The following is a 48546-nucleotide window of genomic DNA, read 5'->3' on the forward strand; positions in this document are numbered from 1 at the left end:
GCAACCTGTATAATTCCTGACGATAAATTTAACATAGCTAAAATCAGACGAGCATACGTACTCAGCGTAATAGAATGCCAGAACACAGAATCTGAAATGACGCCAATTATAAAGAGCACATGGGACCGTTTAAAAGAGCCCCAAAAACCTCCTCACTGGACAACAGTTTTCAGGTGGAAAAAAAACTACCTAGAAGCTGGTAAAGATATTACCGCCTTAACTGGCGAGGAATACAACAAAGGGAACAGGAAACCTCGCTATCCCGACGAGGTGATTAATATTGTAGAGCAGTCCATTGAAACAATCTATCTCACGCGCGAACGCAAAACTATTCAGGACACTCTAGACAATGCTAAAGCAGCGGTGATAAAGGAAAATCACCTTCGACCTTCGTCCATATACCTTCCTTTTCCGACACGCACATTGGTAAAGGGTATGATATCACAATTACCGGCCTTTGATAAATATGCTGCTCGACACGGCCGCACGGCAGCAATAAAAAAATTTCGGTCTGTACAATCCCATCGCACCACAAATGCTCCCTTGGAACGTGCAGAGATTGACCACACCATCTTAGATCTATTCGTTATTGATGATAGAAACGGATTACCACTTGGCAGACCATATGTCACTGCATGTATTGATGACTATACTCGTTGTCTTCTTGGAATCAATATTGGCTTTGAACCACCGAGTCATCTTAGCGTATCTCGCTGCTTAAAGCATGCATTTCTGCCCAAAATTGAACTTAATCAAGTATATCCATCAATTAATAAAAAATGGAATGCACATGGAGTTATGAGAGAACTTGTTGTTGACAATGGCCTTGAATTCCATAGCCAAAGCCTAGAAAAAGCATGCTTTATGCTGGGTATTGAAATTCACTACGCCCCCCGCAAGGTCCCATGGTTTAAAGGCAAAATCGAAAGATTTTTCAACACCTTTAACAAAGGAATTGCCCATGGAAATCCCGGGACAACTTTTCGAAATATTTTTGAAAAAGATGACTATAACCCAGAAAAGCATGCTGTTGTCAGACTAAGTATACTCCGGGAAATAATCTACATATGGGTTGTCGATTACTATCATCAAAAAAATCATCGTGCTCTAGGATTGTCTCCAGCATCTATGTGGGACTCAAGCATTCATTCGGAAGACATCCCGCTACCAGATAATCCTGCAATCATCGATGCCATCATGGGACGTAAAGAACTCAGAAAACTGACCCACAAGGGAATAGAATTGTCCGGCCTACTATACAACTCCCCGGAACTAACTGAGTTACGTAGAAAACACGGTGACAGTATTGATGTTGAGATTAGCGTTGATGATGGAGACATTGGTTCAATATATGTTTTCGCACCAGACAAACAGACTACATACATGGTTCGGGCTATATCTTGGGATTACGCAGAGGGACTAACCAATTGGCAACACCGTGTTTTCAAAAACTACTCAAAAAAGAATATGGAAAAACAAGATATAAATTCCTGGATTATGGCCAAAGATACCATATTTAATATAATCAGAAATGAGTCATTACTGAAAAAAAATAAATCGAACAAAAAAGTTGCTAGATTCACAGATACTGAAAGACTAATCGATCGACCACTCACCAAAAGTAAAGAAATTAATTCTGATATAATATCATCACCAGCTCCTGAGTTTACAACTTACACATTGGATCAATTAAGCGGAAAATTTAAAACTTTTACCCCAATCCAAAGACAACGTATTTCCTCCTATATACAGGAGGACTCGGATGATTAATATAGAATCTCAAATCTCTACAAAATATCTTATTGAAACAACGATAGTTCCCCATACCGCTTTTGATAATGCTACTCAAAGAATAGCACAATGCCTAAATTACAGCGATGAAGCATCAGAACCGATAGGCATCGCATTAATTGGAGAATCAAGAACAGGCAAAAGTCGCTTATTGGAAGATTTCGAGTGCCAACACAACCCAACACGGGATGAAAATGGTATTAATAAAAAAATTATCAGAGTAAAAACTCCATCAAAGCCTACTGTTAAAAGTTTAGTAGAATTAATGCTTCGCGAGATTAAAGATCCAATATTTACAAATGGTACAGAAAATTCTAAAACAATTCGACTAAAATGCTTAATGAATAAAACTGGAATAAAAATGGTTATGATTGATGAGTTTCAGCACTTTTATGACAAAGGATCTCATAAAGTCATGCATCATGTTGCTGACTGGCTTAAAATACTGGTAGATGACAGCAAAGTATCCCTTGTTGTTGCTGGACTACCAACATGCAAAACAGTAATTGACCAGAATGAACAATTAGCAGGTCGTTTTATGGCACCAATAATATTGCCACGATTTGACTGGTCAAAAGATACCCAACGGGAAGAATTTATTGGAATATTGGACGCATTTCAACAAATAATGGAAAAATATTTTAATACCCCTAAATTTTCCAATCAAGAAATGTCTTTTAGGTTTTATTGTGCCACAGGTGGCCTAATTGGATATCTGACAAAATTACTTAGACAAACAGTTTGGGACGCGCTTGATTCTGGCGACAATATCATCAAATTGAAAAATCTTAGTCAAGCTTATGCCAAATCCATTTGGACTCATGAGCATCCCAATCCATTCGACGATGCATTTTCAGACCAACCAACCGAATTCATACTTTCACAAATACAGAAAATTGGAGCACATGAGCCCGAGGAACCAGGATCAGAATCTGCCACAATAAAATCGGGAAGGAAAAGAAGAAATAAAATGACTCCATCACAGATTCTTTCAGCTCAGTAACAGCGCCATGGACCTTACATTACTAGTTAGAACCCCTTCACCGTTTGCCACTGAAAGCCTTTGGGGATTTGCCTTACGCGTTTCTGAAGAAAACGGATACGACAATCCACGACATATTTTAAAGTTAGCTGGATTCAATCAATACGAAAGGAAAACAGCAAGTTTTCCCTTTAACAAACTTGCAACTATTCTCGGGAAAGATCAATCAGATCTAGAACCGATTGCGTACTCGAAAAACTCAGGAAACAATTCACGAGAATTTTTTATTTTAGGTAAGTCGCTGGGAAATTCGCTTAAACACTATCCTTTGCGATTAACAAAACCATCGTTTTGCCCCCATTGTGTTGCCGAAACAGGACATCTCGACGCATGTTGGGATATCAATCTATCTGTTGCCTGCCCTAAACATAAATGTCAAGTGATCAACAAATGTCATATCTGCGGCAAAGATCTTCGGTGGTTTCGACCCGGTCTCTTGAGATGTAATTGTGGCGCCTTGCTATCAGATTCGCCAAGGATAGAAGTCAATAGCCCCGTCACCGAATTAATGGCAATATTATTCGCGAAAATCCATGGCAAGTCAGTCAGTAACATCAACAATCCGAACAATTTTCCTATTAGAGAGATGGAAGAAATTTCATTACGATCTTTCCTTCTGGTGATACCAGCTCTAGGACGATTTAATCTTGTTGGCCATTTATCAACAGCAGAAATCACTCCAATCAATCTCGTGGCCAGCGCAGCTGAAGTCTTTACGAATTGGCCATTTGGCTATCACGATTTTCTAAGAAAACTTGGAGCACATGCAAATTATGACAAACATCCAACTATCGGATTAAGAAAATATTTTGAGAATTATTACTCATCAATGTTTAAACAACGAACTAGCCATAAATACATCGAATTTCTTCGCGATGAATTTGTGAATTTTGGGCTAAATGAATGGGGGGAGAGCGTCGTGGACAAGAAAATGATGCGTGGAATGCCAATCTCCAAAGAACGCTTCGTTTCCTCAGCTGAATTGTCCCGACAATTGGGTGTTAGCATAAGAACCGTTAAAAAATGGGCTCAAAAAGGTAAAATTGAAATCAAGGAGGTCATGGCTAACACCCAAAAGCGCTATCTTGTCGACTTAGAGAATCTATTCATACCTCCTAAGGTCAAAGGAAGGGTGATTAGGATGCGTGAAGCAGCAGCCTTTATTGGTATCCCTGTTAGCGTTCTTAAAGGGTTAAGAGAGTCAGGCCATTACGATATCCAACACATGCCGAGACAAAAACCAGGCTTTCACGAGGCTGACTTAAATGTCTTCCGGTTCAATTTACTTAACCTCAGCCCTCTTATACGTGAATCCATAACCGGAAATAATGATTTTATTACTTTTGCTCATATTATGGAGCAACTTCAATTCTGGTCAAAATCAGGAAAAGCCGATTTCGTTCGTGACTATCTCATTGGGGAAATACATTCGGCAGGCAGGATTGGAGACTCTGTGGAACAAATCATTTTTAAAAAAAATGATGTTCTCAAATACATTCAATCATGTAGAGTTGCATATTCGGCTTGTACCATTTCGCGCAAAAACGCAGCCGATCGTATAAAATGTGACATCCAGGCTATTCCTGGATTAATCGAAAAGGGCTATCTATTTGGACAACAGCAGAAACCATCTAGGCTGAGGGTTGACGGGAAATCTGTAGATCATTTTTCGAAGAATTATATTTCCTTAGGACACCTAGCAACTCAAGTCAATTCCACCTCATCCAAATTGTTACAAATCTGCACGCAGTTAAACGTCACCGTAGTCCCAATACCGCGAAGCTATAAAGGGGGAACTGCGGCATTTATTAAACGCAGTGACCTAACAACGCTCACAACACAAATTAAAGTCACAAATCGACGCTCATCTCGATAAGCCCACCGATGGCAGGTAGAGACACAGAAACAATAAAATTTCTTAAATCCTCGGCAAATCGCCTTGGGCCGCTCAGATATCAAGCTAAAACACTTCGACCTGCCTCATAATCCGTAGCAGACCATCACTACACCACAAACCAAGTCACAAAGAACTGCTGAGCCGTGATACTTATTGTCATAGGGACAATGTCAGACACGGCAACGACGAAGTCTGACTCGTCATCCCTCCACAAATGAATCCTTCATCCAACCACTTCTTCACTCCCAGATGTGTTAACGCAAAACGGGGGGTGAAGAAAATCTCTTCATCCCCCGTTTTGGTGTAACGCCAAACAATCAGTGATCGCAATCATTTAGTGAAAATCAATCCCTAGCTTCATCCAATACAAAGTAATTAGAATCATAACTGGACTTCAAATCTGCCAATTCAGGTTCACTCCTGAACCAATCTGCTTGCAGGTTATGCTCTACCAAATTGCAGCTTATGCCCTCCAATTTGCACCTTATGGCCTCCCGCACACTCCTGGGTTTCAAATCCTGGCCCTTTGGATTAAGCACACTCGGAGTACCCGCAGGAGTGGCAGACACAGCAGCCGCTCTCGTGCTCCACCGCCCCTCCACATTCCGGGCAGGCGCCAAAGCTCATGGCATTCTCGGACATGCCATTGTCCGGTTTGCCACTGACACCCTCGATATGCTGACGAACGGCTTGAGCAATGGCGTCGGCACAGGAGAGGACTTTTTGCGCCCCGAACCCTGCGGGTTTATGGCAACTGATGCCAATCAACTGTTTGACGATCGGATCTGCGGACATGCCGCTTCGCCAAGCGAGAGAAACCAACCGACCAATGGCCTCACACTGACTGGCGGCGCAACCACCGGCCTTGCCGACGAAGTTAAACAACTCGAACTGACGATTCTGCTCATCCTCGTTTATTGTCACATACATCTGGCCGCAACCGGTGGCCATCTGATAGGTCCGGCCCACCAAGCTGCGCGGGCGATCGCGCTTCACCGGCGCCGACGACTCGGCTGAGTCCTGTTTCTTGTCAGTCTTAGTCGTACTCAACACCTGGTTGGCGCGACAACCGTCACGGTAGATGGTAATCCCCTTGCACCCCAGTTCAAAGGCCAGGAGATAGGCCTCCTTGACATCATCAACCGTGGCGCCATGACCAAAATTGATTGTCTTGCTGACCGCATTGTTGGTGTGCTTCTGGAAGGCTGCCTGAATATCAATATGGTTGCGCGGCGTGATATCATGAGCAGTCTCAAACACCTGGCGGAATTTGGTGGGAATTTCCTCAAAGCCCTGAATCGTTCCGGCTTTGGAAATCTTGCGCAGCAGATCTTCGGAATAAAAGCCATTCTCCTTGGCAACCCGCTCAAACACTGGGTTGACTTCAATCATCTCGGTGTTGTCCATCACCCGACGGATAAAGGAGATGGCAAAAATCGGCTCGACACCGCTGGAGCACCCGGCCAGGATGCTGAGAGTACCCGTAGGGGCAATGGTGGTCCGAGTCGCGTTACGGACCGGAGCCGAGGGGTTCTGGCGACCGTAGATGCTCTCCGGAAAATTAGGGAAGGCACCCCGCTGCTCACCCAAGGCGATGGAACAATCATGGGCCTTGGTATCGATAAAGTGCATCACCTCTTCGGCAAGCTCCGTGGCCTTCGCTGAAGAATAAGGAACATTAAGCATCGCCAGCATGTCGGCAAAACCCATCACACCAAGACCGATCTTACGATTGCGCTTGGTGACCCGATCGATCTCCGGCAAGGGATAGCGATTGATGTCGATAACGTTATCGAGGAAATGAACCGCCTTCTCCACGGTCCGGCCCAGCTTCTGATAATTCACCTTGTCGCCGACCACCATATTGGCCAGATTGATGGAACCCAGGTTACAGGACTCATACGGCAGCAGCGGCTGCTCGCCGCAGGGGTTGGTGCTCTCGATCATCCCCGCCTGAGGTGTCGGATTTTTGGCATTGATCCGGTCGATAAAAACAATACCCGGTTCGCCGGTCAACCAGGCCTGTTTGACTATCTGGCGAAAGATCTTGTTCGCGCTCTGCTTCTTGACGATCTCCCCGTCACGAGGATTGACCAGGGCGTACTCACCGTCAACCTTGACCGCCTCCATGAACTCATCAGTAATAGCCACCGAGAGATTAAAGTTGTTGAGCTTGGTCAGATCGGCCTTGGCCTTGATAAAGTCCATGATATCTGGATGATCAACACGCATAATGGCCATATTAGCCCCGCGACGGGTGCCACCCTGCTTAATGGTCTCAGTAGCGCAGTCAAAAACCGACATAAAGGACAAGGGTCCACTGGAAACGCCCTTGGTCGAATGAACGACATCGTTATGGGGCCTGATCCGGGAAAAGGAGAATCCGGTGCCGCCGCCGCTCTTGTGGATCAAGGCTGTCTGCTTGACCGCCTCAAAGATGCTCTCCATGGAATCTTCCACCGGCAGCACAAAACAGGCGGACAGCTGACCCAACTCACGACCGGCATTCATCAGGGTCGGCGAGTTAGGAAGGAAGTCAAAAGAGGCCATCATCTCATAGAAATCTACTGCCAATTGAGCGATGGGGGCATTGGTATTAAAGACCAGGTCTCCGGCGGCGATGGTTTTCGCCACCCGCCAGAGCATGTCTTGCGGGTCTTCAGTGACGTTGCCCTGCTGGTCCCGGATAAGGTAACGTTTCTTGAGAACGGTCAAGGCATTGTCTTTGAATTGCGGCTTGATGGCGTCAGGGGGCAAGGTGATATTTGTGGTGCTGATTCGTTTGGTCATGGCATTTACCGTCGGCATAAGATTTTTCTGTTAATCAGTTAAGAGATTGCTTTCTGTGGTGAGCAAGAGATTACTGCTGCGACGTGGTACCGATCCGTCGGCGGAGTGAGCAAAAGCGAGGGGAAAAGAGACCCCTCATCACCCTGCTCACCAAGCCAACTGGGGACCTTCCCCGCTAAAAACAAGGCAGAACTCCGGAATCCACCGGCGCACACAGCATACGCTATATTGTGTACTGGCGAGCACAATCGCACAACATAATGTATTTGTAAACAGAAAAATCGGTTGGCTCATAAAAAAAATTATCAACAAAAAAAATCATCCCCGACTCAAAAAAATTATTGTCGGGAGGTTTTTGTTTTTTCTTGCAAAATACCTTCTATCGTATTTCTCTATCCTTTAGATTGAGGGATAATAACTCAATTCCGGTCAATAAATTGCATAGCCCACAGGAGTCATCATGGATTTTCATCAGCCCAAGGTATTCGCCTCAGTATTCCGGCACAAAAGTTTCACCAAGGCCTCGGATGAGATGTGCGTCAGCCAGCCCACCATCAGTGAACACATCAAAAATCTTGAACACGAATTCTCCTGCAAGCTGTTTGACCGGCTTGGGCGCACAATCGCCCCAACCCAACGGGCAGAGAGGCTCTACCCCAAGGTGCTGCGTCTCCTGGACAACGCGATTCGCCTCCAAGAGGAATTCAAGGCCGAAGAGGGTCAGGTGCAGGGCGAACTGATCATTGGGGCCAGCACAATCCCTGGAACCTATATCCTGCCGCGTCAAGCCTGTTTGTTCCGCCAGCAGTATCCCGACACCTCCTTCGAGATCTCAATCCATGACAGCCGCGAGATCATCGATATGGTCCTTAATCACTCCTTGCTCTGCGGGGTGGTTGGTGCAAAAATGGAGAACCAGCTCCACTATGTGCCACTCACAGAAGACGAACTCGTCCTGGTCGCTGCTCAGGGGCTGATCACTACTCCCCTTCTTACCGCCGCCGACCTCGCACAGATCCCGCTACTGATGCGGGAGGAAGGGTCAGGGACCAGAGACAGCATGATCCATCTACTGGAAGAGGCTGGCATCTCTCTAGATACCATGACTGTGGTAGCGACATTGGGATCGTCAGCCGCAGTAAAAGAAGCTGTAAAAGAAGGGCTGGGGGCTGCCTGGATCTCCCGGATTGCGGTCCAGGATTCTCTAAGCCTTGGTGAACTGGTCGAAATACCGTACCCAGGTCTTTTCCAAAGTCGGCGTTTTTATCTCGTTACCCACAAGAAGCGGACGCTGCCCCACCATTATCAGGTGTTTTACGAGTACCTGCGGGCTTCGCAGCGATGACAAAAAGGGATAGCCAAAGAACGCGCCTCTGAACAAGGCGCGCTGCTACCAGGAGTAGCGGGCAAAAAAGGTCTTATCGGATAAATAATCGTGAATGTCTTGGCCTTGAAGGCTATAGGACTGAGAGATAATCGCGTTCATCTCTCGCCTAATGACAGAGAGAGGTGGCAATGGGGAAAGAACCGGCAGAATGTGATCAATGGGCACAGGTGGGCTGATGCGCAGCTTGCGATCAAGATCCATGGCCAGATCCTGCTCCAAGCCACCCTTCATTACGCTACTGGACGCCGGGTCACCAAGCCCGCGCAAAAACCCGAGAATTGAACCAAGATCATTTTTCCGGTAAAAAAGATCAATCTCATCACTGATCATCTGCTGACTCGCTACCAGTTCCGCAAATTGCTCCCGATACCGCTCCACATGATCAATGAGACGCTCATAACAATCAATGATTGCATTGCTGAAGCAACCCTTCTTAGTCAGGCCACGAAAGCGCACCCCCTCGAACACCCTTTTCCTGATCGTCTGCGACTGGATAAGGTAGGGATCATAAAAACTCTCCTCCGGAATATCGGCAAGGGCCATAAACTTCTCAATCAAGGTCTCATCCTTGATCAGGATAAAAACGCGGATCAAGTCAAAAACAATCCTCTTCTCAAGGATAACGGCATAGTGGCGGATTTTATCTGCCAGGGCCATCGTGTCTTCCTCAATCAGCTTGCGGAAGCCGAAATAGCGGTTGGCGATCTCCTGCTTCACTTCGTAGGTGAGGACATCATTAACGCTTGAGTGCATAACAGATAAGCCCCCGTGCAGTTGTGGTGTAAACGTTCACCGGGCACCCCATCTGCTTTGTTAGCGGCCTGCTCATGTGCAACTAGCACACTTCGCAGACCGCTTTCGTGCATCTGGGGCACCCGGTAAACGTTTACAGTCCGGTGAAATCAGCACGTTCAACGCTTCTGGTGAACGATTACGTTGTGGTAAAAAAAATCAAGAACTCAAAGGAGGACACCACCATGCCCCGCCTCTTTGTCGCCATCGACCTGCCGGAATCACTCAAAACCACCCTGACAGGTATCTGTCACGGCATCCCCGGCACCCACTGGCTTCCACCAAATCAGTTGCACCTGACCCTCCGCTTTATCGGCGACGTCGACAACGGCCTGTTCCGCGCGATCATGGATGGCCTCAGTGGCAACGATCTGCCCCCGGCCAAATGCCACCTGCGGAGCATAGGTTGTTTTCCTGCCAAAGGGCGTCCTCGGGTGATCTGGGCAGGGGTAAGCGAGGAGGCAACCGGTCTCTTCACCCTCCAGCGGCACCTCGAGAAAGAGATCAGAAGATTTGGCATCACTCCCGAAGAACGACCATTCACTCCCCACATCACCTTAGCCCGCCTCAAAGATCCCCCGAAAGAGGCAGTCTTCGCGTTCTTATCAAAAAATGCAGAGTTTCAAGGCGGCGCATTTACCGTGACCGCGTTCCATCTTTACTCTAGCTCCCTGACCCCAAAAGGCGCTATCCACACCCTGGAGCGATCATATCAACTGCATCAGGCGAGAGAATGAGGGAGTTTACGCTGATGCCCTGAGTGGAGCGGAAAGGCCTCCGCCCCTACACCTAGCCAAGAAATCACACAACAACCGTCCGCCGGATGGTATTCACCACCTCATCCGGATCGTCGATGACATTAAAAAACAGCATATCTTCTGAATTGATATGGCCGGATTCGAGCATCCTCTCCTTAATCCAATCAACCATGCCGGACCAATAATCCTTGCCGACCAAGATAATCGGAAAACTTTTAATCCTGCGGGTCTGGATCAGAGTCACGGCCTCAAACAGCTCGTCCAGGGTCCCGAAACCGCCAGGCATCCCCACAAACGCCATGGCGTATTTGATAAACATAACCTTACGGATAAAGAAATACTTGAAGCTGAGCGGCATATTGGAGAAGGGGTTGGGCTCCTGCTCAAAAGGCAAGTTAATATTGAGGCCAACTGAGATGCCGCCAGCCTCCGAAGCTCCTTTATTGGCGGCCTCCATAATCCCCGGTCCGCCACCGGTAATCACCGCGTAACCGGCCCGAGCCAGCCCACCGGCAATGGCTTCGGCCAATTGATACGATTTCTCGTCAGGCTTGACCCGGGCCGAACCAAAAATAGAAACCGCAGGCCGCTTAATCTCCGACAAGGTATCAAAACCATCCACAAACTCCGACATGATCTTAAACAAACGCCACGAATCACCGACATTAAAGTTATCAAGCGAGTATTGCTGTTTGTCGGTGGAATTCAAATTATGACTTAGGTGCGCCTTCACACTTTTCTCCTGGTCTGATTAATCTTCTTAAGCGCTTTAACGGCACGGGAGTGAGTTCCGTCAAGCCGCAGCACCTTCTCATACGCGCCCCTGGCAAGTTGGGGCTGATGTAATTTTTCATAAAGAGAGGCTTTCAACATCAAGGCATCGACATATCCCGGGTCCAGGGACAAGCAGCGCAGCACAGCCTCCAGCGCCTCATTCCACTCTTCGCGGCAATCCAGAACAACCGCCATTCGGTGCCAGTACGATGCTCTGCTCCCCTCAATCTCCACCGCCTGTCGGCAAAAAGCAAGGGCAATGTCAAGGCCCTGCTTTTCGGCGGCATAGAGTTCCCCCAACTGACTCAACGACTCGCTGTCCCTGCTATTATAGCGGGCAGCCCGCTGGAGATAGGTCATGGCCTCCCGATTGTGTCCGATCCCCTTATACGCCTCACCAAGATAACGATAGACCAAACCATGACCCAAGAGGCCCTGCCTCTCTTCGCTCCCGGAATCACCACGATCCAAAGACACTCTTTTCCCTGTTCGACCTTGACTACTGACAACCTTTTCAGCCTTGGTCAACACCCGGACAGCCACCTTATACTTACCACGCTGACAGTACAGTTGTCCCAGTTGCAGCAGGAGATCAAAGTGGGTATCATCAATCTTCTCGGCTCGTTCAAAAGATTCAAGAGCCTTATCCTGGTCGCCATGACAAAGGTGGGCAAAGCCAAGATTAAACAAGGCCATAAAATCGTTTACATTCAGCGCTATCGCCCGCTCAAACAGCGGAATGGCCTTGGCGTAATCATCAAGCTGGGCGTAAATAACTCCTAAGCTATTCAAAAGATTGACGTTATCAGGAGTAAGGTTCAACCCCAGCCGATACTCGCGGATAGCGCTGACCAGATCGCCCTCATTATAATAGATATCGCCACTGATATTTAAGCTCACCCCACTGAAGGAAGTAATGGTCCCGGCCCCAAAGAATTGGGTATGAACCAAGGCCTTCTTGGCATTAGCCGGCATATCGAGCTTATGAAATCCGGGGCACGGGTAACTGGCAACCCCCATGGAAAAGGTGCCAATACCCAACAAATTGATTCTATTGACAAAACCACACGCCCATTCAGCGGCAGGCTCTTCCTCCGCACCGGGCAGATAGATGATAGCCCGACTACTATCGAGCACGACCACTTTCACCTCTTCCCCAGCCAAGACGATTACCCGGCTGGGGAATTCGTCTTGATCGGCGATATCTTTTTGGATGGCGACTAAGGAAAACTCGTTTTCTCCCTTCCACACCCGTTTCAATCGCGCCATCACCTCAGGGGCAAGCGGGGCAAGCAGATGTTGCTGAACCATCGTTTCATCCGCAGCAACCGAGGTAGAGAAACTCCCTCGCTTTCTGGCCGTCTCCAAAGTCTGCCACGCCAGGTCAAGGAGATGATCGACTGCCGACTCATCATCTGAACTCTCGAAATGCCCATGGGTTACAGCGCTCAACGGCGTAATGGCGACATGAACCTTCCTCAGCCTGACGGGATCGCCCTCCTGAGTCCCCTGACGCTTCATTTTACGCAACAACACCGAACCGAACCGCTGGGCTTCATCCATGTTCGAGCCGTTCCGGATCAAGGCGAAGACCCCGGCGCCCACATGGTGCAGCGACGCCTGAATGCCGATCAAAGAGTCGAGATACGCAGCAATCAGACTGATATTCTGCAATAACTGACCAGCGCCCTGAGCCCGCATCGCCACCTCGATCAGGATAAGCTGGCCATCCGGAGGGGCAGAATGAGTCTCGGCAAGAGCCAGCAGAATCTGCAACTCCTCTCGCAGATGAATGGCGTTCAAAACTCCGGATACCGGGTCCATTGCCCAGCGCTTAATCAACGAGAACTCCCTGACGACCAGCTTCCCCCTTTCAAGAAGCCAATCCTCTGAATACCGGCGATACTGGTTCTCTCCCTCCCCGGTCAAAACCGCGACAGCCACCAGCTCTCCGTTTTGCCGGATCGGCAGAAAGAGGGTCTGACCTTCAGGACCGACAACCGGCTTGTTCCCTTGCCGCACCAGGGTCACCCCTGCCCGAACCGCCTCTGACAGCTCGGCTGAGTGACCGTAACTCTCGACCCACTCATCTCCCTCGCCAATAATGAAGCGAACCGATTGGCAAGAGAAAAATTCAAGCAACGATTTAACAAATTGCAGCTCAAAGCGGATAAAGTCGTGCCGAGACAAAGTCGCGACAGGGGCAACATATGGAAAACCCATAAAAATCCTCAAAGTGGAGGGTGTGCAGCTCGTGCGCCACAGCACCCGCTGATGATCTCTACCTGATAACTATCCAGCAACACCACATCTGCTTGAGCTGGATAGTTACGCTACCAGCGCCGAAAAAATCCCAGCACAGCCTGGGCCAATGGTTTCACTTGCTGATCGGATACCGTGCGCAGGTCAAGAAGCAAGGCATCACGTTCAATCCTGCCAATAATCGGCAGATCAAGCTGCCGGAATTCCTGCTCCAAGGCGTTGACCGACATGGCAAGAGGCCTGAGCGCCAAGGCCTTGGAGGGCAATCCCTGTTCAGGCATCGCTCCGCCGCCGACCCGTGATTCGGTATTCACAAGCTCAACCTGGCACACCTGGTCAAGACCGCTTCCAAGCAGACGCTTAAGACGCACTGCCCTTTTGGTAATATCTTGACGGGTGGCGGACAGCATCACAAGCGTCGGGATAGTGCGCATGGCCGCACGCTCGTCGCGATACAGCCTCAGAACCCCTTCTAGTCCAGCCAGGGTAAACTTATCGATCCGCAAGGCCCGATTCAAGGGATTTCTCTTGACCCTGTCAATGATCGCCTTGCGGCCGACAATCAACCCAGCTTGCGGCCCGCCCAAAAGCTTGTCGCCGCTGAAGGTGACCACATCGACTCCGCTCATCACCACTTCGCCCACGGTCGGTTCCTTGACCAAACCGCAACGGGTCAAATCAACCAGCGATCCGCTGCCCAGGTCCTCCATCACCGGGATACCGTGCCGAGCGCCCAATGAGACCATCTCACCAAGCGGCACTTCCGAAGTAAAACCGATCATTCGATAGTTGCTGGTATGCACCTTGAGCAGCAGCGCCGTTTCTGAGGAGATCGCCTGCTCGTAATCCCGAAGGTGAGTACGATTGGTGGCGCCAACCTCAACCAGCCGGGCGCCGCTTCGCTCCATCACCTCAGGGATACGGAACGAACCGCCAATCTCCACCAGCTGTCCCCGAGAGACCACGACCTCACGGCCTGCGGCCAGAGTGCCAAGGACCAGCAAGACGGCCGCGGCATTGTTGTTGACCACCAAAGCGGCCTCAGCCCCGGTCAGTTCGCAAAGGAGATCCTCTACCAGAGCATACCGACTGCCCCGCTTGCCGGTCGCTAAATCAAATTCCAGATTGGAATAATGACGCCCCACCCGCATGATCGAGTCCATGGCGCAATCTGGCAGGAGGGAACGGCCCAAGTTGGTGTGAATCACCACCCCGGTGGCGTTGATCACTGTCGTGAATTTGGGCCGCAGCATCAGCGCAAGCCGCTGCCGAACTTCACTCGCAAGGGCCTCACAATTCAGCCACTCCCCATCAATCAGCGAACCGTCAAGGATGGCTGCCCTGGCAATGTCAAGGGTCTCCCGCACCGCCCGCTTGATCAGCGGCAGCGTTGCCTCGCCAAGATCCCCGCCCAACCGGGACTCATCGTCACCGCCTGCAAGCCAGCCAAGAAACTCATCGACTTTTGGTATCGCCCTCAGCAGACCCTGTTTTTTCTCTGTTGTATCCATTCGTTTTCCCAAGTGCTCGATGTACCGTTTTCATCTACTGCTGTCAAGGCATGGGTACCAGTCGCTCAGCAATGATTGTTGAGAGACAAGAGCCATAACCAAACTACTTCCCCCAGACCTGCAACGCCTCCTCATAGACCTTAGCCCTGGGCAGGCCGAGATCAACGGCAATCTTGGCCACCGAGTCCTTGAGCGACAGCCCCGATTGTTGGTGATACCAGGCCAGAAGCCCTTGCAAATCCTGGCCTTCAACCGGAGCCTCCTGAACAATCGCCCCCTCGACCAGGACCACGAACTCTCCCCGGGCAGCATCCCCCTCCAGAGAGGCCAGCATCTGGGACAATGACCCGCACAGACACTGTTCATAGATCTTGGTCAACTCCTTGCAAACCACCGCCTGTCTATCGCCCAGCACTGCCAAACAATCGGCAAGACTTGCCCGCAAACGATGCGGAGACTCATAAAATACCAGCAACGCCGGCTGGATGGCCAACGAGTGCAGCACCTTCCTACGTTCGCTCCCCTTGGCAGGTAAAAAACCACAAAACAGAAATTGATCCGCCTTGAGCCCTGCCATACTGATAGCTGTAGTCAAGGCACAGGGGCCAGGGATAGGGACTACGCAAATCCCCTCAGCCAACGCCTCATTGACCAACACAAATCCCGGATCGGAGATGCAGGGCACCCCGGCATCGGAGACTAACGCCACATCACGACCATCGAGGAGAACCCTGATTATCTTGCCGGTCTTTTGCGCCTCTTTCTCCCGGTAATAGCTGGTCTGGGGAGTGTTAATCTGAAAATGTGTGAGCAGTTTACGGGTGTGCCGAGTGTCCTCACAGGCGATCAGCGTCACTTCACTCAAGACCCTGAGCGCACGCACCGTAATGTCCTCAAGATTGCCGATCGGGGTAGCCACCACATAGAGTTTCCCGGCGCCAGGACGGGGTGAGCGGGTGTCAGTCAACACGCGAGACACGCCATCCATTAAATAAGCTCCTTAAACGGCACAGTCACGGTGAAGGTGGTCTTGCCATCTTCCGCCGAATACTCGATACGCCCCCCCATAATGCCGACACACTTCTTAGCCAAAAAAAGTCCGACCCCTAAAGCGCCGTCTCTGGTCGAATAAAAGGGCTCGAAGATCCACGTGGCCACGTCCGCATCGACCCCGGAACCTGAATCACTGACCGCCAGAACCAGCGATTCTCCGGAGCATTTAGCCGAAAGTAGCATCCATGGGTTTAACGCCTCTCGCAGAGCATAGGCCGCATTGTCCAAGAGGACATGGATGAGGGTGTGCAACTCGACACAATGCTTTTTGATGCGAGGGAGGTCAAGGGCCAGATCAAAATGCTTGTCAATATTGTGTTTAAAGAAATTGTCCGCAGACATGATCTCAAGCTCCAGTTCGGCGATATCGACAATTGACACCGCCTCACCGTGCGTATCCCAATACAGTTGCGCCAGAGGGAGAATCCGATTAACAATCCGCTTACTGGTCGCCACCTTCTCCTCCATCTGCCCAACCATCATCGCCCGCTTGGTCAGCAGCTCGCGAAGCGGAGCTACTCCGCAGTCTGAATTGGGGCACGAAGACATGGCCTCGCCGAGCAGTTTTTCAGCCTGAGCAAACATACTGCTAAACAACGCGGCCTGCAGAGAAAATGCCTGATTTGCTCCGTTAATATTGTGAATGATGCCGCGCAACAGTCTGCCGACACAGGCATCCTGATACTGCTGAAAAAAAGCCGCTTCCCAATCCATTATCTCGGACCTCCTTTATTCATTTGCCTCTCACCCCTGACACACAGCACACATTTACAACGCAAGGGATACAGAATTGGCATATTCTACCACACTTTATACATAATTACATTGACGAGACGGCACATCCTGCAATTCATCCTTTGGACGAATCAACCCCGAGAGTAAAGACAAAAAAACATCCTCAGACAACCAGATGTGAGACCTAATTCCGCTACTAATTTTCCTCGACAAAAATTGTGCTCCCGGTAAATATAAAACCACCGTAACTGCTCAGGTTATCGGTTTACGGTTTACGGTTGACAGTTGACGGTGATTAGGTCCTGCCAATGACTGATTACCGTGACCCTGTGTAATTAGATGCTACCTTTTCATCATTAATAAACACCGTATTCACCGAGGCCCAATGTCTGATCTCACCGCTCTCTACAACCAACTCCCTGCCCCTTCGCAGGCCCTCCTCCAGCTGCTGGCCACCGCCATAGAGCCCTTAGACAACAACACCATCATCGATTGCCTGTACCAAATCGGCATCAAAGACGCAAATAACAGCATCGGTGACCGTAAATCTCTGCCGGTCACCATCGACTCCTTGAACAGACAAGGGCTGGTGAAGATAGTCAACAAGAACAGAACCTCATGCTCACCAGCACTCATGACCTTTGCTGTCAAACACGCCATGAAGAGCGGCGCCTTTGTGCCCATGGCAGAAGAACTGCTCCGTATCACCCCGCTAAAAAATTCCTGGGCCCCGTTCGGAAGCTACCCACGTTTTCTCAGGCACCTCCGTTACTGTATGTTCAAGGGCAATAGCTGGCCTGCCATTAATCAAATATTGGAACGAGGTGATTATGAATTCCGAGAAAAGTGCCAACAGGAGCACCCGTTTTTCACCCTCTTCACTCTTCCTTTCGAGGGCGAATACATCTCCCTCTTTCCCCAACCGATCCAGGTATCAGTTGTCGGATATCTGATCCACTCGGCCACCATTCACTTTCACCCAGCGCAAGAGATCTTCGACTTCCTGCGTTCCGCTCCCTGGCAGGGAGAATTCTCAGTCAACGCAGACAACCTCCTCGCCTATTATCTGACCCACTGGGGGCTGTGGCAGGAGGGGAGAAAACACTTCGATGCCATCCCCGAGTCCGACCAGGATATACGCCTGGGCCTGCTTGGCTGGCATCAGACCTTGACCGGCCATGACCAGGAAGCCATCACCCTGTTCAGTAAAGACCTGAAAGCGTTCCAGAAACTTACCGGCAAGAGAAAAACCTTCTTCGATGACGCCTCAGGCATTTTTTTCATTCTGTCACTGATCAGGTCTGGCAACTCAGACAACCTCGCCCTGGCAGAAAAACAGATCGGCATCATCGAATCCCTCAAGCACCACCCGCTCCATCACTACAGCCTTGCCTTGAGAGAGATTATCAGCATAGTCAGAGGATCCACGTTCACTTCCCCGCCCAAAACCATGATCCAGAGCGCCATCAACACCATTGAAGGCTTAAGTCCGCTCAGCACCCTGATCAAAGCCCTGACCAATTTCTGGCAGGATCAAAATTACTGCCGCACCCGCTGGCAAGATATGCTGATCTCCTTGCGGGATCGGGCGAAACAAGCCGGTCACATCTGGATGACCATGGAGACCGCCGAACTCTTAGCCAGACTCGATGTCGATCCGGACACCAACCACCAATTGGCCGAATCCCTCCGCAAGCAATACGGCCTGGTCTCCATCATCGACACCATCCGTCAAGTAGACCCGTGGGAACGGCGGCTTCAAGCCCTGATCAATCTGCCGACAGGTGGTAAGGGTCAGAAATCAGACCTCACTACCAACACAACCGAGCGTCTGATCTGGCTTTTCAGTCATGATACCAAACACGGCTACTGCGACATCTCTCCGCGACTGCAACGTCTGAACAAGAATGGCAAGTGGTCGGGAGGGAGGGCGGTGGCTATAAAAAAACTGGCCGAGACCGCCTCGACCATGGAAGGCCTCACCAGCCAGGACAGAAACATCTGCGCCACTATCAAAAGTGGGTACGAAAGGGACTACTATACCTATTACACCCGAGAATATCACCGGTTTAACATGGAGACCGCGCTTACTGCGCTGGTGGGCCATCCACTGATCTTCCTGGATCATTCAGATGTCCAAATTGACCTGGTCCAGGGAGAACCCGAGCTAGTGGTCACCCGCGGTAAAAAAGGGATCGAGGTGCGAATGGTTCCCTTCCCGGACAAGGACAGCGCCAACTACCAAATGATCAAGGAAACCCCCACCCGCTTCAAACTGGTGCGTTTTTCGGCCCACCATCTGACCATCGCCACAATCCTGCAAAAAGGACTCAAAGTGCCGACTCAGGCAGAACAGCTTACCAATCAAGCGATTGCCGCCCTGTCATCGATGATCACCGTTCACTCCGACCTTGAAGGCGGGACTGCCGGGTCCCGTGAGGTCGAGGCCGACCCGAGACCTCATATCCACCTTCTGCCCTTCCAAGACGGGTTGAAGGCCGAGTTCCTGATCAAGCCCCTGGCCGAGGCCGACATGTGGTACAAACCAGGAGTCGGCGGGCAGAAGGTCTTTGCCGAGGTGGCAGGTGAAAAACTGTACGCGGCTCGAGATCTGACCCAGGAGAAGGCCTTGGCCACTCAACTTATCGCTGCCTGCCCGAGCTTAAGCCGCCAGGAGGAGGAAAACGGCGAGTACCTGATACCCGCCCCGGAAGACAGCCTGGATCTCCTGCTCGAACTCCGTGACGCAGGCGAGATGGCGGTGGTAGAATGGCCCCAAGGCGAAAGCCTTAAGATCAGAGGCCGCGCCAGCGCCTCATCGCTCTCCCTGTCGATCAAGCAGGACCGGGACTGGTTCAAGGCCAGTGGCTCACTTACCTTTGATGATGCCGGGGTCGTCTCCCTACAGCAGCTTTTAGGCCTTCTCGATCAGACCAAGGGCCGATTCGTCAAACTGGATGACGGCAGTTTTCTGGCCCTGACCAAGGAGTTCAAAGCCCGGCTGGAGGCACTCCGCGACTACAGCGAAAAGCATGGCGACGGAGTTCGGTTTTCGCCTCTTGCCGCCCTGGCCATGGAGGATCTGGATCAGGACTTAGGCGAGATCAAGACTGACCGTCACTGGAAAAAACATCTGGAACGTTTCAATAAAAGCATCACCCCTGCCGTACCCTCCACCCTCCAGGCTGAACTGCGCGATTACCAAGTCACCGGGTTCACCTGGCTCTCCCAATTGGCCCATTGGGGAGTTGGCGCCTGTCTCGCAGACGACATGGGCTTAGGCAAAACCATCCAAGCCCTGGCCGCCATCCTCCGCCTGGCGACGGAAGGACCAACTCTGGTAATAGCGCCGCTATCGGTGCTGATGAACTGGCAGGACGAGGCCCAACGTTTTGCCCCCACCTTGAACGTCATCCCCTTCGGGCAAGGAGACCGCCAACAGGCCCTGGACAGCCTCCAACCCTTTGACCTGATGGTCTGCTCTTACGGGCTATTGCAAAGCGAGGCGGAAAAACTCAGTCAAGTCCAGTGGCAGACCATTGTGCTTGATGAGGCCCAGGCGATCAAGAACATGAACACTAAACGCTCCAAGGCCGCTATGAGCTTGCAAGGCCGCTTTAAATTCATCACCACCGGCACCCCGGTGGAAAATCACTTAGGCGAACTCTGGACCCTGTTCGAGTTCATCAACCCCGGACTACTGGGTTCGCTCAAACACTTCAGCCGCACCTTCATGGGCTCAAGCTCGCCGGAAAACGATAAGAAGACCCGAGGCCGGCTCAAGAAACTGGTTCAGCCATTTATTCTGCGGCGCCTCAAGAGTCAGGTGCTGCAAGAACTTCCCTCCCGCACCGAGATTACCCTCCGAGTGGAGATGAGTCCCGAAGAGGCAGCTCTATACGAAGCTCAACGTCGCCTGGCCGTGGAAAAACTCACTTCCGGGCATACTGAACCTCAAGGGCAACAGCACATCCGGATCTTGGCCGAGATCATGCGGCTCAGACGGTTATGCTGCAATCCGGCCCTGGTCCTGCCCCAGAGCACAATCGAGAGTTCCAAACTCAGGGTCTTTGGCGATCTGCTTAACGACATCCGCGACAACCGCCACAAGGCCCTGGTCTTCAGCCAGTTCGTCGACCACCTCGCCATCCTCTCCGCCTTTCTTGACCAACGCGGGATATCCTATCAATATCTGGACGGATCGACTCCAGTGGCAACCCGCAGAAAGCGGATTAACGCCTTCCAGTCCGGCGAAGGCGATGTCTTCCTGATCAGCTTGAAAGCCGGCGGCAGCGGCCTCAACCTGACTGCCGCCGATTACGTGATCCACATGGATCCCTGGTGGAATCCTGCCGTAGAGGATCAGGCCTCGGATCGTGCCCACCGCATCGGCCAGCTCCGGCCAGTGACCATCTATCGCCTGGTCATGGGTGACAGTATTGAAGAAGAGATCATCAAACTCCACCGGCAAAAACGCGATATTGCCGACAGCCTGCTTGCCGGTGGCGATATCAGCGGCACCTTGGGCGCAGACGAACTGCTGGCCCTGCTGAAAAAAAGCGCTTCCATAACCCAGGCCCCGTAGAGTACGGGATCAAAACCCCCCAGACAAACCGCCATGTATTTTCCTACAGCCAACATCACCGTTGACCCCTGGTTGCCACCGCTAGTGGCCTTTGCCATCTCTTTGTTCACCTCCATGGGCGGGGTGTCAGGGGCCTTTCTGCTCTTACCCTTCCAAGTCAGCATCTTAGGCTTTACCAGCCCGGCGGTGAGCGCGACCAATCAACTATTCAACATCGTTGCCATCCCCAGCGGGGTGTACCGTTATCTCCGCGAAGGACGAATGGTCTGGCCCCTGACCTGGGTGGTGATCATCGGCACCCTGCCAGGAGTGCTGCTCGGAGCCGTCATCAGGGTGCGTTACCTGCCAAACCCCAAGAACTTCACCCTGTTCGCCGGGCTGGTACTGCTCTATATCGGCGGACGATTAGTCAAGAGCCTCCTCTTCCCGTCTCGTCCCCTGAGCGGAGCCGAAGGCCGTTCCCTGAGCGGAGCCGAAGGGCAGAGTCACACCACACCGGAAGATGAGTTCCAGGCTATGGTCCGACGCTTTCAAAAAGATGATGCCAACCTACCCAGGGTGGTGGTCAGAGAGTACTCCCTCACTCGTATCCGTTACGACTTTTATGGGCAAAGCTATTCCATCCCCACCATCGGGGTTTCTACACTCAGCTTTGTAGTGGGCATAGTCGGCGGGGTTTACGGAATAGGCGGCGGGGCCATTATCGCCCCTTTCTTCGTTACCGTCTTCGGCCTGCCAGTATACACCGTCGCCGGGGCAGCGCTGATGGGTACCTTCGTCACCTCGGTTGCGGGAGTCGCCTTCTATCAACTCATCGCTCCCTGGTATCCAGGAATGGCAGTTGCCCCGGACTGGCTGCTCGGTTTGCTGTTTGGCCTCGGTGGCTGTGCCGGAATGTACTGCGGGGCGCGACTGCAAAAATTCATGCCGGCACGCGGTATCAAATGGCTGCTCGCATTTTCGATCCTTGTTCCTGCCCTGAAATACCTGACTGACTTTTTCCGTTGACCATAGCGCCGACACCTGCCCCCATCAACCGCTCGCTGACTAGTATTTACCAAATATATTATTTCGTTATTTGTGATTATTTTAGCCAATCGACAGTTCAAGCCCTCTCTTAAATAGACACAATATAGTACTTGCAATCCCTTCTCATTTGACGTAGGATTTTATTAATCCTCAGTGCAATCAATACTCAACAAACTCCCGCTTTATGGTATGGTATGAATGATACCCAACAGAGCCTCTCACTAGACAACCAGAGTGACTGGCATTTAATCTATTCATCCTATTTCTTATCCTCACCGGTTACCCCATGAATAAGATTATTCAATTTACCTGCCTAGCCCTCTGTCTCCTCATCTTCGCAAGAGGATCACTCTCCGCGGCTGAACCACACCCTGATCCGCCTCCGCAAACATCCGACTCCCAATACACGATTACCGTCATCCCCTTTTATAGCCCGGAAAAAATCTGGACTCTATACACCCCCTTCATTGATTTTCTCAAGCACTCCACCGGCAAACCATGGACCCTCAAACTCTTTTCCTCCCATAAGGCGCTTATCGATGGTTTGTGCAACGGCCAGGTCACCTTGGCGCTGCTCGGCCCTGTCCCGCTGGGCAGGGTCATGGAGCAATGCAATGCAGAACCTGTTCTCGTTGCCCTGAGCAAGAACGACACCCCCTTCTATCGTTCTATTATCGTCACCACCGACCCTTCCATTACCTCCTTGAGCGAACTAAAAGGCAAAAAACTTGGGTTCTTCAAAGGCTCTACCGCTGCCCACATCATGCCCCGCACGATACTGCGTCAGGCCGGGTTGGACAAAAACTCCTTTGTCCCGGTTTTTTTTGAAGGCCAAGACCATATCGTCAATGCTTTATTGACACGGCAAGTGACAGCCGCAGGGCTAAAAGAAACCCTCTTTGCAAAATTCAAGGATGATAACTTTCGAGCCCTCCACACTTCCGGGCAACTGCCAAATTTTACCTTTGCCGCCTCCCCTGTCGCCAAACCGGAGATCAAGACCCTCTTCGTTGACACCCTGCTCCAATTGGCCCCAAACTCCAACGAATCAGACCGACAGCAGATGATAACCTGGGACGACGAAATCAAATACGGATTCACCCCGCCCACCGAACCCTTCCTCAACTCTGTCAAGGACCTGCTCGGCCTTACCAACGTGATTATGCGTGAAGATCGATAGACATTGCCTGACATACCGACTGGTGGTCGGAACCTGTGTGACCTTCGCCCTGGTGACATTCTCCGTTTTTATGGCCGGCGAACAAATCATCAAAGATATTGTCGAAGATTACCACCAGCTGATCGCCGACTATCAGGCCTCTGAGACCAGACAACTCTTTGAGTCGCACATTGCCGAACTAACCTCAGCCCGCCTACTCGGCAACAAGGAGGTTTTGACTGCCCATCAACGATCACTGGTCGAAGGTGTTCGTCTGAACTGGAAGCAGCGGGAAGTTGGCGGTATTATCATCGATTCCGACGGCTCCACCTTGCTCACCACCTTCCCCCCCGATCTTACCCATCATCTGATCTCCCACCTCAGCCAGAATTTTATTGAAGTCATGGACCAAGAGAAAGAGCTGTTCGGGCGTGTTGAACAGGTCCATCCCTGGGAATGGCAGGTGGCGACAATCGTGACCGACCAAGGATACAGAGTGTCAGGCCGGATGTTGCCACTCGTCCTCCCCTTACTAATCCTCGGCCCCTTAGTCATGCTGGTGAGTCTGTTCTTTATTCTCCGCCGCCAGGTGCAACAGCCAGTCAACATTTTAGTGCGCTCCATGACCAAAGAGGAGCCGGTAGCACATATCGGGGTAACCGAGTTTGACCGAATCGGTGAGGCCTTCAATCAAAGCTTAAGCCGTCTCGTCGAGCGATCCGTTTCTCTGACCCAGGAACTGGTGGAGCGCAAGCGAGCCGAGCAAGTGATCAGGACACAGGAAGAGCGGATCAGACTGCTCTTAAACTCCACTGCCGAAGGGATCTACGGGATTGACGAATCAGGCCTCTGCACCTTCTCCAACACCGCCTGCTGCCAGTTACTCGGCTACTCCGAGGCCGAACTTCTCGGAAAAAATCTTCACGAATTGATCCACCACTCCCATGCCGATGGGACCTCTTACCTCCAAGAACACTGCCCGATCCTGCACACCTTCCGCACCGGCCAAACGACTCGAAATGACAGCGAGATCTTCTGGCGGGCCGACGGCGCTCCCTTCGCGGTGGAGTACTGGTCCCATCCGATCATGGAAAACAATACAGTCCGGGGAGTAATGGTGACCTTCTTCGACATCACCCAGCGCAAACAAGCCCAAGAAGCGCTGAAAGCTGAAAAAAACAAATTTGAAGCCATCATTGCCGGTATGGGTGACGGAGTCAGTATTCAGGACAAAAACTATACCATTATTTACCAGAACGAGGTCCACAAAGGCTTTGTCGGTGATCATCTCGAGGCCACCTGCTACAAGGCTTATGAGCATAGAGACAACATCTGCCAAGGCTGTCCTGTGGCTTTGGCCATGGCCGACGGCAAGGTCCACAGCTCAGAGCGTTGTGTTGAATCACCAACAGGTGAACGCCGGTACTTCGAAATCAACGCCTCCCCCCTGCGGGATGGCACCGGGGCTATTATTGGCGGTATTGAGGTGGTACGCGACAGCACCGAGCGAAGGAGGGCAGAGGAACAGCTGATTCAGGCCCAAAAGATGGAGGGCATCGGACATCTGGCAGGAGGTGTCGCCCATGACTTCAACAATGTGCTCAATGTAGTGCAAGGATACGGCGAACTCCTGCAGCTTGCCAAGCCAAATGAAACCACGATAAAGGAATATACCGGGCATATCCTGGAGGCTGTCCGACGGGGAGCGAATATCACCCGACAGATCCTCTCCTTCAGCCGCAAAGAGGCGATGACCGTCAAGACCATTAATCTGAACGAGTTGGTTGCCGCTCTGCAAAAAATGCTGCGCCGCCTGGTCCGGGAGGACATCGACATCCAGATCACCACCTCAGACACCCCCTTGATGGTGTCAGCCGATGCCGGCCAGATCGACCAGGTGATCATCAATTTAACTACCAACGCCTGCCATGCCATGCCAAACGGCGGGACCCTGCGCATTGAAACCAAATGCGCAACCCTTGACGACACCTTTGTCAAGGCCAACGGATTTGGGGTAACCGGGCCATGCGCCGTAGTTACCGTCACCGATACCGGTATCGGCATGGACGAGTCCGTGTGCAAGCGAATGTTCGAACCATTCTTCACCACCAAAGAGGTCGGTAAAGGGACAGGACTCGGGCTCTCCATGGTCTACGGCATCATCAAAAAACATCACGGAGTTATCACTGTCTCCAGTCAACCGGGCCAGGGAACAACCTGCACTGTCTATCTGCCGCTGATCAGCGATGCGGACCTTCGGCAAAACGAGACTAAAACGATATCGAAGGAAGAGACCCAACAGGGCACTGAGACCATTCTCGTAGCCGAAGACGATCCAGCCCTGCGCGGATGGCTCCAGACCTGGCTCAGCATGAAGGGCTATACCGTCATCACCGCCGAAGATGGCGAAGACGCCGTGCAAAAGTTTGACCTCTCAAGCGACAACATCCACATGGTGCTGCTCGATGGCATCATGCCGCGCAAAAACGGCAAAGAAACCTTGCTTGGAATGAGGGCGCGCCGCCCCGACCTCAAAGCCATCATCCTGAGCGGCTATGCCGAAGACGTCTTCACCCAAAAAGAGCTTCAGGATCTCAATTTGACCTTTATCGAGAAGCCGGTTGAGCCAGACCTGCTCATGCGCACAATCCGCCAGGTCCTCGATGAGGGTGACGGTACAGCAAGACTCAACTTTACCTAAATGGTTAAGCTCAAGACTCGACACTCCCCCTTCATCTCAACTCCCCGGCACATTCATTGTCTTTATCCCTACATTCTGCTAGAAAAAAGGCAAGGGGAGCAGACGCAATGACAAAAAATCACTCCACATCGCCTCGCCATGACCAAACCTCATGGGACCTCACTATCCATCGCGACACGAACAACGACCTGGAGATCGCCATCTCCGGCTGCTGGCGGCTCGACCAACACCTCCCATCCCTTGCCATCCTCAAGGATGAGATGGATACCGGATGTAGCCACCTCCACTTCAACACCCAAGGATTAACCGACTGGGACTCCGGCCTCCTGACTTTTCTCGCCGGTCTTGCCAAGGAAGCCAAACGTCAGGGCATGGCAGTTGACAACAACGGACTACCGCCGGGGGTCCAGAAACTTCTCGCCCTCGCCTTGGCTGTGCCCGAACATAAGGCAACCGGTCGGGACGCTGGCAAACCTGGCCTCTTGGCCCAACTAGGCGACGCCACCCTCAACTTCGCCCAGAGCGTCCCGACAATGCTCCACTTCCTGGGCGAGATTGTCATCGCCTTCATCCGGCTCTGCCTCGGCCGTTCCCGCTTTCGACTCAGCGATCTCTGGCTGGAGGTGGAAGAGGTCGGACCACGGGCTTTGCCCATCGTCTCGGTCATCAGCGGACTGGTCGGCCTCATCCTCGCCTACCTGGGGGCAGACCAGCTGCGCATGGTAGGCGCCCAGATCTTCATCGCCGATCTTGTGGCCATCGGCATGGTGCGAGAGGTCGGGGCCCTGATGACCGGGATCATCATCGCCGGCCGTACCGGCGCGGCCTTTGCCGCTCAACTCGGCACCATGCAGGTCAACGAAGAGATTGACGCCTTCAAGACCATGGGCATCTCTCCCATCGACTTTCTGGTCCTACCCCGAATGATCGCCCTGATGCTGATGGTGCCACTCCTCACCCTCTACGCCGCCTTTGTCGGCATGCTGGCCGGACTTATGGTCTCGATCACTATTTTCGACATCGGCTTCTTCGAGTATTATACCGAAACCCTTCGCGCACTTGAACTTAAGCACTTTTTTGTCGGTCTTTCCAAGGGCAGCGTCTATGGGGCCATGGTCGCCTATGCCGGATGCTTAAGAGGTATCCATTGCGGTCGCAGCGCCGAGGCAGTCGGCTCTGCCGCCACCTCGGCGGTGGTGACCGGGATCTTGCTGATCACCATCATGGCAACCATCATGACTATTGTCTACTACCAGCTTGGCATTTAACATGAACGGAACTCCACATATCGAAATCCGCAACCTGACCATGACTTACGGGGACTTCCTGGTCCAGCACGACTTGAATTTCACCATAAACCAAGGGGATATTTTTGTGATTATGGGCGGGAACGGCTGCGGCAAATCAACCCTGATGCGAGCGCTGATCGGACTCCAGCGCCCGGCAACAGGGATGGTGCTTTACAGTGGCGAGGACTTCTGGGCGGCAGAGACTGAAGACCAGGAACGACTCAAGCGACGTCTGGGCATCATGTTCCAGGGGGGCGCCCTGTGGACCTCGCTGACGCTTGCAGAAAACGTGGCCCTGCCGATCGGCGAATACACCACCTTAAGCCCCCAACAGATTGAAGAGATCGTAGATTTCAAACTAGCCCTGGTCGGGCTTGCAGGCTTCGGAGATTTCTACCCAATGGAGCTTTCAGGCGGCATGCGCAAACGGGCAAGCCTGGCGCGAGCCATGGCCCTGGACCCGGAGATTCTCGTTTTTGATGAGCCGTCATCCGGACTCGATCCTCTCACCGCCGCCCGTCTCGACGACCTGATCCTGACCCTACGCGACAGCCTTGGCTCCACCATCATCCTCGTTACCCACGAGCTGGCAAGCATCCTCACCATCGGCAACAACTCGGTCTTTCTCGACACCGAGACCCGCACCATGATCGCAACAGGCAATCCAAAGGAAGCCCTGCACGCAGGCGACCCCAAGGTGCGTCATTTTCTCTCACGGGGGGCAGCATGAGCAAACACGCCAATCCGGTGCTGATCGGCGCCTTTGTCATCGGGGCGATGGCCCTGGGAATAATCACCGTCCTGCTCCTGGCTGGCGGACAATGGTTTATAGAGCCGCGCCAACACATCATGTACTTCGACGGAGGTGGCCAAGGCCTACAAGAAGGGGCACCGGTGGTGTTTCTCGGGGTAAAGGTAGGGACTGTGAAACGGATTCACTTAGGGCTCGACCATGAGAGTAGCACCTTCATGGTGGCGGTGACCATAGAGATTCAACCGTCCATGGTCGAGAGCAATACCCAGGAACAAGTGGACCTCCGAGATCCAGTCACTATTCGTGCACTGGTTGAACGAGGCCTGCGCGCCCGTCTTCGGATGCAGAGCCTGCTGACCGGGCAGCTCTATGTTGATCTTGACTTCTACCCCGAAAAACCAGCCCGGTTTATCAGCAAACAACCAGAAATCAGTGAAATCCCGACCATTCCCACCACGGTGGATGAACTAGCCAGCAAGCTGGAAGGATTCCCGGCAGATAAATTCTTTGCCGATGTTTCGATCATCAGCGAATCAGTCAAAAAAATCCTGGCGACACCCGAAGTTCAAGCTCTCCCCAGCCGTCTGGAAGCAACCCTTGTCCACCTGACTTCACTGACCCAGAAACTTGACTCCATGGCCCCGCCGCTCTTAGCAGAAGTACAAACCGACCTCGCCGAGATGCGTAAGGCCCTGACCAGCGCTCAAACAGCGGCGAAAAAGATTGGGGCAGCGGCTGACAAGACCGGCATCGCGGCCATGAACATCAGCGCCCTTACCGACCCGAAGGCGCCGGTTATCGAAAATTTTGCCGACGCAGGCAAGGAGCTGGCGGAAACGGCCAAAACGGTACGCGACCTCACCGATAACCAATCCCCCACCATCTCCACTCTCCAGGCAGCCCTTAAAGAGATGGCCCGCGCCGCCCAAGCCATGAGGATTCTTGCAGAAACCCTTGAACAGCAACCAGAAGCGATCCTCCGAGGCAAAAAAAACAACAACGAAAAGTGATGGCGTCGCAAAAGCACACTGCGCCTTGTATATCGGCCTTTTTGCTTAGCCATCCCGTGACTTTTTGCGAGATTATCAAAAGTAGGATGGGTGAAGCGCAGCGCAACCCATCTTTGCCCAGCAGAACCTGATGGGTTGCGGCCTTCGGCCTTCACCCATCCTACGGCCTACTCCGCTCGCAAGGCCTCAACCGGAGGAAGTCGCGATGCCTGACGGGCAGGCAGCACCCCGGCAAGCACACCGATCAGAGCCGCACAGCCCTCGGCCAACACCACAAAAAACCACGAGGTGTGGCTTGGCAGAGCAGGAATCAACTTCCCTAACAGCCAGGCACCTCCCGCTCCGAGGAAAAGACCTGCCACCCCACCAATCATTGCCAACGTCAACGCCTCGCCTAGAAAAAGGCCAAGGATCAGCAAACGGCTTGCGCCCAAGGCAGAGAGCAAACCAATCTCGGATCGGCGTTCGTTGACGGCAATAGTCATAATAGTAAAAATCCCCACCCCACCGACAACCAGAGAAATGCCACCCAACGCCCCGACCGCAATGGTCAGAATATCGAGCACAGAGCTTAGACTCTCAAGCATCTGCTCCTGGGTGGTAATGGTAAAATCTTCCCGCCCATGACGTTTGATTAACAGATTTCTAGCCGCAACAGCAATCGTATCAGCGCTGAATCCTGAGGCATAGAGCAGATCAACCTCCATCAGACTCTCCCGGTTGAACAAGGCCATGGCCTTGGTTATCGGAATATAGACCGCATCGTCCAGATCAAAGCCCAACATCTGACCTTTTTCCTCCATCCCTCCGATCACCCGGTACAACTCCCCGCCCACCCTGAGCCTCGCTCCCAAATAAGGTGAGTCGCCAAAAAGTTCCGAACGTAGGCGACTGCCAATCACCACATAGGGGCGAGCCGTGCGTGGAGGGTCATCAGGGAGAAACCGCCCGGCGGCAACCGGGAGCTGCCAGACATCAGGGACCGCTGGCCCCACGCCGAAGACTGCTGCTCGACGCTGACGCCCACCGCCTTCAATGGCGGCATTGCCCTGAACCACCGGGACTACCTTACGCACCCCGGTGATGGTGGCCAGGGCCTGGGCATCATCCAAGCTTAACGGGCGGACATTACTGATCACAGCCCCGGACACACCAAAGGTCGACGTCTTCCCGGGATTGATGGCAATCAAGTTAGTGCCGAACTGAGTAAACTCGGCAAGGACAAAACGGTGGATCCCCTCGCCTAAAGAGGTAAGGAGCACCACCGCACCGATCCCCACCGCAATCCCCAAGGCTGTTAGAGCGCTGCGCATCCGCTGATCACGGACAGAGGTAAAGGTAACGAGCAGAAAGTCAGCAGCACGCATCGGCTTATCTCCGGGCCAAGGCATCGGCCGCAACTAATGCCGCGGCACGGCGGGCAGGCAAGAAACCAAACAACAGTCCGCAGATCACCGCTACACTAAATCCGAGCACAGGCGCCCAAGGCGCAAGAACGATGGGAAATTGCGGCAAAAACCAGGCCAACAACCGGATACCGACAAGCCCCACTCCCAACCCGGCCAAGGCTCCAAACCCGGAAATCATCGCCGCCTCGGCCAGAAAAACCGTCAGGATAAGCCGCCGTGACGAACCAAGAGCTTTAAGAAGACCGATTTCGGCACGGCGGCTGGATACGGCGACCAGCATCACATTCATGATAATAATCCCGGACACCACCAGGCTGATAGCAGCGATCCCGGCCACACTCAAGGTCAAGGTCTTGAAAATTCTATTAAAGGTAGCAAGGATGGCGTCCTGAGTGATCACGGTGATATCATCTTCCCCGTCATGACGGTCGCGAATGGCGGCAATCACCGCCTCCTTGACCCGAGGAATCGCCACCTCACTCTCCGCTTCAACCACAATCCGAAAGAGCGAGGAGGTATTAAACAGCGCCTGAGCAGAACCGACCGGGACAAACACGGCATCTTCCAACTCATCACCCAAAGAAGTGGCCTTCCGCTTAAGAACGCCAGTAATCTGAAAACGGTAATCACCTATCCTGATCTTCTCCCCCAAGGCGTTATCGTTGCCAAAGAGTTCCTGCTTGGCCTTGGAACCCAGCACACAGAGCGGCAAAAAACGATCTCCGCTCTCAGGAAAAACCGCCCCTTGGCTGAACTCAAGCCTCCGCATGGCAAAAAGTTCTCTGGACGAGCCCAAAACCGTAACCTCGCGCTCCTTCTGCTCTCGCGATATCGGGGCTGCGCCAACGATAATCGGAGATACGCGCCGAATGGCGCTGATGCGGGCCAGAGAGGCGGCATCAGCCAAAGTCAGATCACGGGGAGTAATGCCAAGCAACGGAGGAGGGCCGCCCACGGTCTCTGAACGGCCAGGCAGGATCACCAGCAGATTACTGCCCATGGAGGAGAACTGATCGCTGATATACATCCTAGCGCTCTCACCCAGCGATACTAAGAGTATCACCGAGGTCACTCCAATACCTACAGCCAGGAGCATCAGGGCGCTTCGTCCACGATTGCCGAGCGCGGCACGGATGGCGAAAGGGAAGATGTCAGCGATAAGCACAAAGATCCTAAGAGATAATTACGAATACATAATTGCAACTACTCTGGTTAACGGTAATCAGTTAGCGGTTTACAGTTAATAAAATCATCGCCAATCATGATTCATCGTATGACGCATGATATCAGTGTGTGCTCAGCTATTAGAAGGATAACTCACCGTCAACTGTCACCTGTAAACCGACAACCCGAGCAGTTACAGTAATTCAAACAATCTTGCCATCGACCATGTTAAGACGTCGGCCAGCCCTGGCGCCAATGGCCTGGTCGTGAGTAACCATAATCAAGGTGATCCCTTGGCGATTGAGACCTTCGAGGATATCAATCACCTCCCTGCCAGAAACCCGATCCAGATTACCAGTAGGTTCATCAGCGAGGATCAGCCGGGGATCCATAATAGTGGCTCGGGCAATGGCGACTCGTTGCCGCTGTCCGCCGGAGAGTTGGGCGGGAAGATGCCGAGCCCGGTCACTTAAGCCAAAGGCAGCCAGGGCCAATGCCACCTTTTCTCGTCGTATTGCCGGATCGATCCCAGCCAGGATCATGGGCAATTCGATATTACCTGCAGCACTCAATCGGGGCACCAGATGGAAGAACTGAAAAACGAAGCCGACATGCTGACTCCGCACCCTAGCCTGACTATCCTCATCAAGGTCGGAGACGTTTTGACCTGCTAGTCGGTAGATGCCCTTGTCTGGCCGATCAAGCAATCCCAGGATATTAAGCAGGGTCGACTTACCCGACCCGGAAGGCCCCATGATAGCAATGTACTCACCAGCTTCGACAGAGGTGGTCACCTCACGCAGGGCATGGACATCCTCCTCGCCCACCTGAAAAATCCGCTCCACCCCTTCAAGAGAGATCACGGTGAGGCCTCGATCTCCGCTCGAACATTGTCCTTAAGCCCTGGTCTGTCGGTTGAGAGCACAACCTTCTCCCCCTCGCTCAGGCCGCTTACCACCTCGGTCACCTGCCAGTTGCCAAGACCTACGGCAATCGCCCGGTCATGCACTCGGGCTGACTGTGCATCGAAAACCAAAACCCGTCGCCCCCCATCCAACACAGCCTGTGTTGGTATGGACAGCACCTTATCCCGACTATCGACAACAATTTCGACATCAGCGCTATACCCGGAAAGCAGATTAACCGTGTCGCTTAAAGTAACGAAGGAGACCTCGACCTCCACGGTGCGAGCCTGTTTTTCGCGATCCAGGACATAGGGATCAATCCGCCGGACCTGACCGGCAAAATGACGAGCGGCAAAGGCATCAAGGGTGATGGTCGTCGGCATACCTACGGTGATCGCTGCAGCATCGACCTCATCAATGGGGGCACTGACATAAAAACAGCTGGTATCCAACAGAATAACGGTGGGCGGGGTGGGGATGCCGGGCGGCGAAGGGGTGACGTACTCACTCAACTCGCCATTTACCTCAGCGACAATCCCGGCAAAGGGAGCAAGAAGCCGGGTTCGTTCCATTTCAACTGCCAGAAGGTTCAACCGATCACGAATGACCTGTTCTTCGGCAAGGGCAGCGGCATACTGGGCCTGATCAATAACAGCGCGAGTGTTGGCCTGATCCAGAGTTTCAACAGAGATTGCCGCAGTCGCTCGCAACTTTTTCATTCGTCCCGCCTCACGCAGGGAAAGCTCGGACTGCCGGAGAAGGGCGCGGGCACGGGCCGCAGCCGCCCTCCCTTCACTGGTGGCAAGAGTCAACTGAGAAGAGAGGTCCTTATTCCAAACTTCAATCAAGAGGTCCCCTTCCTTCACCTGATCGCCCTTCTTCACCGGCAGGGTAGCAATCTGGCCGCCAACACCGGGAGATAGATCGGCCTGGCGGCAGGCCTTAACCGTCCCGGCACGGGTATTGGCCACCAATTGCAGAACATTACCCCGTTCAACCTTGGCCACCATCACCTGTAACGGTTTCGGCTTCATCCGTTGCCACACCACCCACCCCACTCCAGCAGCAAGAGCCGCAACAAGCAACCAACCAACGATCCGGGCAGGTGTCATGATTTCTTCCTCTGTGGTTAACGCCTGCGCTGCTTCAGGGTAGGCCGGTTGACCAGCATCATCTGCAGCCATTTGAAACCAAACTTGAGCAAGGCCTCGTCATCGTTCTCACAGGCCGCAACCTCGGACCGACTGAGTTTAAACTGGGAGAGCAAATCCTGTTCCCGAACCAGACTCCGAAATCCATCAATATTATAGCAGACCATGAAAGCCATCTGCTGGCGAGGCCCGGCGGCCCCCTCGCCCTGCCAGGGGTTAGAGGCAAACAGGGTGTCCATCTCAGCCCAGAGGTCATCCATCAAATTGTAATCGAGGAGGCGCTGATCGCGCAGCCAGTCAGTGACCGTCTGAGTCTGGGTCTCCTCATGACCGTGGCAGTAATCATGATTGGTCATAAAATAATACTCGTCAGGCCGCCCGGAACGGGAAGAACGATCCACCGCCCGTTCCAAAGGGTAGGTGCGGCAGGCAGAAGGCCGGTCTGGATATACCGTGCAGCCAACCCCACCCTCACCAAGAAACGGACAGGTATGCTCCTCGTTATCGCGCATCCTCAAGATGATCGAGGGGAAATAGAGGTTGCTCCCCGCTACCACTCCGGCATAGGTGTTAAGAAAGGTCTCAGAATCAATACCCAAATTATTCTTGAGCCGGATAATGTCATACGGATAGAGGAAGAGTTCGAGCTTGCGACAGCACTGGGTGAAACAGGAGACCCCAGGGTGGCAACGAAAGGCAAAATGGGTCTTGCCCAGAGGGGTCATACCTTCTGGAAATGATTTTGTAATCTGATTCATGGTCTATTCTCGTTCTTAAGTGGAAATGGGCTGACATTATCAATATTTCTCTTGTCCCCACATGTCTGCGGTAAATCTGATGACCTTGTTTCGACCTTCCTCTTTTGCCCGGTAGAGGGCCACATCGGCAAATTTAATCGCCTCCCAGAAACCATCCGTGTCCTGCGGAAATTCACTAACGCCGATGCTTATAGTCTTCTTCAAGGTCCCGGTAGGGACATTAATCACGGTATCTTCCATAGTTGCGCGTATTTTCTCAGCCAGCGCCATGGTGTCTTGGGTACTCTTCACGTCAATGAGCAAAACTATAAACTCCTCCCCCCCGTAACGGATCACCATATCCGAGGCCCTGACGCAGCTCTTCAACACCTCTGCCGTCTTAATCAGAACAACGTCACCAGTTTCATGACCATAGGTGTCATTGACCACCTTGAAAAAGTCCATATCACACATCAAGATACCAACTCTGGCGCCGCGCCGAACGGTACTGGCCACCAAGGTGTTGGAATACGTTTCAAGGAAACGCCTGTTGTAGAGGTCGGTCATGGGATCACGCATGGTGGTCTCATGCAGGGCTGAGGCAAAACGTTTTGCCTCGATTACCGGTGTTGCCTCCTGAATATAACGAGTGGCCCTTTTCACCAGAAGCTCGAAATTTTCTCGGCTTTGCGGAGCGCTTGCAATCTCATGAAGGAACTGGACCACACCAACGACCTTGCCGTTGGCGATCATGGGGATACAATGATGCTCAAAAAGATCTTTATGAGGGAACTGTTTGCAGATTTCAGGGAATTCAAGGGATGAAATGGCATGGCCGGTGCGTTTGGCCCGACAAAAATTTGATTCTTCAAAAATTTCGGCACTGCAGACGTAATCAAAATTAGAGGCATAAGCCACAGACATGTTATTTTTTGATCCGGTAATCTCGTAAATATACAGTTTATCCAGATGGTATCGGTCCTGTAAGAGCCGAGCCAAACGAAGATTAACTTCAGTAGTGGATTCTTCCTCCTCAATAATCGCCTTAAATGTATTGAGGCTGAAGATATTATCAACCATGATGTTCAACTGATGAGCAAGCCGACCAACTTCATCATTGCTTTTGACCTCAATTCTCTGGGAACGATCCCCCTCCCCCCTGGCGATGAAAGTAATCTTTTCCAGAATACTCCGTAAGGGAGTCGCAATAATAAAAATATACAGCAAGGTAGCAATCGCTAGAATTACAGCAATACATATTCCGATAATAATCGAACGAGATTTGGAGACATTGATAATATGTTCCAGTTCTTTAAATTGATCATTTTGGTCTTTATTACTCTCAACTGCCATGTCAATCAGCAGTCCATACACATCACCAAGAGATTCATTCAACTCAGAGACAAGTTCATCTTTTTCATCAACATCGCATTGACCCAAAAGACACTGATTCAGCGCCTGATTGGATTGTTCCAAGACAAGTGCTTTTTCTTTAATAGAGTCAAAAATAGCATTGATGCGAGGATCGTCTGACACCTCAACTACAAAGACATCGAGAGTTCTCTTTGCGACCTTGGCAACATCCTGGACTGCTCCTCCATTTTGCAACGCGTTGACCATGAGATTCAAATCGGCAAGTCGTTGTTCATTGGCAAGGATATCGTAGTCGTTCTCAGAAAGTTGCGGTTTTGCGAGGATGTGAATAAGAGAAATCTTAAACCCATTGATTGATCGCAAGATATATTGGCTTATTTTATATTGGGGAATAAAAACATCTTTAATGACATGATTTCTGACTGCAATTCTTTCAAGTGTGATGGTGTTAAAGGAAATCAGCAAGGAAAACCCAAGAAGAGATACCACCAGTATGCCAATTAATTTTCCGGTAATACTGGTATCAAGGCATTTTTGAAAAAAACACCCCAAAAATGTTCCGGAAGGACAGTCGATCAGACCAAAGAGCGAAAATGTTTTTTTCTTAGCTTGAGTGGGTTCTGTGGAAGTCATTGGTAAACCATATCAAAGTTTTTATGAGGAAAGCTCGTAACTGCTCAGGTTGTCGGTTTACGGTTTACGGTGATTGGGTCCTGCCAATGGCTGAGGGCACACTGACATTGAGTATCATGCGATGATTTAGTAAACGTTCAGCAGCACCGCATCTGCTTTGTCATCGGCCTGGTTCGCATACCATATGTATAGCTCACGGGCCTCTTTCGCGCATCTGCAGCACTGTGAACGTTTACAGTTCCGGGGTTACCTGTAGTTTCGGTACCCCTGGTGAACTGTCACATGATTTATGCCTAACCATGATTCTTTTAACCGTAAACCGATAACTGATTACCGTTAACCTGTGTCGTTACAAAAAGCGATAAGTCCTTCAGCGTAAGTCCCTACTTAATGACGTCTTTTTTTCGAATACCACTAAGCTCAATATCTAACGCATTGACTGAAAGTAAAATTTCACGAAAAGACAACCCTAAGGAAATCATCATCAAAATTAAGCTTAAACTAAATATTATTTTCCCAACAAAAATTTCTCCGGCAAAAAGCACAAACAGGCACAAAACACACAAGAAAAGACTGGCAACACCAAACGCCTGCATATTTCTAATCAGATACAATCTTTTCCTCAAACTATCTATCTGACCAACTAATATATCATCCTGATTAAGTTTGTATTGAGAATGGAGCATACGAACACGTCCACCAATTGTATTGAATCGATTGGTATATGCCACCAACAACAGTGAAATCGCAGGAAAGAGTAGAGCTGGTGTAGTTAAGGTAATGTCCATAATGGCTGTTTAGCTAAAAGGCTATGGAATTTTGACTAAACGGCAGGACAGCGCTTGCTGTCTCCATCTCCCTCCAATCTACATTCTCACCCCTTAATATACCTAGTAAATAAAGTTCCTGACCATCATTGATGGTCTCGCAAAAAGTCACGGGATGGCTAAGCAAAAGGGCCGACATACAGGTAAGCGATCGAAGAGAGACTCCGAGGCGCAGTGTGCTTTTGCGAATGAGGCCACACATATGGTGTGCCGAATGAGCAAAAGTGCGCTGCAACGCAGTAGATCGGGCTTTTTGCAACGCCATCATCATTACTTGCTCGCAATAATCGCTTCCAGACTCTGATCTGGTCCGATCCGCCCGTGAGCCAAGTCCAAACTATGAATCCCCCCTTGCCGCCAGCGGGATACTCGATACAGCTCGCCGAAGAGGAATCCTGGTCGCCCCTCCAAGCCGTCCCCCTCGACTAACTCCGCTCCACGGCGAACAGTATCCATCATCCGCGGGGGCTGAGTCAGATGATAAGGATTTCGTTCAATCTCACCCCGGTGACAGGACAGCGCCGCCACCAGCCAGGCCACGCCACTAACATCAAGGCCAATAAGGAGGTTGGGCGCAGCCATAGGACGCCAGAATTCTGTCTCGACTGCCAAGACAGAATTCGCCCCCAAAGTAAATATCGCCAGAGCGGCGCTCACCAGACGGTGGGTCGCGATATGGGTCGGGTGATGATCCTCTTCGTGAGGCAATAAAACAATATCAGGGACTAGCTCGCTAAAAACTACGGCAAGGGCCTCGACCACAATATCCCAGTCTGGACAATCTTCACCCGCCTTGAGATCAAACTCCACCGGCATCGACAACTGTCGGCACTCAAACCCGACCACGGCACAGGCAGCGTGCAGTTCCTGCCAACGGGCCTCCTGACGAGAAGAATCGCTGCCCAAGGTTATCGCAAGGTTGACAACTCTGGCACCCTGCTCATGGCGCAATCTAAGGGGTAAAGCGCCAGTCAGCATCTCATCATCCGGGTGGGGCGAGCAGAGCACCACCACTGGAGACTTGCCGACACGTAGTAAGCGATCACAGGACACCCCATTTCGCGCATCTGGGGTGCCCTGCAATCGCTTACAGTTCTGAGTTAGAGCGCAGTTTCTAGTCGTTACCCCGTGATCACTTACCCCGGCACAGCCTGTGCTAAGCGCCGCATGACCGGACAAACCACTCAATCGCACTCCCTGCTCGTAGGCCTTAGCATAGGCCTGCACATAAGGCAGCCACCGGCTCACCCCCTGCCGACCACTTAATTCATCCATTGAGGAAACCTGACTAAAGATATCATTTCACCTCGCAAACCGTCAACGGTTCAGCCTCGCCCAAAACACCGTGGGCCATATAGATATGACCGATCTGTCGCCAATCGACCCCAAGGAGTTCCGCACCATAGGCATCAATCGCGACCGGATCGGCGCTTACGGCCAACCGATTCTTGGGCGGATCACAAACAGGCCCCCACAGATGGGCCTCAGGCATCCCCACCGTGGCATCGAGCACCGTAAAGTCAGGGGTGCGATAACGATTCAAGTCAAACACAGCATTCTGGATATCCTCATGAAATGAGGCCTTCTTCCAGTGGCCATCCTGCTGATAATAGGCGGGCGGCGCAGCCCCCACCATATTTTTCATAGTGAGAGTCAGTCCGGCCATGGAGTGAGCCTTCAGCACCGGAACCGAGATCAGAAAGGAATCGAGCACCACCTCGGGCAGATACATCACCGGCCAGCGCCGGCACTGGGAGTTTGCCAACCGCCTGAGCGGCGCCTCGTTTAAATCGATAAGGGTAACCCCGGCGGCCTCGGCCATGGCAGTATACCCCTGACTGCGAAAGACCTGCCAGGTATCATATTTCAATGACCCGCACCCATCGGCAACAACACAATCACAGTCAGGACGAAAAGCTCGCAGATAGCTGACAATCTCAACAATCAATCCCACAGGTGTGGTCATCGGCGGCGGCTGATCTGCAACCAGGTTTGGCTTGATCAACACTCTCCCTGAACGTGGCAGAATATCGACAAGTCCAGCCGCGTCCAAGAGAGCCCCAAGCTGGCGCCAGCCAATAAATTCACTTGTATAAACCGCAGCCAAAGTCAGATCACCATGACAACGGCAGGATGGCTCTTAAACAGGGCAAACAGTTCATTGCGCTCAACCTCATCACGAACAACGAGATCGATGTTCCAGCTATGATACTTACCACCAGTGCTCCCCTTGGAATAAAACAAAAGAAACTCACGACCAGAAAGGATGGCCTCCACAGCCTCCCGCACCCCGTCCCGGTCCTGTCCAATTACCCGGTAGGACCACTGACAGGGATAGACTATCACACCATTCTCTCGGTCAATCTCCATGACACACCTCATCAGGGGATATTCACGGCTCGCGCCGATCACACGCAGGCGCCAGTGGATAAACGACCGGAGCCCTGCATATTTTCTTAAAAACACAGGGATCAATTCAAAAAAACCCCTTCTAAGTTACAAATCATTTATCGATATCTAAATGAAATCGATAAATTTTCTGACGATTTGTATCTTTCATAATAAATACCGGCGGCATCCCGGTTGGGAAGCTGAACAGTTACGGTTCTGGGCTTCGGCACCTTTCTGGGTCAGAAGGTGGATAGTTACACAAAAGTTAGGCTTAATTTGAAACCCTCACTTAACATCCCGGCAACAATACAGAGCTGGCAAAGGAAAGGCAAGTCCAGAAATCATCAGCAGCATCTCCAGAGCCAGATTCCAGGACCAAAAAGACAAGCGCATCATTAAATACTTTACTCCTATTATTCACCACATTATTGATCATTATAAAGAAAAAAAGGAATTGCCATATTAAAATTACGTGGTATATCGTGATAGGTAATAGTACTTACGTGGCAGTACATAAAGAAGCGCCGCCACTAACACGATTCGATTCACCGAACGTACTTACCACGCCTGCCAATACCACAGGGAGGGAACATGAAGACAGACAATTTCAAAAGCATCAAGGCTCAACTCAACGGCATTTCCCGCCGAGACTTCATGAAATACTGTTCGATCATGGCAAGCTCCATGGGCCTGTCCACTGGTATGGCGCCCAAAATCGCTGAAGCCATCGCCAATCCAGCCCGACGTCCGCCAGTTATCTGGCTGCACGGCCAAGAATGCACCGGCTGCACCGAGACCCTGCTCCGCCCGTCCCACCCCACCCTGGAAAATCTGATCCTGGACATCATCTCCCTCGATTACCACGAAACCTTGAACGTCGGCTCCGGCCATCAGGCAGAGGCCGCGCTCAAACAGTCCATGCAGGAAAACGCCGGTAAATACATCCTGGTCATTGAAGGCGCTATTCCCATTAAAGAAAACGGCATCTACTGTATGATCGGCGGCAAGACCTTCATGAGCATGGTGGAAGAGACCGCCGCCCGTGCCGGGGCCATCATCGCCATCGGCTCATGCGCCGCTTGGGGCGGAATCCCCTCGGCCGCCCCCAATCCCACCGGCGCCATTGGCGCGACAGAACTGCTCCAGGGAAAAACCGTCGTGTGCATCCCCGGTTGCCCTCCCAATCCGTACAATTTCCTCTCCACAGTGGTCCACTTTTTGACCTTCGGCTCTCTTCCTTCCCTTGACGACCAAGGCCGTCCCAAATTCGCCTATGGCCGCCTGATCCACGAAAACTGCGAGCGCAGGCCCCACTTCGATGCTGGCCGCTTTGCCGAACAATTTGGCGACGAAGGGCACCGCTTAGGCTATTGCCTTTACAAACTAGGATGCAAGGGTCCTGTTACCCATGCCAACTGCCCCGAGATCCTGTTTAACGATGTTGGTGGCGGCACCTGGCCGGTGGGCACCGGCCACCCCTGTTTCGGCTGCGTCGAGAAAGGCATCGGCTTTAATATGCCCCTATTTACCCAGGCTGAGATCCAACATCCCACACCGTCCGCCATCCAAGCGCCGATTACTCCAGACCACCCGAGCGGGGCAACAATTCAAGGCGCCGCCCTGGCAGGTGCGGCAGTGGGGGCCGTCATCGGGGCTAGCGCCATCGCCATGAAGAATCTCGGCAACGCAAAAAGAGATGGTCAATCTTCCAAGGAGGATTAGGCATGAAACTCAAACGGAGAGACTTTCTCAAGGCCACCGGAAGCGGGCTCCTGATGGCAGCGGCCGGACCTGTCACAGCTCTGGCTCGCACTGAAAAAAAGGCCCTTGCCCCCGAGGCGGTGGGCATTCTCTATGACTCGACACTGTGCATTGGTTGTCAAGCCTGTATGGTAGAGTGCAAAACCGCTAACAAGATGCCCCAAGAGACTGATGACCCTTTCCGTCGCTGGGACAACCCTCAAGACCTGTCCGCCACCACCTTAAATATTATCAAACGGTACACAAACGGCTCAGCGGCGGCTAAAGACCAAGAGCAAGACGGCTATGCCTTTATCAAACGCCAATGCATGCACTGCATCGACCCCTCCTGTGTCTCTGCCTGCCCGGTGACAGCCCTGCACAAAGACCCTACCAGCGGGATTGTCTCCTACGATAAAAACGCCTGTATCGGTTGCCGCTACTGCCAGATCGCCTGCCCCTTCAATATTCCCAAATTCCAATGGAGTTCGACTACACCGGAAATCATCAAGTGCCAACTCTGCTCGCACCTGCTGAAAGAAAACAAAATCCCGGGCTGCTGCTCCTCCTGCCCCACTGGGGCTTCGTTGTTTGGTCCGGTGTCTGCCCTGATCGCAGAAGCCAAACGACGACTGCGGCTTGAGCCTGGCGCCTATAGCGACTTCCCCCTCAATGCCATTGCCCCCGGCGATTCAGTCCGGTCCAGCTCCCGTCAGGCAGGGCGCTATATCGACCATCTTTACGGAGAGAACGAGATAGGAGGAACCCAGGTGTTGCTGCTCGCAGGGGTCCCGTTCACTAGACTCGGCCTCCCCGAACTACCGGACGAAGGGTATGTCCGGTTGGCCGATGGCATCCAGTATGCCATCTACAAGGGCATGGCTTATCCGCTGGTGCTCCTTGGCGCCCTGGTCTACATGATCCGTAAGGGCGATAACAGCGACAAAAAGGAATAATGCCATGGAAATTAAACACCCTGTAGGCGGACGAATCCTAACCGGCCCCTTTCTCTTTTTCCTGACCCTGTTTCTGATCGGCGCCTACTTTACAACCAAACGCTTCATGTTTGGCATCGGCGCGGTCAGCAACATGAACGACGGCTACCCCTGGGGAATCTGGATCGCCCTGGATGTGGTGGTCGGCACAGCTCTTGCCTGTGGCGGGTACACCATGGCCCTCCTCACTTATGCCTGCAACCGGATGGAGTATCATCCCTTGGTGCGGCCGGCCCTGCTCACCAGCCTCTTCGGGTACACCCTGGCCGGCGCCTCGGTGATGATCGACATCGGCCGTTACTGGCAAGCCTATAACATTATTTTACCGTGGCACGCCAATCTTCACTCGGTCATGTTCGAAGTGGCGCTATGCATCGGGTGCTACTGCATGGTGCTATGGATCGAATTTGTCCCCACCGTCCTGGAAAAGGTCAAAGCAGATCAACTACTCAAAAAATTAAACAGATATCTTTTTGTCTTTATCGCCCTGGGAATCCTACTACCCACCATGCATCAGTCATCACTGGGCACCATGATGCTGATGGCAGGACACAAGCTCTCCCCCCTGTGGCGGACCGGATTTCTCCCGCTGCTCTTCCTGCTCACCGCCCTGATCATCGGCTTTGCTGTCGTAATTTACGAATCTCTTTACAGTTCAGTGGCTTTTAAACTCCCCCCGGAGACCCCGATACTCTCCAAACTGGCGACGATAACATTCTGGTGCCTGCTGCTCTTTATGGTAATCCGCATCGAGGATGTCAACCTCCGAGGCTATATGCCGCTGGCCTTTAACGGCAGCTTCGTCAGCAACATGTTCCTGCTGGAAAACACCCTCCTGCTGGGCGCGCTCCTGCTGCTCATGTACCCCGGCAACCGCAAATCCCCCAGATTATTGTTTCTCGCGGCCACCCTCCTGCTTCTGGGTGCCGGTCTCTATCGCTTCAACACCTACATAACCGGTTTTGACCCTGGAACTGGGTGGCAATATTTTCCATCAGCGGCCGAAATCTTCATTACCCTCGGCATCGTTTCATTGGAGATTTTAGGATACATGTGGTGCGTCAAAAAGCTTCCGATCCTTTCCGCCCATCATGCACCGAGCGTATCAAACTCATAAGTAACGTATAAAAGGAGATCCAATATGACAAAGCGAATCACGATCGACCCGATTACCAGGATCGAGGGACACCTGCGCATCGACTGCGAAATTGAAGGCGGCAAAGTCACCAATGCCTGGTCGTCCGGACAGATGTGGCGAGGGATTGAGCTGATCCTCCAGGGGCGTGACCCCAGAGAGGCATGGATCTACGCGCAGCGCATCTGCGGTGTCTGAACGACAGTCCACGCACTGGCTTCGGTGCGTTCGGTCGAAAATGCCTTAGGTCTTGAAGTCCCTTTAAACGCCCAATATATTAGAAACATGATGATGGGCGCGCACCTGATTCAAGATCATATCGTTCACTTTTATCACCTGTCGGCCCTAGACTGGGTTGACCTGGTATCTGCCCTTAAAGCCGACCCCAAGGCCGCCTCTGACCTGGCCCAGAAACTCTCGCCCTGGAAGCGGAATAGCATCACTGAATTCAAGGCCGCTCAAGATAGACTCAAGGCCCTGGTCAACTCCGGCCAACTCGGTGTCTACAGCAGCGGCTATTGGGGCCATTCGGCCATGAAGCTGGCGCCGGAAGTCAACCTTATCGCCGCTGTCCATTACCTGCAGGCCCTGGAATATCAGCGAGAGATCAACAAGGTCGTCGCTATCCTGGGCAGCAAGACCCCGCACATCCAGAATCTGGCCGTAGGAGGAGTCAGTAACCCGATTAACCCAAATAGTCAATCAACCCTGTCCATCGAGAAACTGCTCCATATCAAGAAGCTGATCGATGATGTCGGAGACTTCGTGGAGAACGTTTACCTCATTGATGTCGCAGCGGTAGGCGCATTCTATGCCGACTGGACCCAGATCGGCGCCGGCGTCACCAATTACCTCTCTGTGCCGGATATGCCGATGGACACCAAAGGCCAAATCTTCGACCTGCCCGGCGGTTATATCCCCGGCGGCGATATCAGTAAATTCGTGCCGATCAAGAGTTTCCAGGATGAGATGTTCAAGACCTCCATCAAGGAGAGCATCAAGCACGCCTGGTACAATGGCGATTGGGACCGTCATCCCTGGGAGGAGGAGACCGCACCCAACCATACCGAATTCCAGGACAATGGCAAATACTCCTGGGTCAAGGCCCCGACGTTCAAGGGCGAACCGGCTCAAGTCGGCCCTTTGGCCAACGTCCTCTGCATGTACGCATCCGGCCACCAACCCACCATCAAGTACACCACCAAGGTCCTCGACCTGGTCAGTTCTCTTGCTGGCGCTAAAGTCGGTATCGAGGCCCTGCATTCGACTATCGGCCGCCATGCTGCCCGCGTCGTCCGATGCGCCGCCCTCTATGAGAGCCTTAAACATCAATGGCAGTTACTGATCGACAATATCGGCAGAGGAGACTACACCACCTTTAATAAACCGGAGTTTCCCAAGGGCATCCAACAGGGAGTTGGCTTCCATGAGGCCCCGCGCGGCACGCTGTCGCATTGGATTGTGATTGAGGACGGTAAGATCAAGAACTATCAGGCCATTGTCCCCTCGACCTGGAACGCCGCGCCCCGGAACGACAAAGATGCCATGGGTCCTTACGAATCGGCTTTAATTGGCACTCCGGTGGCCGATCCGGACAAGCCACTTGAAATCTTGCGGACAGTCCACTCCTTTGATCCTTGCCTCGCCTGCGCTGTCCACCTGGTGGACAAAAAGCGGAATGAGATCAAACGGATCAAGGTTCTCTGAGCAATGATGAACGCTCTCATCCTCGGAGTTGGCAATATCCTTTTAGGCGACGAAGGTGTCGGCATCAGAGTCGTAGAGGAACTGGAAAACCGCTACGCTTTCCCCGAGGAGATAATGGTTCTGGACGGAGGCACAGCCGGCATCGAACTGCTCCGATACATTGAAGGCCGTGACCTCCTGATTGTTATTGACGCCATGCGAGCGGACCTTACGCCGGGCACGGTGTTCCGGGTCGAGGATGAAGATGTGCCCAAACGCTTCATGTCGCGAATCTCGCCCCATCAGATCGGCCTCTCCGACCTGCTGGCAGCAGGCATCCTCACCGATCAGATCCCCAAGCGGATGATCCTGTTCGGAATAGAGCCGGAATCTATGACAACCGGCATCGTCCTCTCGGACTCGGTTAATGGCAGCGTTGACAAAATTATTACTGCCATTTTGGCGGAATTGGACGAGGCCGGGTACGCCTCGCCCATTCCCCACCCTTCTCCACGGCCATCACGATTCTGGTCTTAAAAGGGGCATTGCCCCAATTCCCTTAGATCATTACTCTTGCCTGTTTCGACAGATGGCTGTAGATTCCCGCGGAAAATCACATTTTTTAAAAGTTCAAAATTTCCAAGTCGTGGCTTTGTGCCAATATGTTGGACGTCAGAAAGTCTGAGCAAACAATACCAGTTGACGGCTCAATGAGCATGATCCTTTCAACCGCAAACCGATAACTGATCATCGCCATCCGAAGTCACGCCATGACCATAATCATTCTAACCTACCTGGCGGTAGGCGCAGTAGCCGGAGTCCTCGCCGGTCTGCTCGGCATCGGCGGAGGGTTGGTCATCGTCCCGATGCTGATTTTTTGTTTCAGCAGCCAGCGCCTCCCCCATGAAGTAATCATGCATCTGGCATTAGGCACTTCCATGGCCAGCATCATCTTCACTTCGATATCGAGCTTCCTGGCGCATCACAAACGAGGGGCGGTCCATTGGACTGCAGTCAGGCGCATCGTGCCAGGTATCCTCACCGGAACCTTTCTCGGTTCATGCGTAGCCGCCCGCCTGTCGACTAACTTCCTGAAGGGGTTTCTGGTGATTTTTCTCTATTACGTCGTCACCCAAATGTTGATGGGCAGCAAACCAAAGGCAGGGCGGGAGTTACCGGGAATAGTGGGAATATCGGCAGTTGGGGGAGGGATAGGGATACTGTCCAGCCTTGTGGGAATCGGCGGAGGAACCATGTCAGTACCATTTCTGCTCTGGAGCAATCTTGGACTGCATCAGGCAATAGGAACCTCGGCGGCAATAGGATTTCCCATCGCCGTCTCCGGGACACTGGGCTATCTGGTCAATGGCATCTCGGCAACGGAGCTGCCACCTTTTTCAATCGGATACATCTACCTGCCCGCCTTGGCAGGAATCGTCCTAGCCAGTGTTATCACCGCCCCTGTAGGTGTCCGTCTGGCCCACAGCCTGCCAGTAAAAAAACTCAAGCGGATTTTTGCCATCCTTCTCTTAGTGGTTGCCACGAAGATGTTACTCGACCTTGTAACTTGATACTCTGGTCTGACTTTTGTTGCCCTTAGTGGTAATTCGGTTTTGCGGTTGCCAGTTGATGGTTAGCACCCCTGCTAATAGCTGATCACTCACTGATATCATGTATCAAGCGATGATTCATGACTAACGTTAATTCTGTTACCCGTAAACCGATCACCGTCATCTTGAGTAGTTCCCCTTGGTGAATATTCTTACTGCCAGGGCGTGAGCGGCTCGGTATCATAGCCCGCCGGAACTTGAATTATATCTGGCAATACTGCGGTAGTAGAAATACTGCGAAGCGTCACCGAACCACCATCATCCCGAGACAGGTCCCGCAACTCGATAGGCACCCCTGTTACTTCCCGTACTGAAATCATGGGGATAATTACGCCAAACTGACGAGCCACCCGCTGGCTCCTCCTCGCAAGCCGTTCATAAAAAGTCAACAAGACCCGAATGGTTGCAAAATCACTGTCCGGAATCTGAATGGCGGCATGATCGGCCAGACAGAGATCAGCCATGCCCGTCGTCCCCTGCATGATCCGCATCGGCTTGCATCGGATTCCAGCCACCTCCTTATCTTGACCTGCCGACATCAGGGTAGTTGCTGGGGGTGGCTGAGCCGCCTGAGCAATCTTATCCAAGGAGACACTCCCCCCCAAAAGATCTTGCCACTTCTGACGTTCCTCAGGAGAGAGCTTGGCAACCTGATCCGCCAATCCCTGGACCAATGGCTGCACAGTACTGGCCTGCTGGTTCAGACGATCAACCTGTTCCTCATCCACCATCTTAATCGTGCGCTTTCGGTGGTCAATCACCATTAAATTCTGAGCCCATCGATCAAACAGATAATCAAGATGCTTGCTGCTCCCCGACCCTCTGACCAAAATCCTGCCATCCTTGACGGACATAGTTTGGATGACACCCTCGCCCTTGACCTCTCCCTGGGCAGAAAACTCAAGGACAGCATCAGCCCTGACCAGGGCAGGTATCACTAAAATAGCCACGATGGCCAGTGACGCGATCATACGACACATAGTCAACACTCCAGGACACTGTTCAGATTTTTGAAAGTTAAACTATAACCGGATCGGCTGTAGTCTGTTCAGTAAAAGAGGATAAAGAATTATTATAACTGCCCAGGTTGTCGGTTTACGATTGGCAGTTGACGGTGATTGGGCCCTGCCAATGGCCATGGACACACTGACATTGAGTATCATGCGATGATTTACAACTAACCATGATTCTTTTAACCGTAAACCGATAACTGATTACCGCTAACCTGTGTAGTTACGAATCATCTTTCTACAAGTAAACTGCCACTCCCTCATCCTGAGAGATGACAAACTATCTCACTGGTTCTGGGTGCAGGGATCAATGGTACGTTCGCAACAAAGGAGTCAAGCACACCTCGATCATAGAATGCCTTCTCAAAAAACAGCCCCTGAGCCGGGGCCATCCAGGGAATAGAGGAAGACGGGGCGCCAGTCGAGAGCATCGTTTTGACCTCGTCGATAGGTAACTTGC

At 52.1% G+C, this 48546-nt stretch carries 36 protein-coding genes; 18 read left to right on the forward strand and 18 right to left on the reverse strand.

Annotated features, from left to right (window positions below):
* Nucleotides 1–96: 96 nt before the first annotated feature.
* From FP815_08080 to FP815_08090, 3 genes are read left to right on the forward strand one after another with little or no spacing between them, the layout of a single operon-like run.
* On the forward strand, nt 97–1770 hold the full coding sequence (locus FP815_08080; protein ID MBA3014897.1) for a DDE-type integrase/transposase/recombinase: 1674 nt from the start codon (nt 97–99) through the stop codon (nt 1768–1770).
* On the forward strand, nt 1763–2794 hold the full coding sequence (locus tag FP815_08085; GenBank protein MBA3014898.1) for an AAA family ATPase: 1032 nt from the start codon (nt 1763–1765) through the stop codon (nt 2792–2794). Before FP815_08080 ends, FP815_08085 begins: the two co-directional genes overlap by 8 nt.
* A 7-nt stretch (nt 2795–2801) precedes the next feature.
* A complete protein-coding gene (locus FP815_08090; GenBank protein ID MBA3014899.1) occupies nt 2802–4709 on the forward strand; it encodes a hypothetical protein in 1908 nt (635 codons plus the stop codon).
* Between the two features lie 552 nt (nt 4710–5261).
* On the opposite strand, the gene FP815_08095 is transcribed toward FP815_08090, so the two are convergent.
* On the reverse strand, nt 5262–7520 hold the full coding sequence (locus FP815_08095) for a vitamin B12-dependent ribonucleotide reductase (GenBank protein ID MBA3014900.1): 2259 nt from the start codon (nt 7518–7520) through the stop codon (nt 5262–5264).
* Between the two features lie 460 nt (nt 7521–7980).
* Here FP815_08095 and FP815_08100 point away from each other — a divergent pair, with 460 nt between their 5' ends.
* Nucleotides 7981–8865: a LysR family transcriptional regulator gene (locus tag FP815_08100; protein MBA3014901.1), complete on the forward strand. Its 885-nt coding sequence runs from the start codon at nt 7981–7983 to the stop codon at nt 8863–8865.
* 45 nt (nt 8866–8910) lie between these two features.
* On the opposite strand, the gene FP815_08105 is transcribed toward FP815_08100, so the two are convergent.
* A complete protein-coding gene (locus FP815_08105; protein MBA3014902.1) occupies nt 8911–9660 on the reverse strand; it encodes a hypothetical protein in 750 nt (249 codons plus the stop codon).
* Between the two features lie 224 nt (nt 9661–9884).
* Between FP815_08105 and thpR the strand changes: the two genes are divergently transcribed.
* Entirely contained in the window at nt 9885–10436 is a 552-nt protein-coding gene (gene thpR, locus FP815_08110) for an RNA 2',3'-cyclic phosphodiesterase (protein ID MBA3014903.1), read from the forward strand.
* Nucleotides 10437–10500: 64 nt separating this feature from the next.
* On the opposite strand, the gene FP815_08115 is transcribed toward thpR, so the two are convergent.
* From FP815_08115 to FP815_08135, 5 genes are all read right to left on the reverse strand, one after another.
* Nucleotides 10501–11091, reverse strand: coding sequence for a TIGR00730 family Rossman fold protein (locus tag FP815_08115; GenBank protein MBA3014904.1), 591 nt, complete (start codon nt 11089–11091; stop codon nt 10501–10503).
* 95 nt (nt 11092–11186) lie between these two features.
* Nucleotides 11187–13454, reverse strand: coding sequence for a tetratricopeptide repeat protein (locus tag FP815_08120; protein ID MBA3014905.1), 2268 nt, complete (start codon nt 13452–13454; stop codon nt 11187–11189).
* A gap of 110 nt (nt 13455–13564) precedes the next feature.
* Nucleotides 13565–15004, reverse strand: a complete 1440-nt coding sequence (locus FP815_08125) for an L-seryl-tRNA(Sec) selenium transferase (protein ID MBA3014906.1) — start codon at nt 15002–15004, stop codon at nt 13565–13567.
* A gap of 103 nt (nt 15005–15107) precedes the next feature.
* The gene (rsmI, locus tag FP815_08130) at nt 15108–15992 is read right to left on the reverse strand and encodes a 16S rRNA (cytidine(1402)-2'-O)-methyltransferase (GenBank protein ID MBA3014907.1); all 885 of its coding nucleotides are present in this window, start codon (nt 15990–15992) and stop codon (nt 15108–15110) included.
* Nucleotides 15992–16771: a hypothetical protein gene (locus tag FP815_08135; GenBank protein ID MBA3014908.1), complete on the reverse strand. Its 780-nt coding sequence runs from the start codon at nt 16769–16771 to the stop codon at nt 15992–15994. The genes rsmI and FP815_08135 overlap by 1 nt, the downstream gene beginning before the upstream one ends.
* Before the next feature lie 406 nt (nt 16772–17177).
* On the opposite strand from FP815_08135, the gene FP815_08140 reads away from it, so the two are divergent.
* The 7 genes from FP815_08140 to FP815_08170 all read left to right on the forward strand — a co-directional run bounded on the left by FP815_08140 (nt 17178) and on the right by FP815_08170 (nt 29319).
* The gene (locus tag FP815_08140) at nt 17178–21377 is read left to right on the forward strand and encodes a DEAD/DEAH box helicase (protein MBA3014909.1); all 4200 of its coding nucleotides are present in this window, start codon (nt 17178–17180) and stop codon (nt 21375–21377) included.
* Between the two features lie 33 nt (nt 21378–21410).
* Nucleotides 21411–22385, forward strand: a complete 975-nt coding sequence (locus tag FP815_08145; GenBank protein ID MBA3014910.1) for a sulfite exporter TauE/SafE family protein — start codon at nt 21411–21413, stop codon at nt 22383–22385.
* Between the two features lie 307 nt (nt 22386–22692).
* Nucleotides 22693–23586, forward strand: coding sequence for a PhnD/SsuA/transferrin family substrate-binding protein (locus FP815_08150; protein ID MBA3014911.1), 894 nt, complete (start codon nt 22693–22695; stop codon nt 23584–23586).
* Nucleotides 23573–26266 carry a PAS domain S-box protein gene (locus tag FP815_08155; protein ID MBA3014912.1) on the forward strand — a complete coding sequence of 898 codons (2694 nt, stop codon included), beginning with the start codon at nt 23573–23575 and terminating at the stop codon, nt 26264–26266. The genes FP815_08150 and FP815_08155 overlap by 14 nt, the downstream gene beginning before the upstream one ends.
* 107 nt (nt 26267–26373) lie before the next feature.
* On the forward strand, nt 26374–27534 hold the full coding sequence (locus tag FP815_08160) for an ABC transporter permease (GenBank protein MBA3014913.1): 1161 nt from the start codon (nt 26374–26376) through the stop codon (nt 27532–27534).
* Nucleotide 27535: 1 nt separating this feature from the next.
* Nucleotides 27536–28285 carry an ATP-binding cassette domain-containing protein gene (locus FP815_08165; GenBank protein MBA3014914.1) on the forward strand — a complete coding sequence of 250 codons (750 nt, stop codon included), beginning with the start codon at nt 27536–27538 and terminating at the stop codon, nt 28283–28285.
* Nucleotides 28282–29319 (forward strand): MCE family protein, encoded by a 1038-nt coding sequence (locus FP815_08170; GenBank protein MBA3014915.1) that lies wholly within the window; start codon nt 28282–28284, stop codon nt 29317–29319. The genes FP815_08165 and FP815_08170 overlap by 4 nt, the downstream gene beginning before the upstream one ends.
* A gap of 167 nt (nt 29320–29486) precedes the next feature.
* On the opposite strand, the gene FP815_08175 is transcribed toward FP815_08170, so the two are convergent.
* The 10 genes from FP815_08175 to FP815_08220 all read right to left on the reverse strand — a co-directional run bounded on the left by FP815_08175 (nt 29487) and on the right by FP815_08220 (nt 39931).
* Complete coding sequence (locus FP815_08175; GenBank protein MBA3014916.1) at nt 29487–30686, reverse strand: ABC transporter permease; 1200 nt, start codon at nt 30684–30686, stop codon at nt 29487–29489.
* Nucleotides 30687–30690: 4 nt separating this feature from the next.
* Complete coding sequence (locus FP815_08180) at nt 30691–31824, reverse strand: FtsX-like permease family protein (protein ID MBA3014917.1); 1134 nt, start codon at nt 31822–31824, stop codon at nt 30691–30693.
* A gap of 271 nt (nt 31825–32095) precedes the next feature.
* Nucleotides 32096–32755 (reverse strand): ABC transporter ATP-binding protein, encoded by a 660-nt coding sequence (locus FP815_08185; GenBank protein MBA3014918.1) that lies wholly within the window; start codon nt 32753–32755, stop codon nt 32096–32098.
* Nucleotides 32752–33909, reverse strand: coding sequence for an efflux RND transporter periplasmic adaptor subunit (locus FP815_08190; GenBank protein ID MBA3014919.1), 1158 nt, complete (start codon nt 33907–33909; stop codon nt 32752–32754). Before FP815_08190 ends, FP815_08185 begins: the two co-directional genes overlap by 4 nt.
* 17 nt (nt 33910–33926) lie before the next feature.
* Nucleotides 33927–34706 carry a YkgJ family cysteine cluster protein gene (locus FP815_08195; protein MBA3014920.1) on the reverse strand — a complete coding sequence of 260 codons (780 nt, stop codon included), beginning with the start codon at nt 34704–34706 and terminating at the stop codon, nt 33927–33929.
* Nucleotides 34707–34745: 39 nt separating this feature from the next.
* Nucleotides 34746–36692: a diguanylate cyclase gene (locus tag FP815_08200; protein ID MBA3014921.1), complete on the reverse strand. Its 1947-nt coding sequence runs from the start codon at nt 36690–36692 to the stop codon at nt 34746–34748.
* Between the two features lie 383 nt (nt 36693–37075).
* Nucleotides 37076–37480 (reverse strand): DUF2721 domain-containing protein, encoded by a 405-nt coding sequence (locus tag FP815_08205; GenBank protein ID MBA3014922.1) that lies wholly within the window; start codon nt 37478–37480, stop codon nt 37076–37078.
* Nucleotides 37481–37789: 309 nt separating this feature from the next.
* Nucleotides 37790–38794, reverse strand: a complete 1005-nt coding sequence (locus FP815_08210) for a PIG-L family deacetylase (GenBank protein ID MBA3014923.1) — start codon at nt 38792–38794, stop codon at nt 37790–37792.
* A 22-nt stretch (nt 38795–38816) separates the two neighbouring features.
* Nucleotides 38817–39632 (reverse strand): DUF362 domain-containing protein, encoded by an 816-nt coding sequence (locus tag FP815_08215; GenBank protein ID MBA3014924.1) that lies wholly within the window; start codon nt 39630–39632, stop codon nt 38817–38819.
* Entirely contained in the window at nt 39629–39931 is a 303-nt protein-coding gene (locus FP815_08220) for a DUF493 domain-containing protein (protein MBA3014925.1), read from the reverse strand. Before FP815_08220 ends, FP815_08215 begins: the two co-directional genes overlap by 4 nt.
* 570 nt (nt 39932–40501) lie before the next feature.
* Here FP815_08220 and FP815_08225 point away from each other — a divergent pair.
* The 6 genes from FP815_08225 to FP815_08250 all read left to right on the forward strand — a co-directional run bounded on the left by FP815_08225 (nt 40502) and on the right by FP815_08250 (nt 47037).
* Entirely contained in the window at nt 40502–41632 is a 1131-nt protein-coding gene (locus tag FP815_08225; GenBank protein ID MBA3014926.1) for a hydrogenase small subunit, read from the forward strand.
* A gap of 2 nt (nt 41633–41634) precedes the next feature.
* Nucleotides 41635–42606 carry a hydrogenase 2 operon protein HybA gene (hybA, locus tag FP815_08230; protein ID MBA3014927.1) on the forward strand — a complete coding sequence of 324 codons (972 nt, stop codon included), beginning with the start codon at nt 41635–41637 and terminating at the stop codon, nt 42604–42606.
* A gap of 4 nt (nt 42607–42610) precedes the next feature.
* Complete coding sequence (hybB, locus tag FP815_08235; GenBank protein MBA3014928.1) at nt 42611–43762, forward strand: Ni/Fe-hydrogenase cytochrome b subunit; 1152 nt, start codon at nt 42611–42613, stop codon at nt 43760–43762.
* 24 nt (nt 43763–43786) lie between these two features.
* Complete coding sequence (locus FP815_08240) at nt 43787–45487, forward strand: nickel-dependent hydrogenase large subunit (GenBank protein ID MBA3014929.1); 1701 nt, start codon at nt 43787–43789, stop codon at nt 45485–45487.
* Nucleotides 45488–45493: 6 nt separating this feature from the next.
* Complete coding sequence (hybD, locus tag FP815_08245) at nt 45494–46003, forward strand: HyaD/HybD family hydrogenase maturation endopeptidase (GenBank protein MBA3014930.1); 510 nt, start codon at nt 45494–45496, stop codon at nt 46001–46003.
* Between the two features lie 233 nt (nt 46004–46236).
* Nucleotides 46237–47037, forward strand: coding sequence for a sulfite exporter TauE/SafE family protein (locus FP815_08250; protein ID MBA3014931.1), 801 nt, complete (start codon nt 46237–46239; stop codon nt 47035–47037).
* Nucleotides 47038–47228: 191 nt separating this feature from the next.
* On the opposite strand, the gene FP815_08255 is transcribed toward FP815_08250, so the two are convergent.
* Nucleotides 47229–48056 (reverse strand): hypothetical protein, encoded by an 828-nt coding sequence (locus FP815_08255; GenBank protein MBA3014932.1) that lies wholly within the window; start codon nt 48054–48056, stop codon nt 47229–47231.
* Nucleotides 48057–48546: the final 490 nt, after the last annotated feature.

It is taken from the genome of Desulfobulbaceae bacterium, assembly GCA_013792005.1.
In the GTDB taxonomy this organism is placed as follows: Bacteria; Desulfobacterota; Desulfobulbia; order Desulfobulbales; family VMSU01; genus VMSU01.

Bases quoted from the DNA above. Each gene is read 5' to 3' on its own strand.
- FP815_08080 (MBA3014897.1), top strand. From the start codon at position 97: ATGACGCCAATTATAAAGAGCACATGGGACCGTTTAAAAGAGCCCCAA.
- FP815_08085 (MBA3014898.1), top strand. From the start codon at position 1,763: ATGATTAATATAGAATCTCAAATCTCTACAAAATATCTTATTGAAACA.
- FP815_08090 (MBA3014899.1), top strand. From the start codon at position 2,802: ATGGACCTTACATTACTAGTTAGAACCCCTTCACCGTTTGCCACTGAA.
- FP815_08095 (MBA3014900.1), bottom strand. From the start codon at position 7,520: ATGACCAAACGAATCAGCACCACAAATATCACCTTGCCCCCTGACGCC.
- FP815_08100 (MBA3014901.1), top strand. From the start codon at position 7,981: ATGGATTTTCATCAGCCCAAGGTATTCGCCTCAGTATTCCGGCACAAA.
- FP815_08105 (MBA3014902.1), bottom strand. From the start codon at position 9,660: ATGCACTCAAGCGTTAATGATGTCCTCACCTACGAAGTGAAGCAGGAG.
- thpR (MBA3014903.1), top strand. From the start codon at position 9,885: ATGCCCCGCCTCTTTGTCGCCATCGACCTGCCGGAATCACTCAAAACC.
- FP815_08115 (MBA3014904.1), bottom strand. From the start codon at position 11,091: ATGTCGGAGTTTGTGGATGGTTTTGATACCTTGTCGGAGATTAAGCGG.
- FP815_08120 (MBA3014905.1), bottom strand. From the start codon at position 13,454: ATGGGTTTTCCATATGTTGCCCCTGTCGCGACTTTGTCTCGGCACGAC.
- FP815_08125 (MBA3014906.1), bottom strand. From the start codon at position 15,004: ATGGATACAACAGAGAAAAAACAGGGTCTGCTGAGGGCGATACCAAAA.
- rsmI (MBA3014907.1), bottom strand. From the start codon at position 15,992: ATGGATGGCGTGTCTCGCGTGTTGACTGACACCCGCTCACCCCGTCCT.
- FP815_08135 (MBA3014908.1), bottom strand. From the start codon at position 16,771: ATGGATTGGGAAGCGGCTTTTTTTCAGCAGTATCAGGATGCCTGTGTC.
- FP815_08140 (MBA3014909.1), top strand. From the start codon at position 17,178: ATGTCTGATCTCACCGCTCTCTACAACCAACTCCCTGCCCCTTCGCAG.
- FP815_08145 (MBA3014910.1), top strand. From the start codon at position 21,411: ATGTATTTTCCTACAGCCAACATCACCGTTGACCCCTGGTTGCCACCG.
- FP815_08150 (MBA3014911.1), top strand. From the start codon at position 22,693: ATGAATAAGATTATTCAATTTACCTGCCTAGCCCTCTGTCTCCTCATC.
- FP815_08160 (MBA3014913.1), top strand. From the start codon at position 26,374: ATGACAAAAAATCACTCCACATCGCCTCGCCATGACCAAACCTCATGG.
- FP815_08165 (MBA3014914.1), top strand. From the start codon at position 27,536: ATGAACGGAACTCCACATATCGAAATCCGCAACCTGACCATGACTTAC.
- FP815_08170 (MBA3014915.1), top strand. From the start codon at position 28,282: ATGAGCAAACACGCCAATCCGGTGCTGATCGGCGCCTTTGTCATCGGG.
- FP815_08175 (MBA3014916.1), bottom strand. From the start codon at position 30,686: ATGCGTGCTGCTGACTTTCTGCTCGTTACCTTTACCTCTGTCCGTGAT.
- FP815_08180 (MBA3014917.1), bottom strand. From the start codon at position 31,824: ATGCTCCTGGCTGTAGGTATTGGAGTGACCTCGGTGATACTCTTAGTA.
- FP815_08190 (MBA3014919.1), bottom strand. From the start codon at position 33,909: ATGACACCTGCCCGGATCGTTGGTTGGTTGCTTGTTGCGGCTCTTGCT.
- FP815_08195 (MBA3014920.1), bottom strand. From the start codon at position 34,706: ATGAATCAGATTACAAAATCATTTCCAGAAGGTATGACCCCTCTGGGC.
- FP815_08200 (MBA3014921.1), bottom strand. From the start codon at position 36,692: ATGACTTCCACAGAACCCACTCAAGCTAAGAAAAAAACATTTTCGCTC.
- FP815_08205 (MBA3014922.1), bottom strand. From the start codon at position 37,480: ATGGACATTACCTTAACTACACCAGCTCTACTCTTTCCTGCGATTTCA.
- FP815_08210 (MBA3014923.1), bottom strand. From the start codon at position 38,794: ATGGATGAATTAAGTGGTCGGCAGGGGGTGAGCCGGTGGCTGCCTTAT.
- FP815_08225 (MBA3014926.1), top strand. From the start codon at position 40,502: ATGAAGACAGACAATTTCAAAAGCATCAAGGCTCAACTCAACGGCATT.
- hybA (MBA3014927.1), top strand. From the start codon at position 41,635: ATGAAACTCAAACGGAGAGACTTTCTCAAGGCCACCGGAAGCGGGCTC.
- hybB (MBA3014928.1), top strand. From the start codon at position 42,611: ATGGAAATTAAACACCCTGTAGGCGGACGAATCCTAACCGGCCCCTTT.
- hybD (MBA3014930.1), top strand. From the start codon at position 45,494: ATGAACGCTCTCATCCTCGGAGTTGGCAATATCCTTTTAGGCGACGAA.
- FP815_08250 (MBA3014931.1), top strand. From the start codon at position 46,237: ATGACCATAATCATTCTAACCTACCTGGCGGTAGGCGCAGTAGCCGGA.
- FP815_08255 (MBA3014932.1), bottom strand. From the start codon at position 48,056: ATGTGTCGTATGATCGCGTCACTGGCCATCGTGGCTATTTTAGTGATA.